At 42.9% G+C, this 57,671-nt stretch carries 59 protein-coding genes and 1 riboswitch (2 of these 60 only partly in view); of the genes, 47 read left to right on the top strand and 12 right to left on the bottom strand.

Annotated features, from left to right (window positions below; all coding sequences use genetic code 11):
• From FQ085_RS04060 to FQ085_RS04025, 8 genes are all read left to right on the top strand, one after another.
• Nucleotides 1–1,309 carry the 3' portion of a DNA topoisomerase III gene (locus FQ085_RS04060; RefSeq protein WP_149455992.1) on the top strand. The gene continues 851 nt to the left of window position 1, outside the view, so only the last 1,309 of its 2,160 coding nucleotides appear in the window; its start codon lies beyond the left edge, outside the window; its stop codon occupies nt 1,307–1,309.
• A 63-nt stretch (nt 1,310–1,372) separates the two neighbouring features.
• Complete coding sequence (gene ybaK / locus FQ085_RS04055; protein WP_149455991.1) at nt 1,373–1,864, top strand: Cys-tRNA(Pro) deacylase; 492 nt, start codon at nt 1,373–1,375, stop codon at nt 1,862–1,864.
• Nucleotides 1,865–1,930: 66 nt separating this feature from the next.
• On the top strand, nt 1,931–2,572 hold the full coding sequence (locus FQ085_RS04050; RefSeq protein ID WP_058384395.1) for a YczE/YyaS/YitT family protein: 642 nt from the start codon (nt 1,931–1,933) through the stop codon (nt 2,570–2,572).
• A 225-nt stretch (nt 2,573–2,797) separates the two neighbouring features.
• A complete protein-coding gene (locus FQ085_RS04045; RefSeq protein ID WP_149455990.1) occupies nt 2,798–3,433 on the top strand; it encodes a class I SAM-dependent DNA methyltransferase in 636 nt (211 codons plus the stop codon).
• 12 nt (nt 3,434–3,445) lie between these two features.
• Complete coding sequence (locus FQ085_RS04040) at nt 3,446–3,919, top strand: S-ribosylhomocysteine lyase (RefSeq protein ID WP_149455989.1); 474 nt, start codon at nt 3,446–3,448, stop codon at nt 3,917–3,919.
• 11 nt (nt 3,920–3,930) lie between these two features.
• On the top strand, nt 3,931–4,860 hold the full coding sequence (locus FQ085_RS04035; RefSeq protein WP_149455988.1) for a PLP-dependent cysteine synthase family protein: 930 nt from the start codon (nt 3,931–3,933) through the stop codon (nt 4,858–4,860).
• 2 nt (nt 4,861–4,862) lie between these two features.
• Nucleotides 4,863–5,996 carry a bifunctional cystathionine gamma-lyase/homocysteine desulfhydrase gene (locus tag FQ085_RS04030; RefSeq protein WP_149455987.1) on the top strand — a complete coding sequence of 378 codons (1,134 nt, stop codon included), beginning with the start codon at nt 4,863–4,865 and terminating at the stop codon, nt 5,994–5,996.
• A 92-nt stretch (nt 5,997–6,088) separates the two neighbouring features.
• Nucleotides 6,089–7,279: a glycine C-acetyltransferase gene (locus tag FQ085_RS04025; RefSeq protein WP_058384400.1), complete on the top strand. Its 1,191-nt coding sequence runs from the start codon at nt 6,089–6,091 to the stop codon at nt 7,277–7,279.
• 119 nt (nt 7,280–7,398) lie between these two features.
• Here FQ085_RS04025 and FQ085_RS04020 read toward each other — a convergent pair whose 3' ends face one another.
• A complete protein-coding gene (locus FQ085_RS04020) occupies nt 7,399–8,604 on the bottom strand; it encodes a M20 metallopeptidase family protein (protein WP_058384401.1) in 1,206 nt (401 codons plus the stop codon).
• Nucleotides 8,605–8,702: 98 nt separating this feature from the next.
• Here FQ085_RS04020 and FQ085_RS04015 point away from each other — a divergent pair, with 98 nt between their 5' ends.
• Nucleotides 8,703–9,839 carry a mandelate racemase/muconate lactonizing enzyme family protein gene (locus FQ085_RS04015; protein ID WP_149455986.1) on the top strand — a complete coding sequence of 379 codons (1,137 nt, stop codon included), beginning with the start codon at nt 8,703–8,705 and terminating at the stop codon, nt 9,837–9,839.
• 186 nt (nt 9,840–10,025) lie between these two features.
• Here FQ085_RS04015 and FQ085_RS04010 read toward each other — a convergent pair whose 3' ends face one another.
• Genes FQ085_RS04010 through FQ085_RS04000 form a run of 3 tightly spaced genes read right to left on the bottom strand, consistent with a single transcriptional unit; the run spans nt 10,026 to nt 12,309 of the window.
• A complete protein-coding gene (locus FQ085_RS04010) occupies nt 10,026–10,769 on the bottom strand; it encodes an amino acid ABC transporter ATP-binding protein (protein ID WP_078080677.1) in 744 nt (247 codons plus the stop codon).
• 36 nt (nt 10,770–10,805) lie between these two features.
• Nucleotides 10,806–11,507 carry an amino acid ABC transporter permease gene (locus FQ085_RS04005; RefSeq protein ID WP_058386841.1) on the bottom strand — a complete coding sequence of 234 codons (702 nt, stop codon included), beginning with the start codon at nt 11,505–11,507 and terminating at the stop codon, nt 10,806–10,808.
• Nucleotides 11,494–12,309 carry an amino acid ABC transporter substrate-binding protein gene (locus FQ085_RS04000; RefSeq protein ID WP_149455985.1) on the bottom strand — a complete coding sequence of 272 codons (816 nt, stop codon included), beginning with the start codon at nt 12,307–12,309 and terminating at the stop codon, nt 11,494–11,496. Before FQ085_RS04000 ends, FQ085_RS04005 begins: the two co-directional genes overlap by 14 nt.
• Nucleotides 12,310–12,761: 452 nt before the next feature.
• Here FQ085_RS04000 and FQ085_RS03995 point away from each other — a divergent pair, with 452 nt between their 5' ends.
• Nucleotides 12,762–13,706, top strand: a complete 945-nt coding sequence (locus FQ085_RS03995; protein ID WP_058384405.1) for an L-threonine 3-dehydrogenase — start codon at nt 12,762–12,764, stop codon at nt 13,704–13,706.
• 48 nt (nt 13,707–13,754) lie between these two features.
• On the opposite strand, the gene FQ085_RS03990 is transcribed toward FQ085_RS03995, so the two are convergent.
• The 5 genes from FQ085_RS03990 to FQ085_RS03970 all read right to left on the bottom strand — a co-directional run bounded on the left by FQ085_RS03990 (nt 13,755) and on the right by FQ085_RS03970 (nt 17,668).
• Nucleotides 13,755–15,107, bottom strand: a complete 1,353-nt coding sequence (locus tag FQ085_RS03990) for a YjiH family protein (protein WP_058384406.1) — start codon at nt 15,105–15,107, stop codon at nt 13,755–13,757.
• A 156-nt stretch (nt 15,108–15,263) separates the two neighbouring features.
• Complete coding sequence (bshB2, locus tag FQ085_RS03985) at nt 15,264–15,953, bottom strand: bacillithiol biosynthesis deacetylase BshB2 (protein WP_071153015.1); 690 nt, start codon at nt 15,951–15,953, stop codon at nt 15,264–15,266.
• A gap of 14 nt (nt 15,954–15,967) precedes the next feature.
• Nucleotides 15,968–16,318, bottom strand: coding sequence for a YojF family protein (locus FQ085_RS03980; protein WP_058384408.1), 351 nt, complete (start codon nt 16,316–16,318; stop codon nt 15,968–15,970).
• 202 nt (nt 16,319–16,520) lie between these two features.
• Nucleotides 16,521–17,354 carry a pyridoxine/pyridoxal/pyridoxamine kinase gene (gene pdxK, locus FQ085_RS03975; protein WP_071153016.1) on the bottom strand — a complete coding sequence of 278 codons (834 nt, stop codon included), beginning with the start codon at nt 17,352–17,354 and terminating at the stop codon, nt 16,521–16,523.
• 59 nt (nt 17,355–17,413) lie between these two features.
• Nucleotides 17,414–17,668: a hypothetical protein gene (locus FQ085_RS03970; protein ID WP_058384410.1), complete on the bottom strand. Its 255-nt coding sequence runs from the start codon at nt 17,666–17,668 to the stop codon at nt 17,414–17,416.
• A gap of 69 nt (nt 17,669–17,737) precedes the next feature.
• Here FQ085_RS03970 and FQ085_RS03965 point away from each other — a divergent pair, with 69 nt between their 5' ends.
• From FQ085_RS03965 to FQ085_RS03950, 4 genes are read left to right on the top strand one after another with little or no spacing between them, the layout of a single operon-like run.
• Entirely contained in the window at nt 17,738–18,457 is a 720-nt protein-coding gene (locus FQ085_RS03965; protein WP_058384411.1) for a DUF4230 domain-containing protein, read from the top strand.
• Nucleotides 18,457–19,137: a uracil-DNA glycosylase gene (locus FQ085_RS03960; protein WP_149456141.1), complete on the top strand. Its 681-nt coding sequence runs from the start codon at nt 18,457–18,459 to the stop codon at nt 19,135–19,137. Before FQ085_RS03965 ends, FQ085_RS03960 begins: the two co-directional genes overlap by 1 nt.
• A 58-nt stretch (nt 19,138–19,195) precedes the next feature.
• Entirely contained in the window at nt 19,196–19,462 is a 267-nt protein-coding gene (locus tag FQ085_RS03955) for a YwdI family protein (protein WP_058384413.1), read from the top strand.
• 20 nt (nt 19,463–19,482) lie between these two features.
• The gene (locus FQ085_RS03950) at nt 19,483–19,860 is read left to right on the top strand and encodes a DUF423 domain-containing protein (protein WP_058384414.1); all 378 of its coding nucleotides are present in this window, start codon (nt 19,483–19,485) and stop codon (nt 19,858–19,860) included.
• Between the two features lie 272 nt (nt 19,861–20,132).
• Here FQ085_RS03950 and hemQ read toward each other — a convergent pair whose 3' ends face one another.
• Nucleotides 20,133–20,882, bottom strand: a complete 750-nt coding sequence (hemQ, locus tag FQ085_RS03945; RefSeq protein WP_149455984.1) for a hydrogen peroxide-dependent heme synthase — start codon at nt 20,880–20,882, stop codon at nt 20,133–20,135.
• 175 nt (nt 20,883–21,057) lie between these two features.
• On the opposite strand from hemQ, the gene lipL reads away from it, so the two are divergent.
• The 3 genes from lipL to FQ085_RS03930 are packed head-to-tail and all read left to right on the top strand — an operon-like array spanning nt 21,058 to nt 23,732.
• Entirely contained in the window at nt 21,058–21,879 is an 822-nt protein-coding gene (gene lipL, locus FQ085_RS03940) for an octanoyl-[GcvH]:protein N-octanoyltransferase (protein WP_058384416.1), read from the top strand.
• 53 nt (nt 21,880–21,932) lie between these two features.
• Entirely contained in the window at nt 21,933–23,237 is a 1,305-nt protein-coding gene (locus tag FQ085_RS03935; RefSeq protein ID WP_058384417.1) for an HD domain-containing protein, read from the top strand.
• Nucleotides 23,238–23,732 (top strand): YwgA family protein, encoded by a 495-nt coding sequence (locus tag FQ085_RS03930; RefSeq protein ID WP_058384418.1) that lies wholly within the window; start codon nt 23,238–23,240, stop codon nt 23,730–23,732.
• A 353-nt stretch (nt 23,733–24,085) separates the two neighbouring features.
• Here the strand turns inward: FQ085_RS03930 and FQ085_RS03925 are convergent, their stop codons facing one another.
• Nucleotides 24,086–24,271, bottom strand: coding sequence for a 2-hydroxymuconate tautomerase (locus FQ085_RS03925; RefSeq protein ID WP_038704761.1), 186 nt, complete (start codon nt 24,269–24,271; stop codon nt 24,086–24,088).
• Between the two features lie 61 nt (nt 24,272–24,332).
• Here FQ085_RS03925 and FQ085_RS03920 point away from each other — a divergent pair, with 61 nt between their 5' ends.
• From FQ085_RS03920 to pyrG, 29 genes are all read left to right on the top strand, one after another.
• On the top strand, nt 24,333–24,848 hold the full coding sequence (locus FQ085_RS03920; RefSeq protein ID WP_058384419.1) for a YwhD family protein: 516 nt from the start codon (nt 24,333–24,335) through the stop codon (nt 24,846–24,848).
• Nucleotides 24,849–25,245: 397 nt separating this feature from the next.
• Entirely contained in the window at nt 25,246–26,079 is an 834-nt protein-coding gene (gene speE / locus FQ085_RS03915; RefSeq protein ID WP_058384420.1) for a spermidine synthase, read from the top strand.
• 3 nt (nt 26,080–26,082) lie between these two features.
• Entirely contained in the window at nt 26,083–26,955 is an 873-nt protein-coding gene (gene speB, locus FQ085_RS03910) for an agmatinase (protein WP_058384421.1), read from the top strand.
• Between the two features lie 566 nt (nt 26,956–27,521).
• A complete protein-coding gene (locus FQ085_RS03905) occupies nt 27,522–28,019 on the top strand; it encodes an antibiotic biosynthesis monooxygenase family protein (protein ID WP_058384422.1) in 498 nt (165 codons plus the stop codon).
• 139 nt (nt 28,020–28,158) lie between these two features.
• Nucleotides 28,159–29,382, top strand: coding sequence for a cation:proton antiporter (locus FQ085_RS03900; RefSeq protein ID WP_058384423.1), 1,224 nt, complete (start codon nt 28,159–28,161; stop codon nt 29,380–29,382).
• A 192-nt stretch (nt 29,383–29,574) separates the two neighbouring features.
• Entirely contained in the window at nt 29,575–29,982 is a 408-nt protein-coding gene (locus tag FQ085_RS03895; protein WP_058384424.1) for a YwiB family protein, read from the top strand.
• Nucleotides 29,982–31,643, top strand: a complete 1,662-nt coding sequence (gene argS / locus FQ085_RS03890) for an arginine--tRNA ligase (RefSeq protein ID WP_058384425.1) — start codon at nt 29,982–29,984, stop codon at nt 31,641–31,643. The genes FQ085_RS03895 and argS overlap by 1 nt, the downstream gene beginning before the upstream one ends.
• Nucleotides 31,644–31,687: 44 nt before the next feature.
• Nucleotides 31,688–31,874: riboswitch (cobalamin riboswitch) on the top strand.
• A 174-nt stretch (nt 31,875–32,048) separates the two neighbouring features.
• Nucleotides 32,049–33,020 carry an ABC transporter substrate-binding protein gene (locus FQ085_RS03885; RefSeq protein ID WP_058386842.1) on the top strand — a complete coding sequence of 324 codons (972 nt, stop codon included), beginning with the start codon at nt 32,049–32,051 and terminating at the stop codon, nt 33,018–33,020.
• A complete protein-coding gene (locus FQ085_RS03880; RefSeq protein ID WP_410477389.1) occupies nt 33,004–34,005 on the top strand; it encodes a FecCD family ABC transporter permease in 1,002 nt (333 codons plus the stop codon). Before FQ085_RS03885 ends, FQ085_RS03880 begins: the two co-directional genes overlap by 17 nt.
• 2 nt (nt 34,006–34,007) lie before the next feature.
• Nucleotides 34,008–35,471, top strand: coding sequence for an adenosylcobinamide amidohydrolase (locus tag FQ085_RS03875; protein ID WP_149455983.1), 1,464 nt, complete (start codon nt 34,008–34,010; stop codon nt 35,469–35,471).
• Nucleotides 35,471–36,424 carry an adenosylcobinamide-phosphate synthase CbiB gene (cbiB, locus tag FQ085_RS03870; RefSeq protein ID WP_058386844.1) on the top strand — a complete coding sequence of 318 codons (954 nt, stop codon included), beginning with the start codon at nt 35,471–35,473 and terminating at the stop codon, nt 36,422–36,424. Before FQ085_RS03875 ends, cbiB begins: the two co-directional genes overlap by 1 nt.
• On the top strand, nt 36,411–37,490 hold the full coding sequence (locus FQ085_RS03865; RefSeq protein WP_058384427.1) for a pyridoxal phosphate-dependent aminotransferase: 1,080 nt from the start codon (nt 36,411–36,413) through the stop codon (nt 37,488–37,490). Before cbiB ends, FQ085_RS03865 begins: the two co-directional genes overlap by 14 nt.
• Nucleotides 37,472–38,020 carry a bifunctional adenosylcobinamide kinase/adenosylcobinamide-phosphate guanylyltransferase gene (locus tag FQ085_RS03860; RefSeq protein ID WP_149455982.1) on the top strand — a complete coding sequence of 183 codons (549 nt, stop codon included), beginning with the start codon at nt 37,472–37,474 and terminating at the stop codon, nt 38,018–38,020. Before FQ085_RS03865 ends, FQ085_RS03860 begins: the two co-directional genes overlap by 19 nt.
• Before the next feature lie 4 nt (nt 38,021–38,024).
• Nucleotides 38,025–39,482 (top strand): cobyric acid synthase, encoded by a 1,458-nt coding sequence (locus FQ085_RS03855; RefSeq protein ID WP_149455981.1) that lies wholly within the window; start codon nt 38,025–38,027, stop codon nt 39,480–39,482.
• Nucleotides 39,479–40,249 (top strand): adenosylcobinamide-GDP ribazoletransferase, encoded by a 771-nt coding sequence (gene cobS / locus FQ085_RS03850; RefSeq protein ID WP_149455980.1) that lies wholly within the window; start codon nt 39,479–39,481, stop codon nt 40,247–40,249. The genes FQ085_RS03855 and cobS overlap by 4 nt, the downstream gene beginning before the upstream one ends.
• Nucleotides 40,222–40,806 carry a histidine phosphatase family protein gene (locus FQ085_RS03845; RefSeq protein ID WP_058384431.1) on the top strand — a complete coding sequence of 195 codons (585 nt, stop codon included), beginning with the start codon at nt 40,222–40,224 and terminating at the stop codon, nt 40,804–40,806. Before cobS ends, FQ085_RS03845 begins: the two co-directional genes overlap by 28 nt.
• Entirely contained in the window at nt 40,758–41,186 is a 429-nt protein-coding gene (locus FQ085_RS03840; protein ID WP_058384432.1) for a bifunctional adenosylcobinamide kinase/adenosylcobinamide-phosphate guanylyltransferase, read from the top strand. Before FQ085_RS03845 ends, FQ085_RS03840 begins: the two co-directional genes overlap by 49 nt.
• Nucleotides 41,158–41,748: a cob(I)yrinic acid a,c-diamide adenosyltransferase gene (locus FQ085_RS03835; protein WP_058384433.1), complete on the top strand. Its 591-nt coding sequence runs from the start codon at nt 41,158–41,160 to the stop codon at nt 41,746–41,748. The genes FQ085_RS03840 and FQ085_RS03835 overlap by 29 nt, the downstream gene beginning before the upstream one ends.
• Nucleotides 41,684–42,244, top strand: a complete 561-nt coding sequence (locus tag FQ085_RS03830; RefSeq protein WP_262499748.1) for an ECF transporter S component — start codon at nt 41,684–41,686, stop codon at nt 42,242–42,244. The genes FQ085_RS03835 and FQ085_RS03830 overlap by 65 nt, the downstream gene beginning before the upstream one ends.
• Nucleotides 42,222–42,899 (top strand): hypothetical protein, encoded by a 678-nt coding sequence (locus FQ085_RS03825; RefSeq protein WP_058384435.1) that lies wholly within the window; start codon nt 42,222–42,224, stop codon nt 42,897–42,899. Before FQ085_RS03830 ends, FQ085_RS03825 begins: the two co-directional genes overlap by 23 nt.
• A gap of 274 nt (nt 42,900–43,173) precedes the next feature.
• A complete protein-coding gene (locus FQ085_RS03820) occupies nt 43,174–45,309 on the top strand; it encodes a (Fe-S)-binding protein (RefSeq protein ID WP_149455979.1) in 2,136 nt (711 codons plus the stop codon).
• A 349-nt stretch (nt 45,310–45,658) separates the two neighbouring features.
• The gene (locus FQ085_RS03815) at nt 45,659–46,852 is read left to right on the top strand and encodes an acetyl-CoA C-acetyltransferase (RefSeq protein ID WP_058384437.1); all 1,194 of its coding nucleotides are present in this window, start codon (nt 45,659–45,661) and stop codon (nt 46,850–46,852) included.
• A 2-nt stretch (nt 46,853–46,854) separates the two neighbouring features.
• A complete protein-coding gene (locus FQ085_RS03810; protein ID WP_071153036.1) occupies nt 46,855–47,706 on the top strand; it encodes a 3-hydroxybutyryl-CoA dehydrogenase in 852 nt (283 codons plus the stop codon).
• Nucleotides 47,707–47,723: 17 nt separating this feature from the next.
• On the top strand, nt 47,724–48,860 hold the full coding sequence (locus tag FQ085_RS03805) for an acyl-CoA dehydrogenase (RefSeq protein WP_149455978.1): 1,137 nt from the start codon (nt 47,724–47,726) through the stop codon (nt 48,858–48,860).
• 16 nt (nt 48,861–48,876) lie between these two features.
• On the top strand, nt 48,877–50,016 hold the full coding sequence (locus FQ085_RS03800; protein WP_058384440.1) for an acyl-CoA dehydrogenase: 1,140 nt from the start codon (nt 48,877–48,879) through the stop codon (nt 50,014–50,016).
• Nucleotides 50,017–50,031: 15 nt separating this feature from the next.
• Complete coding sequence (locus FQ085_RS03795; protein ID WP_058384441.1) at nt 50,032–50,673, top strand: TetR/AcrR family transcriptional regulator; 642 nt, start codon at nt 50,032–50,034, stop codon at nt 50,671–50,673.
• Between the two features lie 5 nt (nt 50,674–50,678).
• Complete coding sequence (gene icmF / locus FQ085_RS03790) at nt 50,679–53,930, top strand: fused isobutyryl-CoA mutase/GTPase IcmF (RefSeq protein ID WP_149455977.1); 3,252 nt, start codon at nt 50,679–50,681, stop codon at nt 53,928–53,930.
• 606 nt (nt 53,931–54,536) lie between these two features.
• Nucleotides 54,537–55,100 carry a DNA-directed RNA polymerase subunit delta gene (gene rpoE / locus FQ085_RS03785; protein WP_058384443.1) on the top strand — a complete coding sequence of 188 codons (564 nt, stop codon included), beginning with the start codon at nt 54,537–54,539 and terminating at the stop codon, nt 55,098–55,100.
• Between the two features lie 156 nt (nt 55,101–55,256).
• On the top strand, nt 55,257–56,855 hold the full coding sequence (gene pyrG / locus FQ085_RS03780; RefSeq protein WP_149455976.1) for a CTP synthase: 1,599 nt from the start codon (nt 55,257–55,259) through the stop codon (nt 56,853–56,855).
• Between the two features lie 57 nt (nt 56,856–56,912).
• Here pyrG and FQ085_RS03775 read toward each other — a convergent pair whose 3' ends face one another.
• Nucleotides 56,913–57,389, bottom strand: coding sequence for a DUF2529 family protein (locus tag FQ085_RS03775; protein WP_149455975.1), 477 nt, complete (start codon nt 57,387–57,389; stop codon nt 56,913–56,915).
• Nucleotides 57,390–57,436: 47 nt separating this feature from the next.
• Here FQ085_RS03775 and FQ085_RS03770 point away from each other — a divergent pair, with 47 nt between their 5' ends.
• Nucleotides 57,437–57,671, top strand: partial view of a response regulator gene (locus FQ085_RS03770; protein ID WP_058384446.1) — the 5' portion only. 125 nt of this gene lie beyond the right edge of the window; the window shows 235 of its 360 coding nt (coding positions 1–235); the start codon lies at nt 57,437–57,439; its stop codon lies beyond the right edge, outside the window.

The raw sequence follows: 57,671 nt of genomic DNA, 5'->3' as shown, positions 1-57,671 counted from the left end.
CTATAGCTGGTCGGCGAAAGAAACACTTAACACGCTGCAAAATTTATACGAACGCTACAAAATTGTGACGTATCCGCGGACAGACTCGAAACATTTAACGAGCGATATGCGTGATACGTTAAAAGATCGCGTAAAAGCAGTGCAAGTCGGACCGTACCGCAGTTTGTCGGCAATGATTTTGAAAAATCCAGTGGCTCCGCAAAAAGGCGTCATTGATGACGCGAAAGTATCCGATCACCATGCCATTATCCCGACTGAAGAAATACCACCGCTGCACGAATTATCAGACAAAGAGCATAAATTATACGACATGATCGTCAAACGGTTTCTTGCTGTATTTTATCCGCAATACGAATATGATCAAACGACGGTCAAGCTAACGGCTGGAGGCGAAACGTTCCAAGCTAAAGGCAATACCGTTCGCAATGAAGGCTGGAAACGCATTTACAAAGACGAAGGCGATAGCAACGACACGACGTTACCAGCGTTTGAAAAAGATCAAAAATTGACGCTTAAAGGCATTGCGTTAACAGATGGCAAAACCAAACCGCCCGCTTTTTTCAATGAAGGAACGCTACTTGGGGCTATGGAAAATCCAGCGCAGTTTATGAGCGGCGAAACAAAAGAAGTGATTCAAACGCTTGGCGAAGTGGGTGGACTTGGCACAGTAGCCACACGAGCTGACGTCATCGATAAATTATTTAATACCTTTTTGATCGAGAAAAAAGGCAAAGATTTGACGATTACGTCAAAAGGTCGCCAGTTGCTGGAGCTTGTTCCGGAAGACTTAAAGTCTCCAAAACTGACCGCCGATTGGGAGCAGCAATTAACGAAAATTGCGAAAGGCCAATTGAAAAAAGAAGACTTCATAAAAGAAATGATTGTCTTTGCTGAAAAATCGGTGTCAGATATTAAAAAGAGCGATAAGAAATTCAAACACGATAACATTACTGGCAAAATGTGCCCGGATTGTGGGAAACCGCTTCTTGAAGTCAACGGTAAGCGTGGCAAGATGAACGTCTGCCAAGACCGTGAATGTGGTTACAAAAAACAAGTGGCGATGCAAACCAATGCGCGCTGCCCAAATTGTCATAAAAAATTGGAATTGCAAGGTGAAGGAGACGGCAAGATTTTCGTCTGCAAATGTGGTCATCGTGAAAAACTATTAGCATTTGAGAAACGCAAAAAATCCGGTCAATCCAAAGCCAACAAAAAAGACGTCAATAAATACTTGAACCAGCAAGATGAAGCCCCTCAAAATACCGCAATGGCCGAAGCCTTGAAAAAATTATTAGGTCAAAGCGAATAGAATCTTGAGGCGTATGATGATATGCTGTGACTAAAGAATCTTTTCAAAGCAAGGGGAGAGGTTATGGCGAAGAAAATGGTGAAAACCAATGCAGCACGTATGCTTGATAAAAGTGGAATCCATTACGAACTGCTTCATTACCGTACAGAAGACGGCAAAGTAGACGGAGTTTCTGTCGCTGCAAAAATTGGTTTTGCTGTAGAATTTGTATACAAAACGCTGGTTGCAACGGGGGCATCAAAACAGGCTTACGTCTTTGTCATACCCGTTGCAGAAGAATTGGATTTTAAAAAAGCCGCCAAAGCCACTGGTGAAAAGAAAATCGAAATGCTACCGGTCAAGGAAATCTTGACATTAACTGGCTATATTCGTGGGGGTTGCTCTCCTGTTGGCATGAAAAAACCGTTCCCGACCTTCATTTCCTCAGAAGCTGGACAACTAGATGAAATAATCGTTTCTGCTGGTAAAATTGGTGTTCAGCTGAAACTAGCTCCTAATGAACTGCTGGCTGCAACAACTGGTCAGTTTGCCGAGTTGACAGCATCAAGTCAATAGAGCATCCATCCATTCGCGTTGAATGGGTGGATTTTTCATATCACAATAAAAGAAAGAAGGATGTTGATGAAGCGTTCGCTATTTTATCGCTGGCTGTTCTTTATCGTTGGATTGATTGTCCTCGCTCTTGGCTTTACAATGACCATAAAAGGAAGCAAATTAGGGATTGGGCCGTGGGATGTGCTACACGTCGGATTGTATTTAAAATTTGGACTGACCATTGGTACGTGGTCAGTCATTGCCGGTTTCACACTGATTGGGAGTACGGCTTTCTTTACGCGAAGGATCCCGCAAATCGGTACTTTTTTAAATATGTTGCTCGTCGGAGTCTTTATCGATGTTTTTAATTTTTTAATTCCTGATATTCAAACCTTGGTCGGACAAATTGTGATTTTGTCTGCCGGAATTATTATTTCAGGCTATGGCGTCGGTCTTTACGTATCACCGAAAATTGGTGCAGGTCCTCGGGATAGCTTGATGATGCTGCTCGTTGATAAGACAGGACTTAGTATTAGTGTCGTTCGGGCAGGAATTGAAGTAGGAGTGGCATTACTGGGTTGGTTGCTCGGTGGACCTGTTGGCATTGGAACCATTGCCGTTGCTTTGTTAACTGGTAGAATTGTACAAGTTTCTTTGCCTCAATTTGAAAGATTGTTAGTAACACTGATCGGTGAAAAAGAAAATCTGCCGCCCGTTCTGAAAGTTTAAGAGTTAGGCGTGTGTAACTTATTCTAAAGTGATGTGAAGTCTAACTACAAGTAGAGCCTGGCATTGGTTGCCGGGCTTTTTTGTGCCTCAATTTTAACGAATCCAAATTAAAGATAATAATGCATTTCACAACTCATGATAGTTGAAACCCATACGGCAATATGTTATAAATAAAACCTAGTAAGTCTATTGGTTTTGTAAAATACGAATTTAACGGAGGATTTTATGGGTCGAGAATTTGTAGAAATATTTGATGAGTGGGTTCATACGTATGATGATTCAGTTAGTGGAAAAGACGAGGAATACAAAGACGTCTTCTTAAAATACAACGAAATCTTGCAGGCAGTGGCTGATGCAGCCAGTGAGCCAGTTATCGAGTTTGGTGTCGGTACCGGGAATTTGACTGAAAAACTTCTTGAACGCGGGTTGCAAGTAGTAGGAATCGAACCCAACCAAGCGATGCGTAAAGTAACTGCAGAAAAAATGGCAGACTTAAAAGTGATCGACGGAGATTTTTTGGAATTTGAAGCCGGAATTTCACCGCAAAGCTTTGTCAGTTCTTATGCGTTCCATCATTTAACGGATACAGAAAAAGCCCAAGCTTTTCAACTTTATGCCGATCAACTGCCAAGAGGCGGAAAAGTAATTTTTGCAGACACTGTATTCGTTTCAGAAAGAGCCAAACAGGAAATAATTGCGTTTGAACAAAATAGAGGTCATATCAATTTAGTAGAAGACTTGAACCGTGAATACTATACAACGGTTCCAAAACTAGAAGAGTTGATTACAAAAGCAGGGTTTACCGTAAAGTTGTCGAAGATGAACAACTACGTCTTTTTGATAGAAGCAACTAAAATATAAGGAGCGATAGAGATGAAAAAAATGAATGTCGAAAGCTTTAACTTAGATCACACAAAAGTAGTGGCACCGTATGTCCGTTTAGCAGGAGAAAAAACAGGAGCTAAAGGCGATACCATTCGCAAATACGACATCCGTTTCAAGCAGCCAAACAAAGAGCATATGGACATGCCTGGATTACATTCTCTAGAGCATATGATGGCGGAACACAGTCGCAATCATTCTGATAACATCGTTGATATTGGACCAATGGGATGCCAGACAGGCTTTTATTTGTCTGTTATTAATTTGGATGATTATGATGAAATTCTTCGCATTTTAGAAAACACATTAAAAGATGTTTTAGAAGCCGACGAAGTGCCAGCGTGCAATGAAGTGCAATGCGGTTGGGCTGCAAGCCATAGTTTAGAAGGCGCGAAAGAATTGGCGCGTGAAATGTTAGCAAAAAAAGAGCAATGGACTCAAGTATTCGCTGAAGAAGCGAACTAAGGAGAATATCGATGAACTATGTAACAAACATTCAGCAATTGATCGGGAACACACCATTACTAGAATTAACGCATAGTAAAATCCCAAACGGTTGCCGCATCTTTGCTAAGCTTGAATATTTCAATCCAGGCGGAAGCGTCAAAGACCGATTAGGCGTTTCGCTTATTGAAGATGCTGAAAAGCGTGGTGTCTTGAAGTCAGGCGGCACAATAATAGAGCCAACTGCCGGCAATACCGGTATTGGTTTGGCAATTGCTGCTATCGGCAAAGGGTATCACGTAAAATTTGTAGTGCCAGAAAAGTTCAGTCAAGAAAAACAAGGTTTGATGCGTGCATTAGGTGCGGAAGTCATTAACACCCCGACGGAAGAAGGCATTAAAGGTGCTATCAAAAAAGCCGAACAATTGGTTAAAGAGCAAAATGCATTTTCACCTTCGCAATTTTCCAACCCGGCGAATCCTGAGACCTATGTTCAAACGCTTGCTCCTGAACTATGGAATGCATTAGACGGAGAAATTGACGTCTTTGTTGCAGGAGCTGGATCAGGTGGAACTTTTATGGGGACCGCTCGCTATTTAAAATCGCAAAAGCCATCGATAAAAACGGTCATTGTGGAACCAGAAGGCTCAATATTAAACGGTGGGTCATCAGGACCTCATTTGACCGAAGGCATCGGCATGGAATTTTTGCCGGATTATATGGATAAAAGCTATTTTGAAGCGATTCATACAATTACGGACAAAGATGCATTCATGGCAGTTCGAGAACTAGCGAAGGTAGAAGGCTTGTTGGTTGGTAGTTCGTCAGGGGCGGCATTTGTAGCAGCGTTACGCGAAGCCGAAAATGCGAAGCCTGGAAGTCATATTGTGACGGTGTTTGCCGATTCAAGTGAACGCTATATGAGTCAACAAATTTACGATAGAAGTTTTGAGGAGGAATAGCAGTGAAACCAAAAACAAGATTAATTCACGGTGGCATTGTCGGCGACGAAGCAACAGGCGCTGTATCGACACCGATTTACCAAGTGAGCACGTATAAGCAAGAAGCGGTCGGGAAATTTAAAGGCTATGAATATTCACGTACCGGAAACCCAACACGTCATGCACTGGAAGAATTGATAGCAGATGTCGAATTCGGTCATGCTGGATTTGCATTTGGCTCAGGGATGGCCGCTATTTCATCAGTTATGATGTTGTTTTCAGCAGGTGACCATATTGTGTTAACCGATGATGTATACGGTGGAACTTACCGTGTCATCAATAAAGTATTAAACCGCTTTGGATTAGAATTTACTTTTGTGGATACTGGAAACTTAGCGGAAGTAAAAGCTGCTGTGAAAGAAAACACAAAAGCAATTTTCATTGAAACGCCGACTAACCCATTGCTAAAAGTAACGGATATTGAAGCCGTTGCAGCTTTCGCAAAATCAAAAAACTTGTTGACGATTGTAGACAATACATTCATGACGCCTTATTTACAAAACCCAATTAAATTAGGGGCAGATATTGTCTTGCATAGTGCGACAAAATACATTGGCGGACATAGTGATGTTGTGGCGGGACTGGTTGTTGTGAATTCAGCGGAGCTTGCTGAGGAAGTTCACTTTGTGCAAAATTCGATCGGTGCAATTTTAGGACCACAAGATTCGTGGTTGCTTATTCGTGGATTAAAAACTCTAGGCTTGCGCATGGAAGAAGCGAACTCTAATGCTCAAAAAATCGCGGAATTTTTAGAAGGACATGACGCTGTTGGAAAAGTGATTTATCCGGGACTTGAAAGTCACCCGGGACGCGAATTAATGCAAAAACAAGCGGCGGGCTTTGGCGGTATGATTTCGTTTGATGTCGGCAGTAAAGAAAAAGCTGGAGAATTACTGGCAAAACTAAAATACTTTACATTGGCCGAAAGCTTAGGGGCAGTTGAAAGTTTAATTTCTGTGCCAGCGCAAATGACACACGCATCTATTCCAATTGAACGCCGTGCAGAGTTAGGTATTGTAGAAGGTTTAGTGCGAATTTCAGTCGGAATAGAAGATGTAGAAGATTTGATTGAAGACCTAGCATATGCATTAAAATGAGTAGAAAGCGGACCTCGGTCCGCTTTTTCTTTTGGAAAAAATGACCGTATGGTAAGATAGAGACAGAATTTCGTTTTGAAAGGAAGAGGACATTGTCAAAAAAACTAGATGCATTTTTAGATGAGAACTTAACAGAATTAAAAGAGCAAGGTCTTTACAATGAAATTGACCCGGTTGAAGGACCAAACGGCGCGATCATTAAAGTTCGCGGCAAAGACCTGATCAACCTTTCTTCAAATAACTACTTAGGACTTGCGACAAACGAAGACTTGAAACAAGTAGCAAAAGACGCAATCGATAAGTATGGCGTTGGAGCAGGTGCTGTTCGTACGATTAACGGAACACTTGATTTACACGTAAAATTAGAAGAAAAGCTTGCTGAATTCAAAGGAACAGCAGCAGCAATTTCCTATCAATCTGGTTTTAACTGCAACATGGCGGCGATTTCAGCTGTAATGGATAAAAACGATGCCATTCTTTCGGATCAATTAAACCACGCATCGATTATCGATGGTTGCCGCTTATCGAAAGCGAAAATCATCGCATTTAAACACTCGGATATGGAAGATTTGCGCATGAAAGCAAAAGAAGCAACAGAATCTGGCCTTTACAATAAAGTGATGGTCATCACAGACGGCGTCTTCTCGATGGATGGGGATATTGCCAAACTTCCAGAAATCGTTGAAATCGCAAAAGAATTTGATTTGATTACGTATGTGGATGATGCACACGGATCAGGCGTAACGGGTAAAGGTAAAGGAACGGTAAAACATTTCGGTCTTGAAAAAGAAATCGATATGCAAATGGGAACTTTATCTAAAGCAGTCGGCGTTGTCGGTGGTTATGTAGCCGGTAAGAAAAACCTAATCGACTGGTTAAAAGTTCGTTCACGTCCGTTCTTGTTTTCAACAGCGGTAACTCCAGGAGACGTTGCAGCGATCACTGCAGCGGTACAAATGATTATTGACTCAACAGAATTGCACGATAAGCTATGGGAAAATGGCGATTACTTGAAAAAAGGTCTAGACGCATTAGGCTTTGACATCGGTCATTCCGAAACACCAATCACACCTTGCATCATCGGCGACGAGAAGTTAACACAAGAATTTTCGAAGCGCTTATTTGAAGAAGGCGTTTATGCAAAATCAATCGTCTTCCCAACAGTTCCAAAAGGCACGGGACGCGTACGTAATATGCCAACAGCGGCTCACACAAAAGAAATGTTAGATGAAGCGATCGCGACTTACGAAAAAGTCGGCAAAGCATTAGGCGTTATCAACTAAAAAATACGAAACAAGCCAAGCGGCATGCCGCTTGGCTTGTTTTTATTTCCAAATAAAGGCGATACTGTCCAGATTGAACCAAATACTGTCCGAATCGTGCGAAATACTGTCCGAATTTCTCAAATACTGTCCAAATCAACCCGAATACTGTCCAAAGCCTTTTCTTGCGCCTCAAAATAAATCGCAGCAAAGACTTTTGCCGTCACCAACATGGCATTTTCATTAAAATCAAAGTTTTCATGGTGATGCGGGTAAACCAATTCGCTATTATCCATTTTGGCGCCAACAAAAAAGTACGCGCCTGGCTTAGCTTGCGTATAATACGTAAAATCCTCAACTGGCATAATCGGATCGATTTCCACTACATGTTCATCTCCCAGCACGCCGCGTGCAGCGGCACGAACAATATCCGTTTCAGTGAGGTGATTCCAAAGCGAGTCGTAGCCTGTTTCGATGATCAATTCGGCAGTGGCGCCCATCGCTATGGCGACATTTTCCACAATTGCCCGTAAACGTTGTCCTGCAAGTATGCGAAGCTCAGGATCAAAGACACGAATGGTGCCTTCTAAAACAGCTTTGCTTGAAATAACGTTATCAGCATCACCCGCATGGAATTTACCGATAGAAACGACTAATTCTTTTAATGGATTGGCGTTACGGCTAACAATGGATTGAAGCGCGACCATAATATGGCTCGCTACTAAAATCGGGTCGATGCCTTGATGAGGTTCTGCGCCATGAGTTCCAGAACCGTGGACGGTAATCTTGATAGCATCTTCAGAAGCTTGCAAAAAGCCATCCCGCAAATAAACGCGCCCCACATCCATCTTGCTCTGCAAATGAGCACCGAAAACTGCATCGACCCCGTCTAAGCAACCATCTTCAATCATGGCACGTGCCCCGCCTGGTGATAGTTCCTCACCAAATTGATGGATTAACACGATGGTTCCAGGCAAATCTTTTTGGATCGCGACCATCGCTTTTGCAAAACCAAGTAACGCAGCGGTATGTCCGTCGTGTCCACAAGCATGCATAACACCAGGGATCGTAGATTTATACGAGACATCTTTTTGATCCTCAATCGGCAACGCATCGAAATCGGCACGGAACGCGATTGTCTTGCCCGGTTTACCGCCACGAATTGTCCCAACAACCCCTCGTCCACCAACATTACGACGAACGTCAACGCCCATTGCTTCTAGTTGCTCTGCAATAAAAGCAGGAGTCGCGATTTCTTGATGCGACAACTCAGGATTCATATGTAAGTATCTTCTGATTTCTACCATCTCTTCGAACAACGAATCGATTTGTTGTATGATTGTCATTTTCAAAACTCCTTTGATTATCAAATAAATTATCAATTATTCATAAAGTTCACTATAGTATAAGTATACAACAAGTTAAATCCATTGGAGGCTCTTAAATGAAAATTACAAAAGCGACGTTACACGCGGTCAGATTTCCTCTCAACGAACCATTTATTATTTCTTACGCAACTTATCCGGATATGCCAGCATTGATTGTCGTATTAGAAACGGATACCGGACTGACCGGCTACGGCGAAGCAGTTCCAGATGAGCATGTAACGGGAGAGTATTTTACTTCGGCATTTGAAGTGTTGAAAGAACAATTCCTCCCGGCAATTATCGGTCTGAGTCCATTCGACATCGAAGCGATTCATTCGAAAATGACTGCCTTAATGACAGGTAATTCAGCTGCAAAAGCCGCTGTGGATATTGCTTGTTATGATTTAATGGGCAAAGCAGTGGGGCAGCCAGTTTACAATTTAATTGGTGGACAAGCAACTGCACATTTGGATTATCCCAAAGTGTTGAGCATCGAAGCGCCTGAAATCATGGCAGAAAAAGCGTTGCACGCTGTCGAAATGGGTTATGCTTCCTTGAAATTGAAAGTAGGTAAAGGACAAGCACAAGAAGACGTAGAGCGAATTTTAGCTGTTCGTCAAGCAGTCGGCAGAGACGTGCCAATCCGTGTTGATGTCAATCAAGGATGGAAATCACCAGGCATTGCAGTCGCAGCGATTAAACAACTCGAGGAGGCTAACATTGCCTGGATTGAACAGCCAATCCGTATGGGGGATATTCGCGGATTAGCAGAAGTCCGGTCAAAGACGGCCGTCCCAATTATGGCTGACGAAAGTATTCAATCGATGGAAGACTTGCTAGAAATTATTCGTTTGCAAGCAGCAGATGTTATTAACATTAAGCTAATGAAATGTGCCGGCATTTTCTATGCTACGCAAATGGCGAAGACTGCTGAAGCCGCTGGCATGTTGTGTCAAATCGGTTCGATGGTAGAATCATCTGTTGCTTCAGCAGCAGGCTATCACGTTGCGATGGCACGTATCAATATCGAAAGCACGGAATTAACCGGACCATTGCTCTTTAGCGAAGAAATTGGTGATTTAACTTATGAACATCCATATGTATTGTTATCAGGCAAGCCTGGTTTAGGTATAGAAATAGATCAAGCACAGCTAGACAAACTAACAGTAAAGTCATGTGTAATTGAGTATAAACAGAAAAACTCGCATCCCTGAAAAGGGATGCGAGTTTTTCTGTTTATAAGAGTCGAATCTACACGGCAGCTTGCGCTTTTCTGGTTGTCCAGCGCAAGCAGCCAGATTCTAGGGTCTTAAGCTACTCTCGCTATGCGACTGAAGAGACGTCGCTTCGCGAGAGCGTCTTACGCCCGTCGAATCTACACGGCAGCTTGTGCTTTTCTGTTAATCCGTATCTTGAATTAAACTCAAAAAACGTTTGGTTCGTTCTTCAGTTGGGTGATTGAAAATGTCTTCCGGCTTGCCGCGTTCGACGATGCGTCCTTCGTCCATAAACAATACTTCATCAGCGACGCCTTTGGCAAAGCGCATTTCGTGTGTCACGACAACCATCGTCATGCCTTCAGCGGCTAAATCTTTCATAACTTGTAGCACCTCACCAACTAATTCGGGATCGAGTGCAGATGTTGGTTCGTCGAAGAGCATGACTTTCGGTTCGAGTGCTAGCGCTCGCGCAATACCGACGCGCTGTTGTTGACCACCACTCAGTTGGAACGGGTAGTCATTGATTTTTTCGCCGAGCCCAACTTTTATGAGCAATTGCTCTGCTTTTTGTTTAGCTAGTTTTTTGTTTTGTTTTTGAACAGTAATGGGTCCTTCCATGACGTTTTCAAGAGCGGTCATGTGAGGAAATAAATTATAATGCTGAAAGACCATGGCGGATTGTTTACGAAAAGCCATGATTTGCTTTTTTGATAATGGTTTAGCGAAATCGACCGTTTGTTCACCAATTGTTACTAAACCCGAAGTTGGGGTTTCCAACGTATTTAGGCACCGTAAAAATGTCGTTTTTCCAGAACCAGAGGGACCAATCACGACAATTGCTTGTCCTTTTTGAACATCTGTATCGATGCCTTTTAATACTTCGAGTTGACCGAACTTTTTATGCAAATTTTTTATTGAAATCATATTGAACTCCTTACTGCATTCAGTAACCTGCGTGTATTATCTGGAAACATAACGGTCAAAACGATGTTCGAGCCTGCCTTGGACTAATGACAAGGCAAAGCAAATGACCCAGTACAGCAATGCCGCTTGACCGTATAATAGCAGGAATTCATAATTGGTTGCGGCAATTTGCTGTGCGACTCTGAACATTTCGGTAACTAAAATTAGGGAAGCAAGAGAGGTATCTTTGACTAAACTGATAAAGGTATTGGACAAGGGAGGCAAAGAAACGCGCGATGCTTGTGGCAAAATGACACGCCGCAGCGATTGCGTGTAGGACATGCCAATGGTATTGGCTGCCTCCCATTGCCCTTTTGGAATGGACAAGATCGCTGCCCGAATCACTTCAGACGCATAAGCGCCGACGTTCAGCGAAAAACCAATGACTGCTGCTGGGAATGGATCGATTGTGATGCCAAGTGTCGGCAATCCATAAAATAAGATGAACAATTGAACGAGTAAAGGTGTCCCACGAATAATGGAAACATAAACACGTGCGATAAGTTGAAAAATCTTAACTGTGGAAATTCGAGCCAGCGCTGTCAAAACCGCCAATATCAAACCGAAAATAAAAGAGATAATCGATAAAGGTAATGTAAATTGAAGTGTTGCTTCGATCAAAGGAAGAAATGAGGATTGCGCAATATCCACAAGTCGTTCCATTCTGACCGGATCAGAAAAAATACTATTCAAGTACATTTTCACCAAACCATTTTTCTGAAATTTCATCGTATGTGCCGTCTTCAATCATGTCAGCTAATGCTTGGTTTGCTTCTTCTACTATTGCGCCGCTGCCTTTTCTAAATAGTAGCCCACTTTGTGCAGCATCTTCTGATTTATCTATTACTTTTACTTTCGCATCTGGACGTTGTTTCAGAAAATCCAAGACGGTTAAATTATCGTTAACGGTTGCATCCACGCGACCAGAATTCAATAATTCAATCGCTTGGTTAAACCCTTCAACCCCTTCAAGCTCTGCGCCAAAAGAAGTTGCTGTTTCAGCGTAGTTACTTGTGAGCGATTGTGCAGACAACTGACCTTTTAAATCTTCGAAGCTTTTAATTTCATTATTATCTTCAGCGACTACTAGGACTGCAGTCGACGTAATGTATGGATCTGAAAACTCATAGCTTTCTTGGCGTTCTGGATTAATACCGACTTGATTGGCTACCATATCAAACCGACCAGCATCCAACCCTGCAAACATGGCATCCCATTGTGTTTCAAGGAATTCAGCTTCTACACCGAGGCGATCAGCCACTTCGCGTGCAATTTCAACATCAAAACCAGTTAGTTCTCCTGAGGCATCATGGAACGTGAAGGGCGGATATGTGCCTTCTGTACCAATGACCAACGTTCCTTCTTCTTGGACTTTAGCTAATACATCGTCTTCGGATTTACTGGCATCATCTGTCGTTGGATCTTCTTCCTTTGAACCGCTGCAAGCAGCTAAAACGAACATTATTCCTACTAATAAAAACGTTAAACTAAATTTTTTCATCAATAATCTCCTCAATTCCTTTGTAGTTTTAATCTAGATAATTTCTTTTTGAATGTGTATCTTCTTATTTTTTTCCTAAGCTAGACAACCAAAATACAAAGTTTATTTAACCTACTTGTATAGTTGGTTTTAAAGCTAAAAAAAAGAACAATTGCTGACTAATCAAAAGAAATCCTAAAGTTGGTCTATTATAGCATGTCTTTTCCTGTTCTCCGACCATGCAGACATAGAAAATAAGTCCAAAATTTTTGGGTTATCAATGATCAAAGACTTACAAAGGCTATTTCATCAATAGAAGTAGCTATTCAGGTGGATTTTGCAGAAAATATTTGTATTTTTAAAAAGAACATCTTATAATGACTTAATAGGAAAGCTTTAATTGACAAGGTTTATAGGGATATTTTTGTTTTTTTGGACAGGACAAATGTTTTTGGGGAAAAGGAGTGTTGGAAATGGAACGAATTATGATTACAGGTGCTTTAGGACAAATAGGGTCAGAACTTGTTGGGAAAATGCGCAGCATATATGGCAATGATAATGTCTTAGCAACAGATATACGGCAAACTGCCGATCAATCAGGACCTTTTGAAATTTTGGATGTAACAGATGCACAGAGAATGTACGATTTAGCAAAAGATTTCGGTGCAGACACGATGGTTCATATGGCGGCTCTATTATCAGCGACTGCTGAAGAAAAACCATTACTTGCTTGGAACTTGAACATGGGGGGGCTTGTAAATGCACTTGAAGCCTCTCGCAAGCTAGGAATGCAATTTTTTACGCCTAGTTCTATCGGAGCGTTCGGTCCTTCAACACCTAAGAAAGATACGCCACAAGATACGTTACAGCGTCCAACAACAATGTACGGCGTTAATAAAGTAGCTGGTGAATTGCTCTGCGATTATTACCACACGAAATTTGGTGTCGATACACGCGGTGTTCGTTTCCCAGGACTTATTTCGAACGTAGCACAACCGGGCGGCGGCACAACTGATTATGCAGTCGATATTTATTACCAAGCAATTGAAAAAGCAAGCTACACTTCATATATTGCAGAAGGAACAGCTATGGACATGATGTATATGCCTGACGCGCTGCAAGCGATTGTCGACTTGATGGAAGCAGATTCAGATCAATTAATTCACCGTAATGCATTTAACGTAACAGCAATGAGTTTCACGCCTGAAGAAATTGCAGCGTCTATCCAAAAGCACATTCCCGACTTCAAAATGTCTTACGCAGTTGATCCGGTGAGACAGGAAATTGCAGATAGCTGGCCAGACAATATCGATGCATCGGCTGCGAAAGCCGAATGGGGCTTTAAAACGTCATATGACTTAGATGCAATGACTGTCGATATGTTAGAAAAGCTAAAAAAAAAGCTTCAACTAGTTTAAGACAATAAAAAATGCCATCCGCAATTTGCGGATGGCATTTTGTGTGGATTAAAACAACAAGTGCGCAACGCCTACAACAATCGGCAAAGCGATAATTGTACGAAGCAAGAAGATGATGATCAGGTCCAGGATGTTGACAGGGATTTTGGATCCAAGTAACAATCCACCAACTTCGGACATGTAAATCAATTGTGTGACGGACATGGTAGCGACGACAAAACGTGTCATTTCAGACTCGATGTCTGCACCAAGAATAGCAGGTAAGAACATATCAGCAAAGCCAACAACCATTAATTGAGCGGCTTCAGCTGCTTCTGGAACACCAAGCAATCGCAGGTATGGTTCAAACGGTGTACCAAGAATGCTGAACACAGGTGTATATTCGGCTAAAATCAATGCAATTGTACCAAATGCCATTACAACTGGTGCAACACCAATCCACATATCCAGTACATTTTTAAAACCATCCTCAAAAAACTTTTTAACTGAACGATTTTCTTCAGCTTTTGTCAAAGCATTTTCAATTCCGTGAGAAGTGACATTATAGCCTTGTGGAACATCTTCAGATTGAGAATCTTGAGGTGACCCGTCCATGAATGTAGTCGGTTTGTTTGTCAGCGGGTAAAGGCGTGGCATGATCAATGCCAAAATAATACCTGCTAAGATAACAGTAGCGTAGTACGGAAGGAAATAGGTGCCGAGGCCAATTTCCTGTATGACTACAATAGCAAAAGTAATCGAAACAACGGAGAACGTGGTTCCGATAATCGCTGCTTCACGCTGCGTATATCTGTTTGCCTCATATTGCTTGCTTGTCAATAAAACACCAATGGTACCGTCTCCAACCCATGACGCCAAAGCATCAATAGATGAGCGACCTGGCAAGCGGAAAAGTGGACGCATGATTTTTACCATTATCGTACCGAAAAATTCCAATAAGCCAAAGTTCATCAAGAGGGGAAGAAACAATCCAGCAAAAAGAAAAATAGTGAAAAGGAAAGACAGTAAACCGTCTCCAGATAAAAGAAGTCCGCCGGTATTTTCATTCCAGATAGGTTCAGGACCGACTTGGAACAACACCATAACCGCAAAAACCGCGCCGAGAATCCGAACAATCGTCCAAAATAGATTGACATTAAAGAGCTTGTCGATAAATGAAACATAGTCAGTTTCATTAACTTTTTTAGTGATAAAGAACAATGAACCGAGAGCGGCTACGATTAAAATGCCCATCATAATCCACGGTACGATGGATTCGATCGCTCCAGCCATAAGGTTAGCAAGAACTGCTATAGTTACCATCCAGCCATCTTCAGTTGGAATTGGCACCAAAAACAATAGGATTCCGAGTAAAGAAGGAATCAAAAACAATAACCATGTTGAAGTAGAAAACTTTTTCACAAATAATTCCCCTTTTCTCCGTGCATGAATACACATAATAATAACTGATTATACAACGCTTTCCCCTATGTAAACGCTTTTATAACCAATGTTTATATTATCTGAAAATGCCTTAAAAAAACACCCCCCAACTGAGAAAAAGTTGAAGGGTGTTTTTTAGAAGGATTTTTCGAAATCTTCATGCCAGCGATAATGATAAAAACGTTCTTTGGTTAACCAGTTTTCTGTAGCAGTATCACCTTGCTGAAGCTTATGTTCCATTTCTTCCAGCATCCAAGCTGTTTGTGAAATATGGGCTTTCATGGAATTCATTTTTTGCTCACGGACTTCACGGATGTCAAAAACGACATCAGGTTGGCCGAGCATCTCCACCGTGTTATTTGCAAAAGCTACGCCGTGAAGTGTTGGCCGATCTTTCATTCGGCGGACAGCACGAACAACAGCGCGTGCTGTTGCCTCATGATCTGGATGGACCGCAAAGTCCGGGTAAAAGGTGATGATTTTTGAAGGATTGAGTTCTTCAATCAAATCCGTCATCATCTTAACCATTTTCTCATCATCTTCAAACTCAATGGTTTTATCACGCAAGCCCATCATTCGAAGATCGGTTAATCCCATTGCGTCTGCAGAAGCTTGAAGTTCTTTTTTGCGGACTACAGGGAGCGATTCTCTCGTAGCAAAGGGCGGATTACCTAAGTTGCGTCCCATTTCGCCAAGTGTTAGGCAGGCGTATGTAACAGGGGTGCCTTGTTGAATATGTGTCGTGATCGTTCCGGAAACACCAAATGCTTCGTCATCCGGGTGAGGGAAGACGACCAGCACATGACGTTCGTGTGGAATTGTCATTATGTGTCCCTCCTTTAATAACTAAACGGTGTTTCGCTAATTTCAAGCGCAACCGCTAGTTTTCCGTCTCCGGCGTGTCCGGCAAGCAACAGCCGACCCTCTTCGTCTAATTCGTAATGCGTAATGCCTTGTGCGTAGACCCAGCCATGCGGTAATTTTAGTCCAACACGGTGCGGACTGTCACCAACCACTTTTCCAAGTTCGTAATTGATCACAACGTTCCGGATAAATGCGCCGGCGTTGAAAAAGCTTTCGTTAAAATGTGAGGCATAGGAGCCGTTGGTTGTTTCCAAATGAAGGTAAACATCTTTACCGGCAAAAGCATCCAGTTGGACTTGTAATTTTTTTACTTCAACTAATTCCATGATGTTCCTCCTATAAAATCGGTATTCTTTCAGTATAAGGAATTATGTGTGAGAATGCGATTAGGTTGCTTTGTAAAGCTAAGATTGTCCTGAGAATTCGCCCGCAGATAGGAGGCTAACAACCGTACCTCATTTCAACAGCAACAAAATTGGACCGCAAAAAAAGCGCGCCGAAGAAAATCCGGCACGCGTTTGTTCTTGCTTATAATTCAGTCACAATGACTTCAGGTTTTGTGAATTTCGAAGCGGCACCGTGCATAACTGGACCAACGTATTCGTTCAGCTTCCAGCCGTGCTGAATTGCTGTTGCGACAAAAAATTTCGCATTTAGAACAGCGTCTTTAACAGATTGCCCGTTTGCTAAGTTCGCGGTAATCGCAGCAGCGAAGGTACAACCTGCGCCGTGGTTATAAGTGGTATCTGTTTTTTCAGATGTCAGTAAATAATGTGTTTTGCCATCAAACAATAAGTCCGCTGCTTTTTCATGCTGGAGCTGTTTGCCGCCTTTAATGACCACAAATTCTGCGCCGTGTGCGTGAATTTTTTCAGCGGCCGCTTGCATGTCTTCAACAGTTTTCAACACGCCCATTCCGGATAAATTGCCTGCTTCTACCAAGTTGGGTGTCACGACTTTGGCGTTTGGCAATAAATACTTTATCATGGCATCCACATTTTCAGGGAACAACACTTCGTTTTCCCCTTTGCAAGCCATAACGGGATCAATGACAACGTCTTTGATTCCAGAGTCTGCAATGGCTTTGCCGGCCATTTCAATGATGTCTACAGTTGGGAGCATACCAGTCTTCAAAGCGTCAACCCCTGTAGAAAATGCTGTTTTCAACTGGGCGTCTAATGTATCTAATGCGATCGGATGAATCCCATGACTCCAGCCATTCTCAGGATCCATTGTGACGATGACCGTTAATGCGTTCATGCCATAAGTTCCGTGTTCTTGGAATGTTTTAAGGTCTGCTTGTATGCCTGCACCGCCAGAAGTATCTGATCCAGCAATGGTTAAGGTTTTTTTGAGTGTCATTAGGTTAGCTCCTCTAAATTGGATTGTCTTTGCCACTATTTTAACAAAATTTCGAGTGTTTACAACGAATTACGCTTATTCGGGACAAGCAGTAAAACGGTAGTTGCAACGCAAATAAGCAAAAAGGCAGTCGCAAAAATGCCCATTAAAACAAAGCCGCTTTTGAAAAGACCAATCGTAATAAGTAATGTTAGAATAGAAACAACAGCAATAATTACACCTAAACAGCCTAGTCCAGCGCGCTTTGCGCTTTCAGGAGCTGTTGTGCCTTTCGTTTTTGAAACACTCGTAATCTTTTCGCGCCAATCGGCCATCGTAATCGCTCCTTTGGACAATCGTACCATGAAGCTGGATAAATAGAACATAAGAAAGTAGGGGATATCTTGGCTAAAGATCCACGGATGACTGAAATCGAACGGTTGTTAGAAGAAATGAAAGAGCAAGGGGATACGAAAGAATCTGGCTTCTGGAAATATGCCAAACTGATGATGAGTGTTTTTCGCAATTCTTTTTTAGTGCTCATTGTGGTTTTACTATTACTTTTAGTGGCCTTGCCCCTTGGAACTTTTTGGATGATTAAAGGCAGCACCTTCACAGAAAGTAAAGGCGCTTTTTTAGAACAAATTCAGGACTTGAATGAACTGTCCACAGCGGAAGCTTTTTCGAAAGTGATTATCGAACGCGAGGACAATTCATTATTTGGTCAGGAGATTGGTCTCGATTTGCCTGGTACAAAACGGCAATTACTGGTCGTTATTCCAGGGTCAGTACGAGCTGGAATTGATTTTTCCAAAGTATCTGAAGACGATATAGTACTCGATGAAGATGCTCAAACAGCGACATTAACATTGCCCCCAGCAGAATTTCTAGGAGGACCGGAATTGTTTATGGATCAAGTAGAAGTTTATTCGTATGAAGGGCTGTTTCGCAGCGGGGCTGACATTTCTGAAGCTTACGAACTGGCAGAAGAAGCTAAAAAGTTGATGCTTCAAGAAACGGAAGGTCAAGGTGTGTTACAGACGGCCGAAGATAATGCTGCGCGTTCTGTTCAAGAGATGTTCGGCTTGGTCAATTATGATGTTACAGTCGAGTTCGAGGAGTGATGGAGTTGAAAAAACAAATTTTTCACAACGATTGGCAGCAGGTCATCGGTAAAGAATTCGACAAACCGTATTATTTGGAGCTGCGTGCGTTTTTGAAAGAAGAATACGCTGAGCAAACGATTTATCCTGCAATGGAAAATATTTGGTCTGCCTTTGAACATACTTCCTATCGCGATGTAAAAGTCGTTATTCTCGGACAAGATCCGTATCATGGTCCCAACCAAGCACATGGACTTAGTTTTTCTGTTTTACCCGGAGTAGCGCATCCGCCAAGCTTACAGAATTTGCTGAAAGAATTAAAAGAAGATATTGGTTGCGAAAAACCAAAAGATGGCACTTTAACGAAATGGGCCGACCAGGGCATTTTAATGATGAACAGCGTATTGACAGTAAGAGCAGGAGAAGCACATTCGCATCGCAACAAAGGCTGGGAGACGTTTACGGACAGCGTGATTGGTAAATTGTCCGAGCGCGAAGAGCCAATTGTTTTTATATTATGGGGCAAACCTGCCCAAATGAAAAAACGACTGATTGACCTCGATAAACATGATGTGCTTGAAGCGCCTCATCCAAGTCCGCTCAGCGCCCATCGTGGATTTTTTGGCAGTCGGCCTTATTCAAAAGTGAACAGTCTGTTACAAAGCCGCGGACAACAGCCTATTGATTTTTGTTTGGACTGAACTGTAGCAGGTGGACGTGTTAAACTGGAATTAAATCAAAACGGAGAGGGGCTGTATCATGTCCATCGATACGACGCGTATTTTAAATGAAATCGACAAGCATACGACGCGTGCTCGGAATGGCGATTCTTCAAAGTTTCGCGACTCAGTCGTAGCCATTCGTGCATTATGTGATTTGTTGTTAGAAGACGAGCAACCGATGAGCGACATTCAAACCCCACGTGCCGTACCACTTTCTTCCCCTCAGCCGCAAACGCAGACAGTATCTGCCGTCAACAAGCTGAAAGAAGAAGACGCAAACGGCGATTCGCTGTTTGAATTTTAAATGGAAAGAGGAAGTCGACTATGAAGTTTTTCTTAATTGCTGGAGCGGTTAACGCTCTTTTATCTGTAGCGTTCGGCGCATTTGGCGCACACCTTTTAGAAGGTCGTGTTGCAGACAAGTATTTGGATACATGGCAAACTGCCGTACAGTATCAAATGTTTCACTCGATTGGCTTGATCGTTGTCGCAATCTTGATGAGTTCAACGCTACTCGGATCACTCAGTTCATTAAGTTGGGCCGGTTATTTAATGCTTGCCGGAATTGTTATTTTCTCAGGTAGCTTATACGTATTAAGTTTGACAGGAATCGGCGTTCTTGGCGCTATTACCCCAATCGGAGGCATTGCGTTTATCGCCGCTTGGGTCATGGTCATTATCGCTGCAGCCAAAGCATTGTAATGACGTTGAAAAGGGCAATTCGCTTCGCGCGAATTGCCCTTTTTTTGAGTCGTTTTGCCGTTTGGACAGTAAAGTATACGATTCGGACAGTATTCGATGGAATTCGGACAGTATTTGTCGTGAAACGGACAGTATTTTGTTCCATTCGGACAGTATATCCAAATAATTGGAATAAATTCATAAAAGTTTGCTGGAAATCTCTTCACGAGGTGCGGTCACAAAAATTCAAATAGAAAAAGTCGCCTAAAAGGCGACTTTTCAATATAGATCAATTAAACTTCTAACATTTTAGTCGTGCGTTCGGCATTTAGGCGTGTGCCTACATAGAATGAACCAAATTCTGCGTAACGCGCGCTGACTTCGTCAAAACGCATTTCGTAGATCAACTTTTTGAATTGAAGAACGTCGTCTGCAAACAAAGTAACGCCCCATTCGTAGTCATCAAAGCCGACAGACCCAGAAATGATCTGCTTGACTTTACCAGCATAGCTACGGCCGATTTTACCATGAGATAGCATTAATTCTTTACGTGTATCCATTGGTAGCATGTACCAGTTATCATCACCGTCGCGACGCTTGTCCATTGGATAGAAGCAAATATACTGCGAACGTTGAAGTTCTGGGTATAGACGAGAACGGATATGCGGATTTTGGTAAGGATCTTCATCTGATTTTCCGGCAAGGTAGTTAGAAAGCTCAACAACTGAAACGTATGAGTACGTAGGAACTGTATAAGCAATCAATGTCAATTTGTTGTATTCTGTTTCAAGTTCGTTTAATTCGTCCATCGTTTCACGCAACATCATTAACATCAAGTCAGCTTTTTGGCCAACAATTGAATACAAGGCATGTGCGCCGGTTTTATTTTCATCAGCTTGGTTGATTTTGTCCATGAATGCTTGGAATTCGTCGATCGCGAATTGGCGTTCTTCGTCCGTTAGCATTTTCCACGAAACCCAGTCCATTGAGCGGAAATCATGGAGAACGTACCAGCCGTCTAATGTAATTGCAGCTTCATTCATTACTCAAACACTCCTTTTAATGTAAATCTCTCATCAATCAGTTTATCACACTGGCCATACAACTTCCTTTAAAACAAATGGCTGTCACTAATTTGACATGACGTCCACGGGTTTTCAGCGCTTGCTGAAAAGAGTAAACTAGAGACATGGAATTGCAGAAAGAGGAGAAATAAATATGCCGTTATTTTTTGAAGAAACAGCTTGGCGTTTTTGGGATCAATCGTTAAGCGCGAAAAGTCGCTCTGCGCTTGAATCATTTGCAGCAGACGATACCTTATGTGAGTTGGTGGGATCCGGAAAAAGCGCACCAACCGTTCGAACATGGGTGCACGACGATACGGTAGTGTTAGGAATCCAAGATCATCGTTTGCCGCATATTGAAAAAGGCATGGATGTATTAAAAGACCATGGCTTTACGCCGATTGTACGGAATTCAGGAGGACTGGCAGTTGTGCTGGATGCCGGCGTTTTAAACATCTCGCTCGTGCTATCGGAAAAAGACAACGCCATCGATATCTCAGCGGGTTACGACTTAATGCTCGATTTGGTGCGTGAATTATTCCCTGAAGCGGATATTGACGCCTACGAAATCGTGGGATCGTATTGTCCAGGCTCTTACGATCTCAGCATTGGGGGTCGGAAATTCGCGGGCATTTCACAGCGCCGGATTCGTCGCGGCATCGCTGTTCAAGTTTATTTATGTATTGAGGGTAGTGGCGCACAACGTGCAGAGGTCATTCGTGACTTTTACAAAGCGGGACTCCAAGGCGAAGAAACAAAGTTTGCCTATCCTGAAATAAAACCAGAAACAATGGCATCGCTTAGTGAACTATTGGCAAGACAAATTACTGTCCAAGAAGTTGTTGTAGATTTACATGCTTTGATGGGGTCACCAGTACCGATGGCGCTACAGCCTGTTGAAACAGAGTTATACGGATTTTATTTAGATCGTGTAGTTGAGCGGAACCGAAAAATGCTAGAACGTCCTCTTGAATAGCATTGTGGCACTGGTGTAGAATAGCTGTTACATGAAAAAACGGAGGTGCGCGGGTGAGTTACGCAACACAAAAATTAGCCGAAGAAAAAGTCTTTAAAGATCCAGTTCATCGATATGTCCACGTGCGCGACCAAGTGATTTGGGACTTGATCAATTCGCGCGAAGTTCAGCGTTTGCGCAGGATCAAGCAATTGGGCACTTCATATTTAGTCTTTCATGGAGCTGAACATAGTCGGTTCAACCATTCGCTTGGCGTTTATGAAATCGTCCGCAGGATTTCGGATGATATTTTTCACGGTCGTCCAGAATGGGATGAAAATGAACGGTTAGTGGTGTTGTGCGCAGCGCTTCTTCACGACTTGGGACACGGTCCGTTTTCGCATTCATTTGAAAAAGTTTTCTCTGTCGATCACGAAGAATTTACACGGAAAATCCTGCTTGGAAATACTGAGGTTAACGAAATTCTTCAGAACGTGTCACCAGAGTTTCCGACGAAAGTGGCAGAAGTTATCGCTAAAACGTATTCAAATAAACAGGTTGTGTCGTTGATTTCTAGTCAAATCGACGCGGATCGCATGGATTATCTTCAGCGCGATGCTTATTATACAGGGGTTTCGTACGGTCATTTTGATATGGAGCGAATTCTACGGGTGATGCGCCCACTAGGGGATCAAGTGGTGATCAAATCGAGTGGCATGCATGCAGTTGAGGATTACATCATGAGCCGCTATCAAATGTATTGGCAAGTGTATTTCCATCCAGTTGCGCGCAGTGCAGAAGTGATTTTACGGAAAATCCTTCAACGGGCAAAAGAATTGAGTGGAAATGGCTATAAATTCGAACAACCTCCAACTCATTTCTTATCATTTTTTGACCGCAGTTTTACGTTGAAAGACTATTTGGCGCTAGATGAAGGCGTCTTAATGACTTATTTTCAATTATGGATGACCGAACGCGATCCGATTCTTTCGGACTTGTGCGACCGATTTGTCAACAGGCGTTTGTTTCAATATGTCGATTTTGACCCAGCCAAGAATTACAAGAAGCTGGGCGAGTTGACCGAATTGTTTCGTTCTGCCGGCATAGACCCAGAGTATTATTTGATTGATGATTCAACTTCTGACTTGCCTTATGATTTTTATCGCCCGGGTGAAGAAGAAGAACGTTTGCCAATTCATTTGTTAATGCCAAATGGTGATATTAAAGAATTATCACGCTTGTCACAAATTGTGGATGCGATTTCAGGTAAACGCAGAACGGATTATAAATTGTATTTTCCAGCTGAACTATTGATCGACGGCAAAAAGACAGCCATCAAGCAGCAGATTTTGGAAATGCTTCGAGAAGGAGGGGTCTAGTTGCTCCAAGAACACGCAAAAATTGTGGATTTTATTGCCACTGCAGAAGGTGTAACCGGTCGCAAGAAATTGCAGAAAATGATTTACATTATGAAGAAGTTGGACATTCCGTTTCAGGAAAAATACGAGTTTCATATTTATGGACCGTATTCAGAGGAATTGACTGCTCGTGTAGAGGAGTTATGCGACATGGGATTTTTATCAGAGGCATTGGAGGATAAAGGTTCTTATGTTCAATATAAATATACGGTAACAGAAGAAGGTCAGGAGTTTCGCAAGGTTTTGGGCACCTCTATTTTAGAAAACCCAGCGACTGCTGAAAAACTGAACGCCAAAAGTGGCCGTTTTTTAGAGTTAACCGCAACACTCTTGTATTTTGATAATTTACCCCATCAGGAACAAATTGACAAGCTACACATCGTCAAAGGAAAACTTAACTTTACAGTAGAAGAGATAGAAGATTCTTTTGCCTTTATTGCGGAATTGAGCTCATAACAAGCAGCAAACGAAAAAACTCCCGTAACGGGAGTTTTTCGGCTATTTTATGGGAAATGCCTAATCTAGCTTTTATCGGAGCTGACCAGGCACTTTCACTTTTCGAGTTGTCCAGTTCCAGCAGCCAGATTCTCGGGTCATAAGTCACTCTAGCTGTGCGGCTGAAAACACGCCACTTCGCCAGCGCGTCTTATGCCCGTCGAATCTACACGGCTGCTTTCACTTTTCTATGGTCCAGTTGCAAGTGCCTAGCTCCTCGGGTCATAAGTCACGCTGGCTGTGCGGCTGAAAACACGTCGCTTCGCCAGCGCGCTTTATGCTTGTCGAAGCTGAACGGCCATTTCCGCTTTTCTTTATTGATCGCTAAAGAGTTTGCCTTTTGTGCCGTAATCTGTTTTTTTCATGTCTTCGATAAAGACGGTTACGTTTTCGATTGGTGCGCCTGTCGTTTCAGAAACAGCTTCGGATACCTTTTCAACAAGTGCGCGTTTCTGGTCTTCTGTGCGACCTTCGAGCATTTTTACAGTAACGTATGGCATAATGAATACAGCTCCTTTTCTTAAGAATACTATCATCATAGCAGAACGGAGGATTCAGACAATGGCGAATGAAGAAAAACCAAAACAAAAAGTAGGATTTACCATTATAAAAAATGATCCAACGGACGGCCATAAAGGTTATGGCATTGGGTCTCTATCTTTGGAGAATGTTTCTCCCTTATTTATTGACGTAGAAGAGCAAGAAGCGTTTATTGATATCGGTGCCATGCATGCCCGCAGTGAAGTAGAGCGCGGCATTAAATTTACAACTAACCGAGAAGATTCGGCAAGTGGCAAAGATTATTGGCTTGTGTGGATCACCATCGATTTTAATCCGGTAGGCCCTTATTACGCCGGAGTTGCAGCGTGTGAAATGGTGGTTAATCGTGAAAAACGAAGAGGCTACAAAATTTTAGCAGATCATGTGAACCGCATGGACAAATCAATGAAACGCAAAATTCTTGTGGACCAAATGGATGAGCCATCAAAACGCGTACTGGCCGACTATTTAGAATCGCATAACGCAGAAATGTGGAACAATAGCTCAGAGCAACTTCATCAAGACTTAGGCAGATGATAAAAAACGTGTTCCTGTAATAATAAAATGCTTTTTGAACAGAGTATGACATTTCAAATTGCGTCTACCGGATGGTTGAAGTTGTTTATAAAAGGCAGTACACTAGAACTACAGCTTTTCAATAGAAAGCTAGGACACCTGATAGCGAGCAAGTGCCGTGAGCCATTGCGATAAAACCCAAGCCCAATGCCTCATGTCTCTTTCTCCGCACCATCAGGATTTAAAAAGGTTTTCTGTGAAGGGAAAAAGTTCCCTGCACAGAAAACCTTTTTATTTTTAGTGTAGTGCAGCTTTGAGCGGGTAAAGAGGAGTATGAAATAAATATTGCACTTTTTTTGAAAACACTTATACTTTTTTAAGTGGATTTTATTCAGAATGAAAAGGAGTTTGATTATAGATGGCAGGATTTTGGTATACAGAAAAGCAAACAGAAAACTTTGGGATTACGATGAAAATCAATAAAACCCTTCATACAGAACAAACAGCTTTTCAATATCTTGAAATGGCAGAAACAGCAGAGTGGGGCAATATGTTGTTTTTAGATGGCATGGTCATGACTTCTGAAAAAGACGAATTTGTTTATCACGAAATGGTTGCACACGTTCCCTTGTTTACACACCCTAACCCTGAGAACGTTTTAGTCGTTGGCGGCGGTGATGGCGGCGTAATTCGTGAAATTTTAAAGCACCCGTCTGTTAAAAAAGCAACACTTGTCGACATTGATGGAAAAGTAATCGAGTACTCAAAAAAATTCTTGCCGAGTATTGCGTCAGGCTTAGAAGATTCACGTGTGGAAGTTATCGTTGGAGACGGGTTCATGCACATCGCAGAATCAGATAACGAGTTTGACGTGATTATGGTAGATTCAACTGAACCCGTTGGACCAGCTGTAAACTTGTTCTCTAAAGGCTTTTATGCAGGGATTTCAAAAGCCTTGAAAGAAGACGGTATTTTCGTCGCGCAATCGGACAACCCGTGGTTTAAAGCAGATTTAATCAAACAAGTGCAAAGTGATGTAAAAGAAATTTTCCCAATTACTAGTCTTTATTTGGCGAACATTCCAACATACCCAAGTGGTTTGTGGGCCTTCACAATCGGTTCGAAAAAGTACAACCCATTAGAAGTACCAGCAGAACGTTTCCATGAAATCGACACGAAATACTACACGCCAGAGTTACACAACGCTGCGTTTGTTTTACCGAAATTCGTGAAAGATTTGACAGGAGAATAACACATGAGATTTGACGAAACGTATTCAGGAAAAGTATTTATCAAAAGCCACCCGAATTACGAAGAATCCAAAGCGGTTCTTTACGGCATGCCGATGGACTGGACAGTTAGTTACCGTCCGGGTTCTCGTTTTGGTCCGAACAAAATTCGCGAAGTTTCAATTGGACTAGAAGAATATAGCCCGTACCTTGACCGCGAGCTAGGAGACGTTAAGTTTTTTGATGCAGGCGACATTCCGTTACCATTTGGTAATCCGGAAAAAAGCTTAGCGGAAATCGAAACGTATGTACACACTCTTTTAGCGGACGAAAAAATTCCTATGGGCATGGGCGGCGAGCATTTGGTGTCATTGCCCGTAATGAAAGCAGTCGCTAGTAAATACGATGATCTGGCAATTATTCACTTTGATGCACACACAGACCTTCGCGAAAACTACGAAGGCGAAGAATACTCGCATTCGACACCGATACGCAAAATCGCAGATCATATCGGACCGAAGAATGTCTATTCATTTGGTATTCGTTCAGGGATGAAAGAAGAATTCGACTGGGCAAAAGAAAACGGCATGCACCTTTCGAAATTTGAAGTGCTTGAGCCTTTAAAAGAAGTTTTACCAACACTTGAAGGGCGCAATGTGTACGTCACGATTGATATGGACGTACTAGACCCTGCACACGCACCAGGAACCGGAACAGTTGACGCAGGCGGTATCACGTCTCGCGAATTACTAGCTTCTATCCATGCAATCGCAGCATCAGGTGTCAATGTCGTCGGTTTTGACCTTGTAGAACTAGCGCCCGTGTACGATCATTCCGACCAAACAGCGAACACAGCAAGCAAATTAATGCGCGAAATGATTTTAGGTTGGGTGAAATAAGAAAAGCGAAAGCGCACATGTAGCTCTGCCGGGCATAAGACGGATCGACGAAGCGGCGTTCTTTGCCGCACAGTCGAGACGGCTTATGACCCAAAGAGCTGTGCGCTAGAGCTAGCCAAAAAGAAAAGCGCAAGCGCACATGTAGCTCTGCCGGGCATAAGACGGATCGACGAAGCGGCGTTCTTTGCCGCACAGTCGAGACGGCTTATGACCCAAAGAGCTGTGCGTTAGAGCTAGCCAAAAAGAAAAGCGCAAGCGGCTGTTCAGTCCCGACAGGCTTAAGACAGAACACGCAGGAAATCTTGATTTCCGCAGTGGGCTGACTTAAGACCCCGAGGGACTAGCCGCTAGAGCTAGCCAATAAGAAAAGCGCAAGCGGCCGTGTAGATTCGACGGGCGTAAGACGCGCTAGCGAAGCGGCGTTTTTTCAGCCAATTAAATAGACCGTCAAACCCGTCTGGAATGTTTCTAGGCGGGTTTTCTTATGGTGGCAAGAGCCTAAATTAGAAAACTTCTCTTGAAAACGGTAAAATGAAAAAAAGAATCCAGTAGAAGAGGTGCGTAGCATGAAATTGTATAAATGGACGGGGCCACAAGATCAAGTCGAACAAATTAAGGCAGACCAACCAAATGCGAACATGACCCAGTTACAGAATGAGAAAGAAGCTGTTGTGCTTTACGAGGCAGGAGACGGGACAACTTTACGCAACGCAGAAGCGTATGAAGTGTTAAACGCTGTGGGCCATATTGAGGACGGCGGCTACGCGGTTTTTAACAATATTCCGGTAACAGATGAAGGTCGCGATCTTTTTGAATCGCGTTTTCAAAACAGAGCTGGAATGGTAGAAAAAGAACCTGGCTTTGCAGCAATACGTGTACTGCGTCCGCTCTATTCGGATACTTATACTATTTTAACTTTATGGAAAGACGAGAAATCGTTTAAAGATTGGCAAGAGTCACAAGCATATGGTCATGCACATGCAAAACGTGGTACAAAAGAAGGGATAGACAAACGACCAAATATTTTTCCGCGACCTTCTTTTGTCACTACCTATACGAAGTAACATTAAAATAAGGCAGACGGAGAAAACGAATTGTTTTCCCGTCTGTTTTTGGTTCCAGAAATAGTGGACGCTACGTTTAGTAAAATCCAATAAGAGATATAGATGAAGAAAGCAATAAATAAAGAAAGGACAGTGACTTATGCATGAGTTTGATGAGGTATTCATCCAAATCTTGGTGTTATTGGCCATTGCGATTACAGTTGTCGGGATTGCCAGAAAAATCAAGCAACCAGACACCATTGCATTAGTTCTGGTAGGTCTTTTGCTGGGAACGACTAGCTTACCATTTCCATTCATTGACATGGCCGAAGAATTTATTACACAATCGGAAGTTTTCCAAGTGATCATCATTTCTTTGTTTTTACCTATCCTGCTTGGTGATGCTACGTTAAAGCTTCCTTTTCATCATTTATACAAACGAAGAAAGACCGTATTAGGCCTTGCTTTAGGTGGAACATTTATATCGTTTGTTGTGATCGGGTTTTTAACTCATTTTTTACTAGGTCTTCCTTTAGCGGTCGCTTTTACGTTTGCGGCATTGATGAGCGCAACCGATCCAATCAGTGTCTTATCCATCTTTAAATCTGCAGGGGTTTCAGAAAAGCTTTCCACAATTATGGAAGGCGAATCTCTTTTTAATGACGGAATTGCGATCGTCTTATTTCAAATCGCGTCTGTTTATTTACTGACTTATATTGATATGGGCTGGGCAGGCTTAGGCAGTGGTGTGTTGCTATTTCTTCGTTTTGCTGTAGGAGGCATATTGGTTGGTGTCATTCTGGGGTACCTCTTTTCACAAGTTATTCGCTTTTATGACGATTATCCTTTTGAAATTGCCATCTCTGCATTATTGTTTTTCGGGAGTTATTTTATCGCAGAGCATATACACGTGTCTGGAATCATCGCTGTAGTAGCAGGAGGGTTTGTTTTTAATGATTACGGCGGTAAAATCGGGATGTCAGAGTTAACGAAAAATGCGATTAATACATTTTGGGACGTCATCACACTTATTGCGAATTCGTTAATTTTTTTGATTGTCGGATTGGAAATTCGCAATATCGATTTTTCTGGCCAATGGTTGATCATCTTATTGGCCATTGTCATCGTTTTAGTGGCGAGAGTTGTTGCTCTGTTTTTCAGTACAATGCCGGCTAAAGACTTAAATCGTAAAGAGCGGATTTTATTGAACTGGGGCGGGTTAAAAGGCAGCTTATCGATTGCCTTAGCATTAAGTCTTCCGGCAAGTTTCGACGGACGTGAAACGATTTTAATCTTAACGTTTGCGGTCGTCCTGTTTTCTTTAGTCATTCAAGGCTTAACCATCAAACCATTGATTAAACTGCTAGGACTTCAGTCAAGATAAACCCAATCATACAAATGAAAATAAACCGCCCCTAAAATAAAAGGGTCGGTTTTTGCTATAAATTTATCGAATTTCTCCATTCGCAACGTCCCGGTAAAAAGAACTGGCGCAAACAATAGGTGCTGTATTGAAAAAGCCGAGTGAATCGGGCTATAATGAGAAGGTTATTATTTGACGGGGAGGCGGAGAGACATGCAAAAGACAGTACAAATAAAACTGACAACGACGATCCGTCAGCCGGAAATGGAAGAACAAGTAATGGTATTGGAATCTCGAGGGACATTAACGGAGAAAAACCAGCTGCGCTATTTGCAGTATGCCGAGCAGCAAGATGACCTTGAAATTCGGACGATGGTTAAACTTCAAGAAAATGAAGCGGTGATTATGAGAAGCGGCGGCTTGCAGATGCGGCTCCCTTTTTTATTACATAAAGAACAAACCGGCAATCTGACAAATGAACAAGGATCGTTTATGTTGACGACGAAAGCGCATGAACTGTTGATCAGTGATACACGATTCAAGGTCCGATACGATATGGCATTAGGGTCAGAACATGTCGGTGAATACGAAATGGAAATACAATTTATGGAGGCTAAATAATGAATGCAGTAGAACAAGTTCAACACGCCATTAAAACAGCATTTGCGGAAGCAATCGAAAAAGCAGAGTTAACAACAGAATCAGTTGAAGTACAGTTGGAATCACCGAGAGATAAAACAAATGGCGATTATGCAACGAATATTGCGATGCAATTAACACGTTTGGCGAAAAAGCCACCTCGTGCAATTGCCGAAGCGATTGTAGCAAATCTTGATAAAGATGCAGCGAACATCCAAACAGTAGATATTGCTGGACCCGGATTTATCAACATTACAATCAAAAAAGATTATTTGCAGGACGTTGTCAAAACGGTACTAGAGCAAAAAGTAGATTACGGGCGTTCAACGGCAGGCGGCAATGAGCGCATCCAAGTCGAGTTTGTTTCGGCTAATCCAACTGGAGACCTGCATTTAGGGCATGCGCGTGGCTCGTCAGTCGGCGATTCGCTATGCAACATTCTAGACTTGGCTGGATATGATGTATCTCGTGAATATTATATTAACGATGCCGGTAACCAAATTAACAATTTGGCTTTATCGATCGAAGCGCGTTATTTTGAAGCACTTGGCAAAGGCGACAGCATGCCAGAAGATGGCTACCGTGGCCAAGATATTAAAGACATCGCAGAAGCGCTGGTTCAAGAACATGGCGATAAATTTGTTAGCATGACGCATGAAGAGCGTTTTGAAACATTCCGTCAACACGGGTTAAAAGTGGAATTAGCTAAACTGCAACAAGATTTAGCAAACTTCCGCGTTGAGTTTGATGAATGGTACCCAGAATCATCCTTATACAAAAACGGTAAAATCGATGAAGCATTAGCTAAGCTCCGTGCAAATGGTCATGTCTTTGAAGAAGAAGGCGCTACATGGTTCCGGTCAACAACATTTGGAGATGACAAAGATCGTGTCTTAATTAAAAATGATGGCACGTATACGTATTTAATGCCGGATATTGCCTACCATGAAGATAAATTGCAACGCGGTTTTGGCAAGCTGATCAACGTTTGGGGTGCTGACCATCACGGTTATATTCCACGGATGAAAGCAGCGATCGAAGCGCTTGGTTATGACCGTGATACACTTGAAGTGAGCATTATTCAAATGGTGCAATTGTACAAAGACGGCGAAAAAATGAAGATGAGTAAACGTACAGGAAAAGCGGTAACGATGCGCGAACTAGTCGAACTAGTTGGACTAGATGCCGTTCGTTATTTCTTCGCGATGCGTTCAGGCGATTCGCATATGGACTTTGATTTGGATTTGGCCGTTTCACAGTCCAACGAAAACCCGGTTTATTACTCGCAATATGCGCATGCTCGTATTAGCTCAATCTTGCGTCAAGCAGAAGAACAAGGTTTACTAGCTTCAGAAGAGCATTTAAACTTGTTGACTTCTGAAAAAGAAATTGATGTTTTGAAAAAAATTGGGGATTTCCCACAAGTCATCGCAGATGCAGCGAAACAACGTGCACCTCACCGTATTACAACGTACATTCAAGAATTGGCGTCAAATTTCCATAGTTTCTACAATGCCAATAAAGTATTAGATGCAGCAAACGCCGAAATGACAAGTGCTCGTTTGGCATTGATCACGGCTGTGAAAACAACGTTAGCGAATGCACTCAAAACAGTCGGCGTCGAAGCTCCTGAAAAAATGTAAGCGAAAGCTAAACGGTTACGTGTATAATGAAACAGAATTAGAACTTAATAGCGATTCATAAAGGTGCTTATGTCTAAGAACATGAGTTAAAAGGGAAGCCGGTTCAACTCCGGCGCGGTCCCGCCACTGTATGTGAGAGGAATTTGCAATATGCCACTGAAGCAATGCTTTGGGAAGGTGCAAACACCAATGATCACAAGCCAGGAGACCTGCCTTTATGACAACACACCCATATGCCTGCGAGGAAAGGCTGGATGCGCATGCTTTTTTATGGCGTCCTTTCAATCCCTCGCAGAACTTTGCGGGGGATTTTGTTTTGTGTCAGTTTTAAGTAGTCCACAAATCAGCGTCCGCCTGCAGCGATTTTTTATAACAAAAACACGACACTCTAGGGGGATTTTAATGATGAACAAGTTTTGGGAGTTTGGAGCAACAGCGGGATTAGCAGCCGTTTTACTAGCAGGATGTGGAGATGCGGCAACACCTGAAGAGGATGTCGAAACACCAGCAGAACCACCGGCAGAAGTAGCGGAAGTTGAATATCCGGTAACCATTACAGATGCAGTCGGAGATGAAATTGTTATTGAAGAAGAGCCAGAAGCTATTGTCTCAATGATTCCATCGAATACAGAAATTGCTTATGAATTAGGATTAGGTGAAAAAATGGTCGGCGTATCCGATTATGATAACTACCCAGAAGAAACAACGGATGTTGAAAAAATTGGGGGACAAGAATTTAATGTAGAAAAAATTATTAGCCTTCAGCCAGACTTAGTACTTGCACACGAATCGGGACTAGGTGTTGGAGATGCTGGATTGCAACAATTACGTGATGCAGGCCTTGACGTATTCGTCGTTCAAAATGCGGCTAGTTTTGAAGAAGTTTACGATTCAATTACAGAAATTGCACAAGCGACAGGAACGATGGAAGCAGCAGAAAAACTAGTTTCAGAAATGGAAGTCCAAGTGGCTGAAATCGAAGAACTGGCAGCAACAATTGAAGAACCCAAAACGGTCTTTTTAGAAGTCGGCAGCCAACCGGACATTTACACAACGGGAAGCGGCACATTCATGGATGAAATGTTGACATTGATTAATGCGGAAAACGTTGCTGGCGAATTAGAAGGATGGGTTATTATGGACCCAGAAGCAATCGTTGCAGCAAATCCGGATGTTATGATCACGACAGAAGGCGATTATGTTGAAGATGCAGTCGGTCAAATTAAAAAACGTGGCGGCTTTGCAGAAGTAACAGCTGTTAAAGAAGATGCCATCTACAGCTTAAATTCGGATATGCTCACTCGTTCAGGACCACGTTTAACTGCAGGACTAATGGAAATGGCACAGGCAGTTTATCCTGATGTTTTCAATGAGTAAACATCTAGTAGCATACAGCGTCTCTCTGCTGATTTTAGTAGGAGCCGTATTGCTCGGGGTGACCGTTGGAACGGTTTCTATTTCACCAGTTGTGCTGTGGAATCCGTCATCAGATGAAGCGGCGGCCAATATTTTATGGAATATTCGCATGCCTCGCGTAATTTTGGCAGGGCTTGTTGGAGCAGCGCTAGCGATTGCGGGTGCTGCGTTCCAAGGGCTTTTAAAAAATCCATTGGCCGATCCTTACACCCTGGGAGTGTCTTCCGGTGCCTCAGTCGGCGCTGTGACGACGCTCTTTTTTGGCATTTCGATACCGTTTTTAGGACCCTTCACCTTACCGGTTATGAGCATGATCGGAGCATTGCTGACGATGTTTGCCGTTATGAGCTTTGCAAAACTGGTGGATCGCTCGATGAAAATGGAAACGGTCATTTTAACTGGAATTATCTTTAGTTCATTTCTTGGATCAATTATTTCTTTAATGATTGCTTTAACAGGAGAAGAGTTACGGCAAATTATCGGGTGGCTGCTCGGCAGTGTGTCTATGCGTGGTTGGCCATATGTTCGAATGGCGTTGCCGTTTGTGTTAATCGGTTCTTTCATATTATGGCTAAAGCGTCGTGAATTAAATGCGATGCTGTTTGGTGAAGAACGCGCGCAGCACTTAGGCGTAGATGTCAAAAAGAGCAAAATGACGATTTTGATTGGGGGATCGGTACTAACAGGAGCGGCTGTTTCGGTTTCTGGAACGATCGGTTTTGTCGGATTGGTCGTTCCGCATATGACCCGTTTATTATGGGGATCGGATCATCGCCACGTTTTGCCTTTGTCGTTTATTAATGGAGCCGCTCTTTTGATCGTTTGTGATTTGGTATCACGAACGATTATCTCACCAACAGAATTGCCAATTGGTGTTATTACGGCGTTTATCGGCGCACCGGTATTTGCCTTTATCTTTTTCCGGCAGCGCAAAGGAGGGGCTTAACAATGCTTGAAATAAATGGTCTAACAGGTGGCTACGGCGATAAAAATATCGTAAAAGACGTATCTTTTACTGTGAAGAAAGGCTCTATTCTAGGTATTTTAGGGCCAAATGGTAGCGGCAAATCGACCTTAATGAAATTAATTAGTGGTGTATTACCAGCTGAAAGCGGCGAAGTTCGAATCGAAGGTATGTCGGTTGCAGATTTTCCAGCTAAAGAACTAGCGAAAAAAATGGCGGTATTGCCTCAATTGCATACACACGCCTTTTCCCATACAGTTCGAGAAACGGTCTCGCTTGGCAGGTATCCGCATCAAGGGGGCTGGTTTTCATCATGGTCTGAAGAAGATGAGCGGACCGTTGTAGAAGCCATGCGCTTGATGGACATTAGCCATTATGAAAAAACGCAAATTGACCGGATGTCTGGTGGCGAACAACAGCGTGTTTTCGTCGCACAAGCATTAGCGCAAGATTCGGGCATTTTACTATTAGATGAACCAACGAACCACTTAGATATTAACCATCAAAAGGAATTGCTCGATACCATTAAAAAGCAAGCTATTGAAAAAGAGTTAACCATTGTTTCGATTTTTCACGATATCAATTTGGCGTCTATGTATTGCGATCAATTATTGTTGCTTGACCGGGGTCAAGTTGTTCGAATGGGTGAACCACATGAAGTGGTTCGCGAACAGGATATTGAACGGGTCTATAAGACACGAGTTAGCAATCACCCACATCCTGAATTACCAAAGCCGCAAATCACTTTATTGCCAGGAGTTAAGAATGCTTCAGCCATCTTCAAAATTCGGGCAGAAGAATTTCAGATTTCTAAAGACATGGTGCTATACAAAAGCCCCATTCCGTTAAAAACGGTTTCCTCAGCAGTCGTCAATGCAGGCTCCGGATGGTTCCGGAATTTTATGAACCGCCATGTGGATGCGTTTTATAATGTAGATGACAGTGTTCACGAAATGACGGAGTATATTGCGGGAAATGGCTTGAAGACGACGGATACAGTAGGAATGATGACAGCGGTTCAAACGCAAGATGCCATTGTTAAAGAATATGCAGGTCCTTTTGGTTCGGTCGTTATTGCGGTAACTGCAGGCGTTGGAAACGGTGTGGATGTCTCAAAAGCAGTAGAACGTACGCTACGCGTTGGTACCATCAACACATGGATACTAGTTAATGGAGTTTTGTCGGATGAAGCATTTATCCAAGCAATGATTACGGCGACTGAAGCCAAAACGAAAGCACTTCAACAAGAGCAAGTTGAAGATCCGCTGACTGGCACAATTGCAACCGGAACATCGACTGATAGTTGTTTGGTTGCGGCAACGCAACAAGGGGAACAATTGCCTTATGCAGGACCAATTACCGAGCTTGGAAAATTAATCGGTGTTGGCGTTTTTGAGTGTACTGTCGAAGCGCTCAAATTATATGAACTAGCGAAAGCGAAAAATTGATAATGGCACATATTATCGCTATAGCGCTAGGTTTAACCATCGATCGTATCGTTGGAGATCCGCCAAATTGGCCGCATCCGGTTCGCTGGATCGGCACAGCAATAAGCACATTAACGCGTCGCTGGAACAAGGGGGCAAACGCCTACCGAAACGGCTTTTTGTTAGTAGGAACTATTGCCTTGACCGTGTTCTTGATTGTTTATCTAGTTGTCGCACTGGCGTACTCGTTGAATCTTTTTGTAGGAATTGTCTTAGAAGCTTTACTGATTGCTTCTGGACTTGCCCAGAAGAGCTTAAAAGACGCAGCGATGGATGTTTACACGCCGCTGATCGATAAAGATATGGTGTTGGCACGTGAAAAATTATCTTGGATTGTCGGCAGAGATACAGCTGGCTTGAATGAAAGTGAAATAACGCGAGGCGTTGTTGAAACGGTTTCTGAAAATACGAGCGACGGTGTGACCGCGCCATTATTCTGGGCATTTTTGCTTGGGGCACCTGGAATATGGTTGTATAAAGCGGTCAATACGCTGGATTCAATGGTCGGTTACCATAATGAGGAATTTGAGAAGTTTGGCTTTGCTTCAGCAAAAACCGATGATGTGCTGAATTTCATTCCGAGTCGGTTAACCGGCTTTTTGATTTTAATCATGACAGAAAACAAACAGGCACTGTCCTTACATCAGCGTTTTGCGAAATGGCTACAAGATGCACCCAAGCATCCAAGTCCAAACAGTGGTTGGTTAGAAGCGGCTACAGCGGTGCAACTGGGCATTGAGCTCGGTGGTGTAAATCGTTATCGTGGAGTCGAGACTTACCGTGCACGAATGGGAATCCCGATTTATCCATTAGAAGCACGACATATTCATGACACTGTTGGACACATGCAACGAGTCACCATTGGATTTTTCATTTTATTTGTTTTAGGAGGGGTCTTGCTTGGTATTGCCTAATCACGGAGCTAATCCACTACATCTGTATAAACAAGCTGGAATCACTCCCCCCGAGCAAATTGTGGATTTCAGCGAAAACGTTCATCCGTTCGGTCCACCTGCATTCTTGGCAGAACAGTGGCCCAAAATGCTAGAACGGGTCGGAACTTATCCCGATCCACAAGGAGAACCGTTTCGCACAGCAGCAGCAAAATTTCATCAAGTAAAAGTAGACCAACTGGCTATAGGGAACGGTGCAGCTGAGATTTTCACTTGGTTAGCTAGAAGATATCGCAATCAACAAGTTGTATTAATCGAACCGGCATTTTCTGAATACCGCCAAACGCTAGAATCGGAAAACGTTCAGATCAGAGTGATTCAGCTGGGACCAGAAAATGGCTGGAAATTGACGTTGGAAAAACTTCAACCCGCCATTGTAGGCTGCACGGCGCTGTACATTTGCAACCCACAGAATCCTACAGGTATTTTGTTAGACCTCGACACACTTAAAAAAATAGCGCAAGCTTGTTTAAATCAAAACTGCGAACTGGTACTTGATGAAGCCTTTATCGATTTTATTGGCGAACAAGTTTCTTTTATGCCGTTTTTACAGGAATTTCCGAATGTTATCATTGTTCGTTCGATGACCAAAATGTATGCAATTCCTGGGTTGCGACTGGGCTATGCGGTTAGTCAAACTGAAACAATCGATCAATTAAAGCAAGGAGCGGCACATTGGAATGTTAATGCCTTGTCCGCTGCGATTGGAGCAGATTGTCTGAAAGCAGCCAGTTATCGCCTCAAGGTGATTGGAGCCGCTTCAGCAGAACGACAGAAGATGCAGCAGTTTTTTAGTAGAAATCATTGTCGAACAACTGATTCTGCCGCTAATTTTTTGTCGTTTCAGTTGCCAGACCCGTATGATTCTCAAGCGTTTTTCGTAGAACTATTAAAAAAAGGAATGGTCCTTAGACACACGGAATCGTTCCGAGGAATGGATGGCAAGTGGTTCCGGATCGGCATGAAGTCAACGGAAAATATGGAGAAACTTCGGGAGGCGATTGCAGCATGGCTCGAGGTCAATTAGTTTTTATCAGTGGTGGAGTTCGTAGTGGCAAAAGCGCTTATGCAGAAATGCTTGTACGTGATACTGGCAAGGGCCGGAGGATTTATTTGGCTAGCGGTCAAGCTTATGATGAAGAGATGATAGAGCGCATTGAACGTCATCGAAAAGATCGGCAGGAAGATGGCTGGCTAACTATTGAGCAAGCCTACAGTATGGCAAATGTGTTACAAGAGCTTGAACCGGACGATTTAGTGCTATGGGACTGCGTAACAACGTGGCTTGCCAATGAACTTTATGAAGGTTGGGAAACGGGCAATATGTGTGCTGACATTGAAGACTGCATGGAGCAGAAATGGGGTAAGTTACAAGAGACGATTCTGGAAATGTTGAATACAGTCCATTCGTTGACAATTGTCTCAAATGAAGTATTAGACGACTTTGTGCGAGATCGACTGTACCAAAGCTGGCTTGGGCGTATTCATATTTGGCTCGTTCAGCAAGCTGATCAGGCACTCGAAATGGAAAATGGGTTGTCATTTAGAAGGAAGTGAAAAAATGCGTGGAATAATGATTCAAGGAACTTCATCAGATGTCGGAAAAAGCATGATATGTACAGCTTTTTGTCGAATTTTTTCTGATGAAGGATTCGAAGTAGCTCCTTTTAAATCGCAGAACATGTCGAACAATTCCTACGTCACAATACTTGGCGAAGAGATTGGTCGCGCGCAAGGTGTTCAAGCAGAAGCAGCGCGTGTTTTAGCGACCGTAGACATGAATCCAATCTTACTGAAACCTGAAAGTGGTATGAAATCGCAAGTGATTTTATTTGGTAAAAAACTTGAAACGATGGATGGTATGGATTACCGAGCACAGTTTTACGAAAAAGGATTGAAAGCAATCGATCAAGCACTAGCGAATTTGGCGCAAGACTTTACTCATCTAGTTATTGAAGGAGCTGGCAGTCCAGCTGAAGTCAACTTAAACGACCGCGAGATAGTTAATATGACGGTTGCTAAACGTGCAAATGTTCCGGTAATTTTAGTAGCCGATATCGAACGAGGTGGTGTTTTTGCATCGATTATCGGAACGCTCGCTTTAATACCCGAAAAACAGCGAGTTAAGGGTCTAATCATTAATAAATTCAGAGGCGACGTACAGCTTTTTGAAGAGGGTATCCGTTTTCTTGAATCGTATACAGGCATACCGGTACTCGGAGTTATCCCTCATATGGATCGTCATGAAATCGAGCAAGAAGATTCGCTTGGAGTTCAAGCTGTCCAGCAGATATCCAGAGTTGAACATGCGATTGAACTAGTTGTCTGCAAACATCCTTATATGTCAAACTTCACAGATATTGAACCTTTTCTCAAAGAACCAGATATCACCATTCGTTGGGCTGAAACGGTTGCTGATATTGGACATCCAGATATCTTGCTGTTACCAGGCACGAAAAGCACCATTGCAGATCTGCGCTACTGGAAACAGCAAAAGCTTGGAGCCAAACTGAGTGAACTGTACGGCAACACATGGATTGTCGGTTTGTGCGGAGGCTTTCAACTGTTTGCTGAAACCTTAACAGATCCAAAAGGTTACGACGGCACAGCAGTAGAAAATGAAGAAGGATTTAGCTTGATCCCATCTATGCATGTGGAGTTTCAAAAGCAGAAAATGGTTCGACGCCAGAGAGGTACAGTAAAGTTTGAACATGCAGAAGTTGAAGTCGCAGGTTATGAAATTCATCACGGTAAAGTGACAGCATCCGCTTATCCGCTTATGCATTGTGGAGATAATGGAGAGGGTTATTTTCATAATCGGCTACTAGGCACACATCTACATGGTTTTTTTCAGGATCTACACTGCCGTACTGCGTTTCTCGCACCCATTCGAAGGCAGAAAAATCTACCAATACCTTCACCTGAAGTAGTGAAGGATCCTTTTGATCGCTGGGCCGGACATGTTAAAAGTCATCTCGACTGGGAGAAAGTCATAGAAATAATGGAAGCCGATCAATGAGCCGGCAGCTAAGAACAGGCCTTTTATTAGCGCTTCAATTTTTTTCAGTGATCCCGGTGAAAAAACAATTACCAATGGAAAAAATTCATATTACGGCGATGTATGCGATGCTGCCACTAGTAGGCATCCTTTTCGGCAGTGTTCTAGCAGTGTCGGTTTGGTTGTTACGTGATGCGACGGATGTCAGTTCATTGCTAATCGGCTTTGTCGTTGTCGCAATCGGCCTGGTGGTAACCGGAGGATTGCATATGGACGGACTGGCAGATACGGGCGATGCTTATTTTTCTTATCAAGACCGAGAAAAACGCTTAGCTATTATGGCAGATCCGCGGATTGGTGCTTTTGGAACGATGGTGTTACTACTGGCGATTGTTGGAAAAGTGATTGTCGTGGCCGAATCGGTAGACTCTGTTTCTCTAGCAGTGATTTTATGGATTCCTGTTTTTTCAAGAATTGGCATGCTGGCCTTGTTCAGCTCAACCAAGTCAGCAAAACTTGATGGACTTGCAGCATTCTTTCAGCAACGGACAAATCATAAAGTCGTCTGGCTACTGGCGGTTGCATGGCTGGTTTTTAGCTTTGCTGTGACCGTTTGGAGTACGACTAGTTGGATTGCGCTGATTTTGTTGGTGCTGTTACTTGCCTCACTTTGGCTGTACCGCGCTTGGTGCCTAAAGAATTTTGGCGGTGTTACAGGTGATTTGTTCGGCGCTTATGTGGAAGGAGTGGAAATTTTATTATGGATCAGTCTTTTGTTCTTCGTTTAATTCGCCATGCCGCTACACGAGGCAATGAACAAAAACGCTATATCGGTTGGACCGATGAATCCATTTTGCCCTTTAAAGCCACGCCTGACCTGCAGATAAAAAAAGTTGTGGGCAGCGATTTAAAGCGGTGTCGAGAAACTGCTGCTATCCTGTTTCCCAATGCAGTTTACCAGGCAAACAGAAATTTTCGGGAATGTCATTTCGGTCAATGGGAAATGAAAACTTACGATGAGTTGAAAAGTAGTCAACTGTATCGGAACTGGATAGATCACCCTTGGCAGATCAGACCACCAAGTGGTGAAAGTCTCGCTGACATGGCGGAGCGAGTCGAACGAGGTCTGAAGAAACTGCCAGAAGGTAAAGCGATTACGCTCGTTCTTCACGGCGGACCGATTCGTTACTTAATTGCTGAAGCTTTGGGTGACAAATTTCAAAATCAAACTGCGCTGCATGGTGGTTGCCACATGTTAACGTGGCAGAGTCGCCAAGCGTTCGAGGAGCGTGAATTATGCACATCGTTTTCGGTGGAGCCTTTAACGGCAAACGGCAATACGTAAAAGAGCAATTGAAAACCCATAATGTTGACTGGAATGAAGCTCGGTTACCTGAAATAGCAACTCGAGAAACCGTCGTTATTGCAGGTTTAGAAAATTGGGTGAGACAACAACTTGAACAAGGTTTTTCAGAACAGTATATGATAGAACAAGTAAGGAAAATAGCTGGCCAGAAACAACTGTTGCAAATTTGGGTGCTGACAGATTTGAATCGCGGCATCGTGCCGACTGAGCGGATCGAGCGTGAAATGCGCGACGTTCTTGGCCGGTTGTATCAATTTTTATTTCATGAAGCAGAAAGTATTACACGAATTTGGTACGGCATTCCACAAACAATAAAAGGGGCGGATCAAGATGAAAATTTACACAAAAACAGGCGATAAAGGGCAAACTAGTTTAATCGGAGCACGTACGGATAAAGATGCACCACGCGTAGAAGCCTATGGCACTATTGACGAAGTGAATTCGTTTATTGGCAAGGCGATGACGGAATTGGCACCGGAAAAATACGCCGATTTGTTAGAAGACCTAGAAGCGATACAAAACGAATTATTCGATTGCGGCGGAGATTTAGCTGACGTTCGAAAAGAGCCGAATTTTAAGATGACGGAAGTACCCGTTGAAGTTTTAGAAAAACGCATCGATGAACTAATGGAAGAACCGCCACTACTTGAACGCTTCATTTTACCAGGAGGATCACCAGCAGCTGCAACTTTGCATATTGCACGTACGATTACGCGTCGTGCTGAGCGACAAACAGTGACGTTGATGAGATCAGGCGAAGAGTTTCCACTAGTCGTTCAACGTTATTTAAACCGTTTATCGGATTATCTATTTGCGGCATCGCGTGTCGTCAATTCACGTGCAGGTGTGCCAGATAATGAGTATGTTCGTAGCGCTAAAGTCTTTAAAGGCGGCGGACGCGGCAAGAAATCGGCCGAGTGAGATGACAACAAAAAAATTAGCGCTTGCGGCGTTATTTATTAGTTTATCGGCAATCGGCGGGATGATTAAAATTCCGCTTGGCATCACGTCTATTGCGCTCGATTCGATGCCCGCATTAATTGCGGTGCTGTTTTTTACAGCACCTCTGGCAGCTATCATTGCGGCATTTGGTCACTTGATTTCGGCGCTATTTGGCGGTATGCCACTCGGACCATTACACCTGATGATTGCAGTCGAAATGTGGCTTGTTGTTTGGCTGTTCGCAAAACTGCATCAAGCAGGTAGGCATTGGTTGAAATGGCTGGCATTTGTTATCGGCAATGGAGTAGTAGCGGCAGTGCCGTTTTACTTTTTGCTGTCGCCTGCATTTTTTTATGCGTCCGTGCCAGGACTGTTAATTGCTGCTTCTATTAATGCAGCAGTTGCTGCTCTTTTAATGCCGTATGTCCTAAAAGCTAGTGGAGGTTCACACTATGCGTCACGAAATATGGATTGATGACTTTGTCATTACGTCGGACAATGCAGCAGGAATTGGTGAAAAACAGCACGACATCATCTATGCGCCTAATGCCACTACTGCGAAGTTTGCGGCACGCGTCGCGCTACTTGAACAATGGGCTGCAGGTAGCGAACCAGACGCAGTGCTGCTTCATAACTTTAGTGGAGCTGCTGAGTGGAACGATTACGTTACGGGTCTAACTGAACTATTTACTGAAGCAGAAACGCTAGTGCCCTCCATTTCGGGAAGTACAGAAAGCAATATGCCGACGCTGCAATCGGGTATTTCTGTAACAATGATTGGTAAACGAAAAAGAAATTTTATGCCGGCAGATGCTCTTAGGTGGTTTGCTTATGGTGTTCCACTTGTTGGGGAAGACGTGCTGACTAAGGTGGATCAAATTGCGGATCTTGTTCTCCTCAAGACAGCCCTTGAAACAGCCTTGATCGAACGTATTTGGCCAGTCGGTTCAAAAGGAATCGCACAAGAGTTTGAGTTATTGATGGAGCGTCGTGTGGGAATATCCACTGCGCTTAACACAGAAACTTCTGGCGGTCCGGCGACGTGTGTTTTGGTCGGTGTACAGCACAGTAAAGCTGAATACGCTCAGCGTTACTTTGGGGAAAATCTTTTTGAGATAGAGTTTAGATAGAGAAAAGCATCATCCATTCTTTAGGATGATGCTTTTTATTTATAGAGTAGAAAGTCAAGAGAGTTCTGCACCTAGCATTTTTTCAGCGTACATCTAACAAATTTTTCTTATATAAATACAAGTAAACTCTGACAATTTAAAAATTATTCAAAATATAAGTTGACTGAGTGCTCATTCATATTTTAATATAGAACATAGTATCGACAAGCTGCTGTCATTCACGTAAACTTTGAGTAAGTTATTTTTAGAATATACACACAAGGGGGATCTCGCGATGGAACCATTGTTAATTGCAAACTGGATTTTATTCATAGCTGTAACCGCTTACGCAGTTTATCTCTTCATCTATTTATTGAAGTCGAGATATGATTTTATCCAACTCGGTAAAAAAGTCGAGTTTGAAGAAAATTTTAACGAGCGTTTGCGTAAAGTTATGGTCAACGTATTTGGTCAGAAAAAATTATTGAAAGATAAGAAGAGCGGGACCATTCACGTTATGTTCTTCTATGGCTTCTTGTTAGTTCAAGCGAGCGCTATTGATTTTATTATTAAGGGGTTATCGCCAGATTCACATTTACCGCTTGGACCTCTTTACCCAGCGTTTACTTTTTTCCAAGAAATTGTGACGTTAACCATTTTGGTTGCTGTGATTTGGGCGTTTTACCGACGTTATATTGAAAAGCTTGTTCGCTTGAAACGCGGATGGAAATCAGGACTTGTTCTTATTTTCATCGGTGGATTAATGGTAACAGTACTGATCGGTAACGGAATGAACATGATTTGGCACGGCCATGAAGCTGCCTGGACTGAACCAGTTGCTTCTTTAGTCGCGGGCGCATTTGCTTGGTTACCTGAAGCTGCAACCATTTCGATTTTCTACGTGATGTGGTGGGCACATTTGCTATTCCTGCTGACGTTCTTAGTTTATGTACCACAATCAAAACACGCTCACTTAATCTTCGGACCAGTGAATACATGGTTCCACAGAGTAGATCATGTAGGTCGCTTAAAGCCAATCAACTTTGAAGAAATGGAAGACGAAGAAGATCCGGATGCGATGCCATCATTTGGAGTCGGGAAAATCACTGATTTCTCACAAAGCCAAATGATTGATTTCTATGCTTGTGTAGAATGTGGACGCTGTACGAATATGTGTCCAGCGACGGGGACAGGGAAAATGTTGTCGCCGATGGATTTGATTACGAAATTACGTGACAACCTGACAAACACAGGTGCTGTCATGACGCAGAAAAAACCTTGGGTGCCGGCAATGGCATTCAATAATACGCAAGGAAACCAGTTGGCAATGGCTGCGGGCGCTGAAGGCATTACAATCGACGAACTATACAGCCCGAGCTTAATTGGAGACGTTATTACAGAAGAAGAAATTTGGGCGTGTACGACTTGCCGAAACTGTGAAGACCAATGTCCAGTTATGAACGAGCACGTAGACAAAATCATTGATCTTCGCCGTTATTTAGTAATGACAGAAGGAAAAATGAATCCGGATGCGCAGCGCGCGATGACAAACATCGAACGTCAAGGAAATCCTTGGGGTCTTAACCGTAAAGAAAAAGAAAATTGGAGAGATGCACGTCCAGATATTCAAATTCCGACAGTGAAAGAAATGAACAAAGCAGGCGAAGAGTTTGAATTCCTATTCTGGGTTGGCTCGATGGGATCATTCGACAGCCGTTCGCAAAAAATTGCTTTGTCATTTGCTCGATTGATGAACGAAGCAGGCGTGAAATTCGCCATTCTCGGTAACAAAGAGAAAAACTCAGGCGATACACCACGTCGACTTGGTAATGAATTCTTGTTCCAAGAATTAGCGACAGCTAATATTAAAGAGTTCGAAAAAGCGGAGATTAAGAAAATCGTTACAATCGATCCGCACGCTTACAATATCTTTAAAAACGAATACCCGGATTTTGGTTTTAAAGTTGAAGTTTATCACCATACGGAAATGTTGTTTGATCTCGTTCAAGAGGGACGTCTAAAACCACAATTCCCGGTAAACGAACGAATCACATTCCATGATTCTTGTTACCTTGGTCGCTACAACGATGTTTACGATGCCCCGCGTGAAATACTGAAAGCGATTGAAGGCGTAGAATTAGTTGAAATGAAACGTAATCGTGAAGACGGCATGTGCTGTGGAGCTGGTGGCGGAATGATGTGGATGGAAGAAGATGTAGGCCACCGTGTTAACGTTGCCCGTACTGAGCAAGCACTTGAAGTTAGCCCGACGATGATTTCTTCTGGCTGCCCGTATTGCTTAACCATGTTATCAGACGGAACAAAAGCGAAAGAAGTCGAAGAACAAGTTGGCACATACGACGTAGCTGAACTATTGGAAATGGCGGTTCTTGGAAACATGGCACCAGAGCCGGAAGCAATTGTTCAATAACTAGCAGCCTCGTGAAGATTTTCTTGAGTTCTTCTGGTCAAATTAATGAGCCAGCAATAAATAATTGATTAATGACAGAAGATTGAGTAGAATAACAGCATAAGTAATAAAAAAAAGGGAGTAGAATACTCCCTTTTCTTTTCGGTAAAAATCGAGCGAGCGTTCAGTCACTAAATGAACTAAAAATAATTCGAGTGATTTATTTGTCACGAAGCTAGTAGACCCATGCAAGAGCATGGCGTTTGAGTCGTGTAGTTTACACGATATCCGAACACAATATAAGAGGTATTTCTTTTTTTAAAAGAAGTTGAAACCGTTTTCAAGAAAGCACAAAGGGAGGAAAATCATCATGGCAAAAACAGTCATTATCGACGGGGCACGTACGGCATTTGGGAAATTCGGAGGTAACTTGAGTACGCTAACAGCAAGTGACCTTGGAGCAGAAGCCATCAAAGCCGCGATGAGCCGTGCAGCTATTCAACCAGAAGACGTTCAAGAAGTGATCATGGGTAATGTGTTGCAAGCAGGACAAGGCCAAATTCCTTCTCGTCAAGCTGCGACAAAAGCAGGGATTCCATACAACGTAAAATCTGAAACGATCAATAAAGTCTGTGCATCGGGTATGCGCAGTGTCACCTTAGCCGATCAACTTATCCGTTTAGGTGATGAAGAAGTCATTGTTGCAGGTGGCATGGAATCGATGTCCAATGCACCTTATTATTTACCAAAAGCACGCTGGGGTCTTCGTATGGGAGACGCTCAAGTCGTCGACGGCATGGTTCATGACGGTTTGTCATGCTCATTCCACCCAGACCGTGTTCACATGGGAACTTACGGCAACTCAACTGCTGAAGACTTTGACTTGTCTCGTGAAGAGCAAGACGAGTGGTCAGCTCGTTCGCATGAACGTGCGATCAAAGCAAAAGATTTGTTTGCAGAAGAAATTGTGGCAATCGACATTCCGCAACGCAAAGGAGATCCAATTACAGTTGATGTGGATGAAGCTCCGCGCGCCAATTCAACAATTGAAGCATTAGCAAAGCTAAAACCAGCATTCGGTAAAGATGGCACCATTACTGCTGGAAACGCACCTGGAATTAATGACGGAGCGGCGGCACTTGTCTTAATGAGTGAAGAACGAGCACAAAAAGAAGACAAAAAAGTTTTGGCTCACATTCTTTCACATACAGAAGTCGCAATCGAACCACATCGTTTCCCAGAAACTCCTGGAATCGTCATCAACGAGCTATTAAAGAAAACAGGTAAATCGTTAGACGACATCGATTTATTCGAAATTAACGAAGCGTTTGCAGCAGTTGCATTAGCGAGTTCAAAAATTGCTGGGCTTGACGCTGAAAAAGTGAACGTCAATGGGGGGTCTGTAGCACTTGGTCACCCAATTGGTGCAAGTGGTGCACGCATTATTCTGACACTCGCTTACGAATTAAAACGTCGCGGAGGCGGCATCGGTATCGCAGCAATCTGCTCAGGTGGCGGACAAGGCGACGCGATTATGATCAGCGTTCCTAAGGAGGAAAAATAAGCATGTCGATTCAAAACGTAATGGTTATTGGTGCTGGACAAATGGGTTCTGGCATCGCACAAGTGTGTGCACAAGCAGGATTAAATGTGAAGTTAAACGATATGAAACAAGAAGCATATGATAAAGGGATTGCAACAATCACAAAAAACTTATCGCGTAATGTTGAAAAAGGTCGCATGACAGAAAAAGAAAAAATAGCGGTTCTTAGCCGTATTACATCTTCACTAGACTTAAAAGACGCACACGATGTCGATATTGTCATTGAAGCAGCGGTTGAAAACATGGCGATTAAACATAGCATTTTTAAAACACTCGACGAAGTAGCGCCAAAGCACGCAATTCTCGCAACAAATACGTCGTCGTTACCAATCACAGAAATTGCGGCAGTAACCAACCGTCCTGAACAAGTAATTGGCATGCACTTTATGAACCCAGTGCCAATCATGAAGTTGGTGGAAATTATTCGTGGCTTGGCGACATCGGATGAAGTGTATAAAAAAGTGGAAGAAATGACTGTGCAATTGTCAAAAACTCCAGTAGAAGTAAATGATTTCCCAGGGTTTGTCGCCAACCGCATTTTGATGCCGATGATCAATGAAGCAATTTTTACCCTGCAAGAAGGTGTGGCAACAAAAGAAGCCATTGATGACATTATGAAGATGGGCATGAACCATCCAATGGGACCACTCGAATTGGCTGATTTCATTGGACTCGATACATGCCTTTATATTATGGAAGTACTGCATGAAGGATTCGGCGACAGCAAATACCGTCCGAGCCCATTATTGCGCCAATACGTAAAAGCGGGATGGCTTGGTAAGAAAACCGGTCGTGGATTTTACAGCTACGCATAACATTAGGAGGAAACATTATGGATTTGCACTTTACAGATGAACAACTTATGATGCGCAACATGGTGCGAGATTTTGCAAAAGAAGAAATTACTCCTTTTATTGAAAAAATGGAAGAAGGCGAATTTCCAACAACCATTTTAAAGAAAATGGGCGAACTTGGACTGATGGGCATTACCGCTCCTGAAAAATACGGCGGTGCTGAAATGGATTTTACTTCTTATATCACAGCTATTCATGAATTATCAAAAGCGAGCGGCGTCATTGGCGTCATTCTTTCTGTTCATACATCAGTTGGGACAAATCCAATTTTGAACTTTGGGTCACAACAACAAATTGAAAAATATGTACCAAAACTAGCAAGTGGCGAATACTTAGGCGCATTTTGTTTAACAGAGCCTGCAGCAGGATCTGATGCAGGAAGCCTTAAAACAAAAGCCGTTTTAGACGGTGATGCTTATATCTTAAACGGTTCGAAAGTGTTCATTACGAATGGTGGGGCAGCTGATACGTATATCGTTTTCGCTTCAACAAAACCTACCGCAGGTTCTCGTGGAATTTCAGCTTTTATTGTTGAAAAAGGAACGCCGGGTCTAATTATCGGTAAAAACGAAAAGAAAATGGGACTTCATGGTTCGAAAACGGTTCAATTAACTTTCGAAAACATGCGTGTACCAGCTGAAAACTTATTAGGCGAAGAAAATAAAGGGTTCAGTATTGCGATGGCGAATTTGAATGTGGGACGCATCGGTATCGCGGCACAAGCACTCGGCATCGCGGAAGCGGCTTACGAATACGCTGTGGCGTATGCAAAAGAGCGTGTACAATTCGGTAAGCCAATTGCGCAGCAGCAAGGCATTGGCTTTAAACTAGCAGACATGGCAACACAAGTAGAAGCGGCAAAACTGTTGGTTTACAACGCAGCAGACTTGTATTCAAAAGGTAAAGACTGCAACAAACAAGCTTCTATGGCAAAACTTTTCGCTTCAAAAGCAGCGATGGACGTAACCATTGAAGCCATTCAAGTGTTTGGCGGCTATGGCTATACAAAAGATTATCCAGTCGAGCGTTTGTTCCGAGATGCCAAAGTAACAGAAATTTACGAAGGCACAAGTGAAATTCAACGTATTGTAATAAGCAAACAACTAACCAAATAATCGGAGGAATAAAAATATGAATTTTCAACTATCTGAAGAACACGAAATGATCCGCAAAATGGTAAGAGATTTCGCCAACAAAGAAGTGGCACCCACAGCAGAAGAGCGCGACGAAGAAGAGCGTTTTGACCGCGAAATCTTTGATAAAATGGCTGAACTTGGCTTAACAGGAATTCCATGGCCAGAAGAGTACGGCGGAATTGGCTCAGATTATTTGGCGTATTGCATCGCAGTTGAAGAGTTATCACGCGTTTGTGCATCAACAGGCGTTACACTTTCAGCACATACTTCACTTGCTGGATGGCCCGTGTACACATTCGGAACAGAAGAACAAAAACAAAAATACCTTCGCCCAATGGCTGAAGGTACAAAAATTGGTGCATACGGATTAACAGAACCATCTGCAGGGTCTGACGCAGGCTCTATGCGCACTTCTGCACGAGAAGATGGCGATCACTACGTCTTAAACGGCTCGAAGATTTTCATTACCAATGGTGGCATCGCCGATATCTATGTGGTTTTCGCAGTAACAGATCCAGAATCGAAACATAAAGGCACGACGGCGTTCATTATTGAAAAAGACTTTGAAGGTTTCTCGGTCGGTAAAAAAGAGCGTAAGCTAGGCATTCGTTCAAGTCCGACAACGGAAATTATTTTTGACAACTGCCGCGTACCAAAAGAAAATGTCTTAGGCGAACTGGGTCAAGGCTTTAAAATAGCGATGCAAACGCTTGACGGCGGCCGTAATGGCATCGCAGCTCAAGCGGTCGGAATCGCACAAGGTGCACTTGACGCTTCGATCGATTACGCCAAAGAGCGTGAGCAATTCGGTAAACCAATTATGGCAAACCAAGGAATTTCCTTTAAACTAGCGGACATGGCGACTTCCATTGAAGCTTCTCGTTTGTTGACATACCAAGCTGCTTGGCTTGAGTCGAACAAATTGTCTTATAGCAAAGAGTCGGCAATGGCAAAATTGATGGCAGGTGACACGGCGATGAAAGTAACTGTGGAAGCGGTTCAAGTATTTGGTGGCTACGGTTATACGAAAGATTACCCGGTTGAACGCTTTATGCGCGATGCAAAAATCACCCAAATTTATGAAGGTACTCAGGAAGTCCAACGTCTAGTTATTTCTCGGATGGTTACGAAATAAGCGGAGGGGTGCCTTATGGACAAAAAGCGTGAAATTGAGTCTTCCGTAAAAGATGAAAGCTTGATCGAAAAGCGCCGTGAACAAATGATTCGCGGGGCTGTCACGCTTTTTAAGGAAAAAGGCTTTCACCGGACGACGACTAGGGAAATTGCCAAAGCAGCTGGCTTTAGCATTGGAACTTTATATGAATATATCCGGACGAAGGAAGATGTATTGTATCTTGTTTGTGACTCGATTTATGACGAAGTACATGCACGTCTCGACAAACTTGATATCGAACAAGGGTCTGTTAGCGTTCTGGCGATGGCGATTGAACATTACTACATTTTGATTGACGAGATGCAAGACGAATTTGTTGTCATGTACCAAGAATCCAAATCATTGCCAAAAGACGCTTTAGGCTACGTGCTGAATAAGGAACTCCAAATGGTCGCGATTTTTGAACGATTACTGACACAATGCGTCGAGAAGAACGAAATCGACATGACACCCAAAGAAGTGGTCATGGCGGCTCACCATTTATTTGTACAAGGACAGATGTGGGCTTTCAGACGCTGGGCTTTAGACGATTTCACCATTCAAGAATTTATCCATATCCAAACTAAGTTTCTTTTGCAGGGGATGGCAGGAGAACACATTTCAATACAGGGGGCTTAATTATAATGGCTATCATTGAAGAATCGAAAACCTATCAGCCGAAAAATCATATTCGCTTTGTTACAGCTTCTAGTTTGTTTGACGGCCATGACGCGTCCATCAATATTATGCGTCGGATTTTGCAGTCGAGCGGTGCCGAAGTGATTCACTTAGGGCACAACCGTTCTGTTGAAGAAGTAGTCAATGCGGCAATCCAAGAAGATGTTCAAGGGATTTGTATTTCTTCTTATCAAGGCGGTCATATGGAGTACTTTAAGTATATGTATGATTTATTAAAGGAAAAATGCGCGTCGCATATCCGCATTTACGGCGGTGGCGGTGGCGTTATTTTGCCACGCGAAATCAAAGAACTTGAAGCTTACGGCGTTGCGGGTATTTTTTCACCTGAAGATGGGCGAAAAAAAGGCTTGCAAGGCATGATCACTGAAATTGTTGAGGAATGTGATTTCTCAACGGTAAAAGAAAATCAGTCTTTTGAAAACTTAACAACTGAAGAACCGGTTGTACTGGCGAACGTCATTACAGCGGCTGAAGAAGCCCACACGCGAGATACAGATACAGATGAATTGTTGAGGTTGGTTCGTGAACAAACGAAAAACACACCGATTCTTGGAATTACGGGAACAGGCGGAGCTGGTAAAAGTTCGTTAACAGATGAATTGATTCGTCGTTTCTTATCAGAACTTCCAGACAAAAAAATCGCCATTTTGTCTATTGACCCGACCAAACAAAAAACGGGCGGGGCACTTTTAGGTGATCGTATCCGCATGAACGCTATTTTCAACAAACGCGTCTTTATGAGGAGTCTTGCAACACGTGGTTCGCGTTCTGAATTGTCAGGCGCAATCGGTGATGTATTGGATGTTGTGAAAGCAGCAGATTTTGACTTGATTATCGTTGAAACGAGCGGGATTGGTCAAGGCGATGCAGAAATCGCGAATTTCTCAGACGTATCGATGTATGTGATGACAAGTGAATTTGGTGCGCCGTCACAGCTTGAAAAAATTGATATGATTGATTATGCAGATTTAATTTGTATCAATAAATTCGAACGCAGCGGTTCACAAGATGCGCTTCGTCAAGTGCAAAAGCAGTACCAGCGCAGCCGCCTGTTGTGGGATAAAGAGCTAGATGATATGCCGGTTTACGGCACCATCGCAAGTCAGTTTAACGATAAAGGCACGAACTCGTTGTTTGCGGCATTAGTAGGGACGATTAATGAAAAATGTGGAACCGATTGGGAAACGGATTACGACAAATTCGTTAAAACGCAAAAAGAAAACCTCATTATTCCAAACGAACGTCGCTATTATTTGCGTGAACTGACGGATACAATCCGTGGCTATCACGCGAAAACGAAAGAGCAATCTGCTTTTGCACGCCGTCTGTTCCAATTAGAAGGAGCAATCGAAGCGGTAAAAGAAAAAGCGCCGGATGATGCATTAGTTGCTTCACTCGAGTCGCTTGCAGAAGGTGTTCGTGATGAACTAACAGCCGAATCAAAACGCATTTTAAACAACTGGGATGCCTTAAAAGAAATGTATGCGGGGGACGAGTTTGTTACGACGGTACGTGACAAAGAAATTCGTACCATTTTGCGTACAGAAAGCTTGTCTGGCATTAAAGTGCCTCGCGTTGTCTTGCCGAAATTCGTTGATTACGGTGAAATTTTGTCATGGGTTTATTTGGAGAATGCTCCAGGTTCATTCCCTTACACAGCTGGTGTATTCCCGTTCAAACGTGCTGGAGAAGATCCAAAACGTCAGTTTGCAGGAGAAGGTACACCTGAACGCACCAATCGTCGTTTCCATTACTTATCAAAAGACGACGATGCGAAACGTTTGTCAACAGCGTTTGACTCGGTAACGCTTTACGGCGAAGACCCGGATCACCGCCCGGATATTTACGGGAAAGTCGGCGAGTCTGGTGTATCCATTTGCACATTAGATGACATGAAGAAATTGTATGAGGGGTTTGACCTTTGCGCACCGTCGACTTCTGTATCGATGACCATCAACGGACCGGCGCCAATCATTTTGGCGATGTTCATGAACACGGCAATTGATCAGCAAGTAAAAATCAATGAAGAAAAACTGGGTCGCACGTTGACTGTAGAAGAATTCACAGAAGTTCGTGAAGGCACGCTGCAAGTGGTTCGTGGAACCGTACAAGCAGATATTCTAAAAGAAGACCAAGGACAAAATACGTGTATCTTCTCAACTGAATTTGCATTACGTATGATGGGCGATATTCAGCAATACTTTATCGACCATAAAGTACGTAACTACTATTCAGTATCAATTTCTGGCTACCACATTGCAGAAGCGGGCGCGAATCCGATTTCACAATTGGCGTTTACCCTGTCGAACGGCTTCACGTACGTGGAATACTATTTGAGCCGCGGCATGAAAATCGATGACTTTGCACCAAACTTGTCGTTCTTCTTCTCGAACGGACTAGACCCGGAGTATACGGTTATTGGACGTGTAGCACGTCGCATTTGGGCAGTTGTCATGCGCGATAAATACGGTGCCAATGAACGTAGCCAAAAGCTGAAATACCACGTACAAACATCAGGCCGTAGTTTGCACGCTCAGGAAATTGATTTCAATGATATCCGGACAACGCTTCAAGCGTTAATGGCGTTGCAAGACAACTGTAACTCATTGCACACCAACGCTTACGACGAAGCCATCACAACGCCGACAGAAGAATCGGTCCGTCGCGCAATGGCCATTCAAATGATTATCACCAAAGAACACGGTCTTTCGAAAAACGAGAACCCGCTACAAGGCGCGTTCATCATTGAAGAAATGACCCAATTGGTAGAAGAAGCGGTAATGACAGAATTTGACCGCATCAACGACCGCGGAGGCGTATTGGGCGCAATGGAAACACAATACCAACGCGGCAAAATTCAAGAAGAATCCATGCATTACGAAATGAAAAAACACACAGGCGAATTGCCGATTATCGGAGTCAACACATACTTGAATCCAAATCCGCAAACGGACGATGACATCAACTCGATGGAAATCGCCCGCGCCACAATAGAAGAAAAGGAAACACAAATCGGCAACTTGCGCGCTTTCCAAGAACGCCATGATTCGAGTGAAGCGTTAAATCGCTTGAAACAAGTAGCGAAAACTGGCGGCAACATCTTTGAAGAATTGATGGAAACTGTAAAAGTCGCAAGTCTCGGCCAAATCACCACCGCTTTATACGAAGTAGGCGGGCAATACAGACGCAATATGTAAGTAGAAGCTGGATAAAAAAGATGGAACACATGTCGAACGACATGTGTTCCATCTTTTTTGCACGGTACGAGAGAAATACGCACGGTACGAGAGAAATACGCACGGTACGAGAGAAATACGCACGGTACGAGAGAAATACGCACGGTACGAGAGAAATACGCACGGTACGAGAGAAATACGCACGGTACGAGAGAAATACGCACGGCACGAGAGAAATACGCAAGTTTCAACAAAAAACGCACACAACAAAAATCCTGCTTATCCGATAGAAAAACACAAATTAAAGAACTTTCTTTTTCAAAAGGATAGACAGTCGATATCCGTTTAGGTTTTCTGTATACTAAGAGAATATGCAACATCTGAAAAAAGAAGGATGAATCCTATGCGTAAAGCTATTCACTACATAATCATCGGAATCTGTGTCATACTGATTTTCTTCCTGTACAATAAAGCTTTGGGATCAATTCCATTTATGATTCTAGCAATCTATTTATTTTATTTTGGTTGGAGACAAATAGATCCAAGAAAAAAGAATACACGGTAGCGGAGACTAGTTAGTTTGTATATAATGAATTAAGTTATGAAAGAAGAAGGGACGTGCACGGAATGAAAATTCGTGAATTATCTAAAGAAGAACTAATAGAAGAGTCGTTTGTTGACTTGACATATGCGATGTTGCAAGAGACACATGAAACAAAAACCTATGCAGAATTGGTTGCAGAAATTGAAAAGTTACTGAGCCTATCTAAAGAGGATATGAAAAATCGATTAGTCCAGTTTTATACAGATTTGAACATTGATGGCCGCTTTTTGATTTTAGGCGAAAACCGTTGGGGTCTTCGCGAGTGGTACCCAGTTGAACAGATTGAAGAAGAATCTGCGCCAACGGTTAAAGCTCGTAAAAAGAAAGCCAAAGTGTCGGATGACGAAGGCTTTGACGATCTGGATGACTTGGCACTTGAAGACGAGTTGGAGTTTGAGGACTTCGGTGAAGACGATGAAGACGAAGATGACGACGATTTGATCAAATCGCCTGTTGAAGTACTAGACTTCGATGTGGATGAAGACAAAGAAGATGTAGACGTACTCGTTGAAGATATGGATGGCAACATCATTGATGACGAAGACGATGAAGATGAAGATGACGAAGATGAAGATGACTTAAAGTAAACTGAACATTTTTTCACCTTGACTTATGAGGCCGGACTGGATAATATTTTATTTGGGCTCCTTACAATAGGAGAGATGATTCGTACAGTTTACGCGCTCCCCTGCATGCAGCAGGCGGAGCGCTTTTTATTTTTTACCATTCGAGGAGGAAAAGGAATGACGAAGTATATATTTGTAACCGGTGGTGTTGTGTCATCACTGGGAAAAGGTATCGTAGCTGCATCATTAGGACGTTTGTTGAAAAACAGAGGGTTGAATGTGACCATTCAAAAATTTGATCCGTACATCAACATTGACCCAGGAACAATGAGTCCATACCAGCACGGGGAAGTTTTTGTAACGAATGATGGCGCAGAAACAGATTTAGATCTTGGCCACTACGAACGTTTTATCGACATCAACTTAAACAAATACTCAAACGTAACAACAGGAAAAGTATATTCAACTGTCATTCAAAAAGAACGTCGCGGCGATTACTTAGGTGGAACGGTTCAAGTAATTCCACACATCACAAATGAAATCAAAGACCGCTTGTTGCGTGCTGCAAAAACAGCGAACGCAGATGTGGTCATTACAGAAATCGGTGGAACGGTTGGAGACATCGAATCACTGCCATTCCTTGAAGCAATCCGTCAAATGAAATCAGATCTTGGTCGCGATGAAGTAATGTATGTTCACTGTACATTGATTCCGTACCTAGGTGCTGCGAAAGAAATGAAGACAAAACCGACACAGCATAGCGTCAAAGAACTTCGCAGTCTTGGAATTCAACCAAACCTAATTGTTGTGCGCACAGAACATCCGGTGCCACAGGACATGAAAGACAAAATTGCATTGTTCTGCGATATTAAGCCAGAAGAAGTTATTGAATCACGTGACGTAGATGTGATTTACGAAATGCCGCTTCGTTTGCAAGAGCAGCATATGGACCAAATCGTTCTGGATCATTTCGGAATTGAAGCGCCAGAAGCGGATATGACAGAGTGGAGAACACTTGTTGAGAAAGTACAATCTCTTAAAAAGAGCGTTCGTATTGGCCTTGTTGGGAAATACGTGGAACTTCAAGATGCCTACATTTCAGTAGTTGAAGCATTAAAGCATGCTGGCTTCGCGTTTGATTCTGAAATCGAAGTAGATTGGATCAACGCGGAACACATCAACGCAGAAAATGCTGCAGAAAAACTAAAAGACTGTGACGGCATTTTAGTTCCTGGTGGTTTCGGCGATCGTGGCGTTGAAGGGAAAATCATAGCAACTCAATTTGCGCGCGAAAACAATGTACCATTCTTCGGTATTTGCCTAGGAATGCAACTCGCTTCTGTTGAATTTGCACGCAGCATCATGAACTTAGAAGGTGCACATTCTTCTGAATTAAATGCGAAAACGTCTTTACCGGTTATCGATCTATTGCCTGAGCAAAAAGATATCGAAGACTTAGGCGGAACACTTCGTCTTGGTTTGTACCCTGCGAAACTTACAATAGGTTCGAAAGCACACGAAGCTTACGGCGAAGAACTGGTTTACGAAAGACACCGTCATCGTTACGAGTTCAATAACGAATACCGTGAGGCTTTTGAGAATGCTGGCTTCAAATTCACTGGAACTAGCCCGGATGGCCGTTTAGTAGAGATTATTGAATTAGCCGACCACCCGTGGTTCCTAGCTTGCCAATTCCACCCAGAATTTATTTCGCGTCCAAACCGTCCACAACCACTATTCCGTGAGTTTGTGAGAGCATCTATCGCTAATAAATAAAGAATTCACAAAAGCCTTCCCTTGAAAAAAAGGGAAGGCTTTTGTGAAGGGATTCACCTATTCACCTAGCATATCGTCTATACTCAATTTGACTGCATAATAAATATACAGTGCAGCTAAGGCATACGGAACCAACGCAGGCTGGTCATCGTCCTGTAATAGGTTGCCTGCTAGGTCATTTAGAGAGAAGAAAGCATCCGCCAACTCACTTTCCTGTGAGTGCGCAGCAACGAATGCAAAGGCAATGCCAGCATCTGCTAACCTGCCAGCAAGCTCGTCCCCTTCGTCATTTAGAGCTAGTATCCAGACCCGATCAGTCCTGTGAACGATGCTTGAAGGCGACCATTCAACGGCAGTAGGCAAACCGTTTAAAGCAACGGGAATCACAGCTTTCATTTCACCAAAGGCTGCGATAAACACAGTACCTTCTGCAACAATGGCTTGTGCTAATACGCTAGCAATGTTATGGATAGGAGTATGTTGCTGAGACAAATGTGCCAGCATCTGTGTAAATTGTACGGTTAATCGATTCATAAAACTCACCTCGTAAAAAAGTATAGCAGATAAAGGAGTGGCTCTTCTTGAAGACTATTTTGATAGTAGACGATCAGCTAGGCATCCGACTATTATTAAAAGAAGTATTTAGCAAAGAAGGTTATCAAGCAATCGCAGCGGGAAACGGAATAGAAGCGCTTAAAAAAGTACAGGAATTTTCTCCGGATCTCGTATTACTAGACATGAAAATTCCTGGAATGGATGGCATTGAGATTTTAAAGCGCTTGAAAAAGACTAATCCTAGCATTCACGTCATCATGA

This window comes from Planococcus sp. ANT_H30, from assembly GCF_008369335.1.
GTDB lineage: Bacteria > Bacillota > Bacilli > Bacillales_A > Planococcaceae > Planococcus > Planococcus kocurii.
The sequence above is the reverse complement of the archived record's forward strand: the minus strand, read 5'-3'. Positions and strand labels throughout refer to the sequence as shown.

What these genes read in the sequence shown, in the direction of transcription:
- ybaK (WP_149455991.1), top strand. Translation starts at nt 1,373, where the DNA reads ATGGCGAAGAAAATGGTGAAAACCAATGCAGCACGTATGCTTGATAAA.
- FQ085_RS04050 (WP_058384395.1), top strand. Translation starts at nt 1,931, where the DNA reads ATGAAGCGTTCGCTATTTTATCGCTGGCTGTTCTTTATCGTTGGATTG.
- FQ085_RS04045 (WP_149455990.1), top strand. Translation starts at nt 2,798, where the DNA reads ATGGGTCGAGAATTTGTAGAAATATTTGATGAGTGGGTTCATACGTAT.
- FQ085_RS04040 (WP_149455989.1), top strand. Translation starts at nt 3,446, where the DNA reads ATGAAAAAAATGAATGTCGAAAGCTTTAACTTAGATCACACAAAAGTA.
- FQ085_RS04035 (WP_149455988.1), top strand. Translation starts at nt 3,931, where the DNA reads ATGAACTATGTAACAAACATTCAGCAATTGATCGGGAACACACCATTA.
- FQ085_RS04020 (WP_058384401.1), bottom strand. Translation starts at nt 8,604, where the DNA reads ATGACAATCATACAACAAATCGATTCGTTGTTCGAAGAGATGGTAGAA.
- FQ085_RS04015 (WP_149455986.1), top strand. Translation starts at nt 8,703, where the DNA reads ATGAAAATTACAAAAGCGACGTTACACGCGGTCAGATTTCCTCTCAAC.
- FQ085_RS04010 (WP_078080677.1), bottom strand. Translation starts at nt 10,769, where the DNA reads ATGATTTCAATAAAAAATTTGCATAAAAAGTTCGGTCAACTCGAAGTA.
- FQ085_RS04005 (WP_058386841.1), bottom strand. Translation starts at nt 11,507, where the DNA reads ATGTACTTGAATAGTATTTTTTCTGATCCGGTCAGAATGGAACGACTT.
- FQ085_RS04000 (WP_149455985.1), bottom strand. Translation starts at nt 12,309, where the DNA reads ATGAAAAAATTTAGTTTAACGTTTTTATTAGTAGGAATAATGTTCGTT.
- FQ085_RS03995 (WP_058384405.1), top strand. Translation starts at nt 12,762, where the DNA reads ATGGAACGAATTATGATTACAGGTGCTTTAGGACAAATAGGGTCAGAA.
- bshB2 (WP_071153015.1), bottom strand. Translation starts at nt 15,953, where the DNA reads ATGACAATTCCACACGAACGTCATGTGCTGGTCGTCTTCCCTCACCCG.
- FQ085_RS03980 (WP_058384408.1), bottom strand. Translation starts at nt 16,318, where the DNA reads ATGGAATTAGTTGAAGTAAAAAAATTACAAGTCCAACTGGATGCTTTT.
- pdxK (WP_071153016.1), bottom strand. Translation starts at nt 17,354, where the DNA reads ATGACACTCAAAAAAACCTTAACCATTGCTGGATCAGATACTTCTGGC.
- FQ085_RS03970 (WP_058384410.1), bottom strand. Translation starts at nt 17,668, where the DNA reads ATGGCCGATTGGCGCGAAAAGATTACGAGTGTTTCAAAAACGAAAGGC.
- FQ085_RS03960 (WP_149456141.1), top strand. Translation starts at nt 18,457, where the DNA reads ATGGAGTTGAAAAAACAAATTTTTCACAACGATTGGCAGCAGGTCATC.
- FQ085_RS03955 (WP_058384413.1), top strand. Translation starts at nt 19,196, where the DNA reads ATGTCCATCGATACGACGCGTATTTTAAATGAAATCGACAAGCATACG.
- FQ085_RS03950 (WP_058384414.1), top strand. Translation starts at nt 19,483, where the DNA reads ATGAAGTTTTTCTTAATTGCTGGAGCGGTTAACGCTCTTTTATCTGTA.
- hemQ (WP_149455984.1), bottom strand. Translation starts at nt 20,882, where the DNA reads ATGAATGAAGCTGCAATTACATTAGACGGCTGGTACGTTCTCCATGAT.
- lipL (WP_058384416.1), top strand. Translation starts at nt 21,058, where the DNA reads ATGCCGTTATTTTTTGAAGAAACAGCTTGGCGTTTTTGGGATCAATCG.
- FQ085_RS03925 (WP_038704761.1), bottom strand. Translation starts at nt 24,271, where the DNA reads ATGCCATACGTTACTGTAAAAATGCTCGAAGGTCGCACAGAAGACCAG.
- FQ085_RS03920 (WP_058384419.1), top strand. Translation starts at nt 24,333, where the DNA reads ATGGCGAATGAAGAAAAACCAAAACAAAAAGTAGGATTTACCATTATA.
- speE (WP_058384420.1), top strand. Translation starts at nt 25,246, where the DNA reads ATGGCAGGATTTTGGTATACAGAAAAGCAAACAGAAAACTTTGGGATT.
- speB (WP_058384421.1), top strand. Translation starts at nt 26,083, where the DNA reads ATGAGATTTGACGAAACGTATTCAGGAAAAGTATTTATCAAAAGCCAC.
- FQ085_RS03905 (WP_058384422.1), top strand. Translation starts at nt 27,522, where the DNA reads ATGAAATTGTATAAATGGACGGGGCCACAAGATCAAGTCGAACAAATT.
- FQ085_RS03900 (WP_058384423.1), top strand. Translation starts at nt 28,159, where the DNA reads ATGCATGAGTTTGATGAGGTATTCATCCAAATCTTGGTGTTATTGGCC.
- FQ085_RS03895 (WP_058384424.1), top strand. Translation starts at nt 29,575, where the DNA reads ATGCAAAAGACAGTACAAATAAAACTGACAACGACGATCCGTCAGCCG.
- argS (WP_058384425.1), top strand. Translation starts at nt 29,982, where the DNA reads ATGAATGCAGTAGAACAAGTTCAACACGCCATTAAAACAGCATTTGCG.
- FQ085_RS03885 (WP_058386842.1), top strand. Translation starts at nt 32,049, where the DNA reads ATGAACAAGTTTTGGGAGTTTGGAGCAACAGCGGGATTAGCAGCCGTT.
- FQ085_RS03880 (WP_410477389.1), top strand. Translation starts at nt 33,004, where the DNA reads ATGTTTTCAATGAGTAAACATCTAGTAGCATACAGCGTCTCTCTGCTG.
- FQ085_RS03875 (WP_149455983.1), top strand. Translation starts at nt 34,008, where the DNA reads ATGCTTGAAATAAATGGTCTAACAGGTGGCTACGGCGATAAAAATATC.
- FQ085_RS03860 (WP_149455982.1), top strand. Translation starts at nt 37,472, where the DNA reads ATGGCTCGAGGTCAATTAGTTTTTATCAGTGGTGGAGTTCGTAGTGGC.
- FQ085_RS03855 (WP_149455981.1), top strand. Translation starts at nt 38,025, where the DNA reads ATGCGTGGAATAATGATTCAAGGAACTTCATCAGATGTCGGAAAAAGC.
- cobS (WP_149455980.1), top strand. Translation starts at nt 39,479, where the DNA reads ATGAGCCGGCAGCTAAGAACAGGCCTTTTATTAGCGCTTCAATTTTTT.
- FQ085_RS03845 (WP_058384431.1), top strand. Translation starts at nt 40,222, where the DNA reads ATGGATCAGTCTTTTGTTCTTCGTTTAATTCGCCATGCCGCTACACGA.
- FQ085_RS03840 (WP_058384432.1), top strand. Translation starts at nt 40,758, where the DNA reads ATGCACATCGTTTTCGGTGGAGCCTTTAACGGCAAACGGCAATACGTA.
- FQ085_RS03835 (WP_058384433.1), top strand. Translation starts at nt 41,158, where the DNA reads ATGAAAATTTACACAAAAACAGGCGATAAAGGGCAAACTAGTTTAATC.
- FQ085_RS03830 (WP_262499748.1), top strand. Translation starts at nt 41,684, where the DNA reads ATGAGTATGTTCGTAGCGCTAAAGTCTTTAAAGGCGGCGGACGCGGCA.
- FQ085_RS03825 (WP_058384435.1), top strand. Translation starts at nt 42,222, where the DNA reads ATGCGTCACGAAATATGGATTGATGACTTTGTCATTACGTCGGACAAT.
- FQ085_RS03820 (WP_149455979.1), top strand. Translation starts at nt 43,174, where the DNA reads ATGGAACCATTGTTAATTGCAAACTGGATTTTATTCATAGCTGTAACC.
- FQ085_RS03815 (WP_058384437.1), top strand. Translation starts at nt 45,659, where the DNA reads ATGGCAAAAACAGTCATTATCGACGGGGCACGTACGGCATTTGGGAAA.
- FQ085_RS03810 (WP_071153036.1), top strand. Translation starts at nt 46,855, where the DNA reads ATGTCGATTCAAAACGTAATGGTTATTGGTGCTGGACAAATGGGTTCT.
- FQ085_RS03805 (WP_149455978.1), top strand. Translation starts at nt 47,724, where the DNA reads ATGGATTTGCACTTTACAGATGAACAACTTATGATGCGCAACATGGTG.
- FQ085_RS03800 (WP_058384440.1), top strand. Translation starts at nt 48,877, where the DNA reads ATGAATTTTCAACTATCTGAAGAACACGAAATGATCCGCAAAATGGTA.
- FQ085_RS03795 (WP_058384441.1), top strand. Translation starts at nt 50,032, where the DNA reads ATGGACAAAAAGCGTGAAATTGAGTCTTCCGTAAAAGATGAAAGCTTG.
- icmF (WP_149455977.1), top strand. Translation starts at nt 50,679, where the DNA reads ATGGCTATCATTGAAGAATCGAAAACCTATCAGCCGAAAAATCATATT.
- rpoE (WP_058384443.1), top strand. Translation starts at nt 54,537, where the DNA reads ATGAAAATTCGTGAATTATCTAAAGAAGAACTAATAGAAGAGTCGTTT.
- pyrG (WP_149455976.1), top strand. Translation starts at nt 55,257, where the DNA reads ATGACGAAGTATATATTTGTAACCGGTGGTGTTGTGTCATCACTGGGA.
- FQ085_RS03775 (WP_149455975.1), bottom strand. Translation starts at nt 57,389, where the DNA reads ATGAATCGATTAACCGTACAATTTACACAGATGCTGGCACATTTGTCT.